The sequence below is a fragment of the Paenibacillus alkalitolerans genome, from assembly GCF_016482785.1.
In the GTDB taxonomy this organism is placed as follows: domain Bacteria; phylum Bacillota; class Bacilli; order Paenibacillales; family YIM-B00363; genus Paenibacillus_AE; species Paenibacillus_AE alkalitolerans.
Genome location: NZ_JAEMXM010000026.1, coordinates 1 through 57,671 on the forward strand (window position 1 = coordinate 1; position 57,671 = coordinate 57,671).

At 53.2% G+C, this 57,671-nt stretch carries 47 protein-coding genes, 1 other RNA gene and 1 pseudogene (1 of these 49 running past the window's edge); 18 read left to right on the forward strand and 31 right to left on the reverse strand.

The features are described from left to right. Positions 1-50: 50 nt before the first annotated feature. Together JET16_RS25520 and JET16_RS25525 are read right to left on the reverse strand one after the other, a co-directional pair. Positions 51-941, reverse strand: a complete 891-nt coding sequence (locus JET16_RS25520; RefSeq protein ID WP_199622036.1) for a LysR family transcriptional regulator — start codon at positions 939-941, stop codon at positions 51-53. A gap of 3 nt (positions 942-944) precedes the next feature. Next, the gene (locus JET16_RS25525; protein WP_199622037.1) at positions 945-1,568 is read right to left on the reverse strand and encodes a rhomboid family intramembrane serine protease; all 624 of its coding nucleotides are present in this window, start codon (positions 1,566-1,568) and stop codon (positions 945-947) included. 283 nt (positions 1,569-1,851) lie between these two features. Here JET16_RS25525 and tpx point away from each other — a divergent pair, with 283 nt between their 5' ends. Then, entirely contained in the window at positions 1,852-2,370 is a 519-nt protein-coding gene (gene tpx, locus JET16_RS25530) for a thiol peroxidase (RefSeq protein WP_199622038.1), read from the forward strand. A 195-nt stretch (positions 2,371-2,565) separates the two neighbouring features. Here the strand turns inward: tpx and JET16_RS25535 are convergent, their stop codons facing one another. The 5 genes from JET16_RS25535 to JET16_RS25555 form a co-directional block, all read right to left on the reverse strand. Further along, entirely contained in the window at positions 2,566-2,955 is a 390-nt protein-coding gene (locus JET16_RS25535) for a DUF1499 domain-containing protein (RefSeq protein ID WP_199622039.1), read from the reverse strand. A gap of 116 nt (positions 2,956-3,071) precedes the next feature. After that, positions 3,072-3,698 (reverse strand): spore cortex-lytic enzyme, encoded by a 627-nt coding sequence (gene sleB, locus JET16_RS25540; protein ID WP_199622255.1) that lies wholly within the window; start codon positions 3,696-3,698, stop codon positions 3,072-3,074. Positions 3,699-3,912: 214 nt separating this feature from the next. Continuing rightward, positions 3,913-4,096: non-coding RNA, 6S RNA (gene ssrS / locus JET16_RS25545), on the reverse strand. Between the two features lie 65 nt (positions 4,097-4,161). Then, on the reverse strand, positions 4,162-4,929 hold the full coding sequence (locus tag JET16_RS25550) for a YesL family protein (protein WP_199622040.1): 768 nt from the start codon (positions 4,927-4,929) through the stop codon (positions 4,162-4,164). A 141-nt stretch (positions 4,930-5,070) separates the two neighbouring features. Beyond that, complete coding sequence (locus tag JET16_RS25555) at positions 5,071-6,657, reverse strand: DEAD/DEAH box helicase (protein ID WP_199622042.1); 1,587 nt, start codon at positions 6,655-6,657, stop codon at positions 5,071-5,073. 274 nt (positions 6,658-6,931) lie between these two features. Here JET16_RS25555 and JET16_RS25560 point away from each other — a divergent pair, with 274 nt between their 5' ends. The 6 genes from JET16_RS25560 to JET16_RS25585 all read left to right on the forward strand — a co-directional run bounded on the left by JET16_RS25560 (position 6,932) and on the right by JET16_RS25585 (position 12,950). Then, entirely contained in the window at positions 6,932-7,723 is a 792-nt protein-coding gene (locus tag JET16_RS25560) for a YitT family protein (RefSeq protein WP_199622258.1), read from the forward strand. A 502-nt stretch (positions 7,724-8,225) separates the two neighbouring features. Continuing rightward, complete coding sequence (locus JET16_RS25565) at positions 8,226-9,371, forward strand: ArsR/SmtB family transcription factor (RefSeq protein ID WP_199622045.1); 1,146 nt, start codon at positions 8,226-8,228, stop codon at positions 9,369-9,371. Next, entirely contained in the window at positions 9,358-10,440 is a 1,083-nt protein-coding gene (locus tag JET16_RS25570; RefSeq protein ID WP_199622047.1) for an ABC transporter transmembrane domain-containing protein, read from the forward strand. The genes JET16_RS25565 and JET16_RS25570 overlap by 14 nt, the downstream gene beginning before the upstream one ends. A 1-nt stretch (position 10,441) precedes the next feature. Continuing rightward, positions 10,442-11,143, forward strand: a complete 702-nt coding sequence (locus tag JET16_RS25575; RefSeq protein ID WP_199622055.1) for an ABC transporter ATP-binding protein — start codon at positions 10,442-10,444, stop codon at positions 11,141-11,143. Continuing rightward, positions 11,140-12,264, forward strand: a complete 1,125-nt coding sequence (locus JET16_RS25580) for an ABC transporter transmembrane domain-containing protein (RefSeq protein WP_199622056.1) — start codon at positions 11,140-11,142, stop codon at positions 12,262-12,264. The genes JET16_RS25575 and JET16_RS25580 overlap by 4 nt, the downstream gene beginning before the upstream one ends. Next, a complete protein-coding gene (locus tag JET16_RS25585; protein WP_199622067.1) occupies positions 12,261-12,950 on the forward strand; it encodes an ABC transporter ATP-binding protein in 690 nt (229 codons plus the stop codon). The genes JET16_RS25580 and JET16_RS25585 overlap by 4 nt, the downstream gene beginning before the upstream one ends. A gap of 83 nt (positions 12,951-13,033) precedes the next feature. Here the strand turns inward: JET16_RS25585 and JET16_RS25590 are convergent, their stop codons facing one another. From JET16_RS25590 to JET16_RS25605, 4 genes are all read right to left on the reverse strand, one after another. Then, on the reverse strand, positions 13,034-13,987 hold the full coding sequence (locus JET16_RS25590) for an ABC transporter permease (RefSeq protein ID WP_199622070.1): 954 nt from the start codon (positions 13,985-13,987) through the stop codon (positions 13,034-13,036). 4 nt (positions 13,988-13,991) lie between these two features. Then, positions 13,992-15,065 carry an ABC transporter permease gene (locus JET16_RS25595; protein ID WP_199622073.1) on the reverse strand — a complete coding sequence of 358 codons (1,074 nt, stop codon included), beginning with the start codon at positions 15,063-15,065 and terminating at the stop codon, positions 13,992-13,994. Next, positions 15,062-16,585 carry an ABC transporter ATP-binding protein gene (locus tag JET16_RS25600; RefSeq protein ID WP_199622076.1) on the reverse strand — a complete coding sequence of 508 codons (1,524 nt, stop codon included), beginning with the start codon at positions 16,583-16,585 and terminating at the stop codon, positions 15,062-15,064. The genes JET16_RS25595 and JET16_RS25600 overlap by 4 nt, the downstream gene beginning before the upstream one ends. Positions 16,586-16,650: 65 nt before the next feature. Further along, on the reverse strand, positions 16,651-17,778 hold the full coding sequence (locus JET16_RS25605) for a BMP family lipoprotein (protein WP_199622079.1): 1,128 nt from the start codon (positions 17,776-17,778) through the stop codon (positions 16,651-16,653). A gap of 444 nt (positions 17,779-18,222) precedes the next feature. On the opposite strand from JET16_RS25605, the gene JET16_RS25610 reads away from it, so the two are divergent. Together JET16_RS25610 and JET16_RS25615 are read left to right on the forward strand one after the other, a co-directional pair. After that, positions 18,223-18,996 (forward strand): hydroxypyruvate isomerase family protein, encoded by a 774-nt coding sequence (locus tag JET16_RS25610; RefSeq protein WP_199622081.1) that lies wholly within the window; start codon positions 18,223-18,225, stop codon positions 18,994-18,996. 15 nt (positions 18,997-19,011) lie between these two features. After that, positions 19,012-19,212 (forward strand): DUF6199 family natural product biosynthesis protein, encoded by a 201-nt coding sequence (locus JET16_RS25615; RefSeq protein WP_199622083.1) that lies wholly within the window; start codon positions 19,012-19,014, stop codon positions 19,210-19,212. A 286-nt stretch (positions 19,213-19,498) separates the two neighbouring features. Here the strand turns inward: JET16_RS25615 and JET16_RS25620 are convergent, their stop codons facing one another. Both JET16_RS25620 and JET16_RS25625 read right to left on the reverse strand, forming a co-directional pair. Beyond that, the gene (locus tag JET16_RS25620; RefSeq protein ID WP_199622085.1) at positions 19,499-19,642 is read right to left on the reverse strand and encodes a hypothetical protein; all 144 of its coding nucleotides are present in this window, start codon (positions 19,640-19,642) and stop codon (positions 19,499-19,501) included. Positions 19,643-20,041: 399 nt separating this feature from the next. Beyond that, on the reverse strand, positions 20,042-21,211 hold the full coding sequence (locus JET16_RS25625; RefSeq protein ID WP_199622087.1) for an MFS transporter: 1,170 nt from the start codon (positions 21,209-21,211) through the stop codon (positions 20,042-20,044). A 239-nt stretch (positions 21,212-21,450) separates the two neighbouring features. Here JET16_RS25625 and JET16_RS25630 point away from each other — a divergent pair, with 239 nt between their 5' ends. Next, positions 21,451-22,611, forward strand: coding sequence for a putative glycoside hydrolase (locus JET16_RS25630; protein WP_199622089.1), 1,161 nt, complete (start codon positions 21,451-21,453; stop codon positions 22,609-22,611). Positions 22,612-23,189: 578 nt separating this feature from the next. Here the strand turns inward: JET16_RS25630 and JET16_RS25635 are convergent. Next, complete coding sequence (locus JET16_RS25635; RefSeq protein WP_199622091.1) at positions 23,190-23,399, reverse strand: DUF3906 family protein; 210 nt, start codon at positions 23,397-23,399, stop codon at positions 23,190-23,192. A gap of 171 nt (positions 23,400-23,570) precedes the next feature. On the opposite strand from JET16_RS25635, the gene JET16_RS25640 reads away from it, so the two are divergent. Next, a complete protein-coding gene (locus JET16_RS25640) occupies positions 23,571-24,011 on the forward strand; it encodes a peroxiredoxin (protein WP_199622093.1) in 441 nt (146 codons plus the stop codon). A 6-nt stretch (positions 24,012-24,017) separates the two neighbouring features. On the opposite strand, the gene pfkA is transcribed toward JET16_RS25640, so the two are convergent. The 4 genes from pfkA to JET16_RS25660 form a co-directional block, all read right to left on the reverse strand. Continuing rightward, positions 24,018-24,983 carry a 6-phosphofructokinase gene (gene pfkA / locus JET16_RS25645; protein ID WP_199622103.1) on the reverse strand — a complete coding sequence of 322 codons (966 nt, stop codon included), beginning with the start codon at positions 24,981-24,983 and terminating at the stop codon, positions 24,018-24,020. A gap of 30 nt (positions 24,984-25,013) precedes the next feature. Further along, complete coding sequence (locus JET16_RS25650) at positions 25,014-26,132, reverse strand: tetraprenyl-beta-curcumene synthase family protein (RefSeq protein WP_407673193.1); 1,119 nt, start codon at positions 26,130-26,132, stop codon at positions 25,014-25,016. Beyond that, a complete protein-coding gene (locus JET16_RS25655) occupies positions 26,113-26,718 on the reverse strand; it encodes a hypothetical protein (protein ID WP_199622106.1) in 606 nt (201 codons plus the stop codon). The genes JET16_RS25650 and JET16_RS25655 overlap by 20 nt, the downstream gene beginning before the upstream one ends. A gap of 171 nt (positions 26,719-26,889) precedes the next feature. After that, on the reverse strand, positions 26,890-27,219 hold the full coding sequence (locus JET16_RS25660) for a hypothetical protein (protein ID WP_199622109.1): 330 nt from the start codon (positions 27,217-27,219) through the stop codon (positions 26,890-26,892). Positions 27,220-27,446: 227 nt separating this feature from the next. Between JET16_RS25660 and JET16_RS25665 the strand changes: the two genes are divergently transcribed. Then, positions 27,447-28,097, forward strand: a complete 651-nt coding sequence (locus JET16_RS25665) for a nitroreductase family protein (RefSeq protein WP_199622124.1) — start codon at positions 27,447-27,449, stop codon at positions 28,095-28,097. Between the two features lie 117 nt (positions 28,098-28,214). Here the strand turns inward: JET16_RS25665 and JET16_RS25670 are convergent, their stop codons facing one another. Continuing rightward, a complete protein-coding gene (locus JET16_RS25670) occupies positions 28,215-28,934 on the reverse strand; it encodes a YebC/PmpR family DNA-binding transcriptional regulator (RefSeq protein ID WP_199622128.1) in 720 nt (239 codons plus the stop codon). A gap of 134 nt (positions 28,935-29,068) precedes the next feature. Next, complete coding sequence (locus JET16_RS25675) at positions 29,069-29,803, reverse strand: methyltransferase domain-containing protein (protein WP_199622131.1); 735 nt, start codon at positions 29,801-29,803, stop codon at positions 29,069-29,071. A 167-nt stretch (positions 29,804-29,970) separates the two neighbouring features. Here JET16_RS25675 and JET16_RS25680 point away from each other — a divergent pair, with 167 nt between their 5' ends. Then, the gene (locus JET16_RS25680; RefSeq protein ID WP_199622134.1) at positions 29,971-30,210 is read left to right on the forward strand and encodes a hypothetical protein; all 240 of its coding nucleotides are present in this window, start codon (positions 29,971-29,973) and stop codon (positions 30,208-30,210) included. 21 nt (positions 30,211-30,231) lie between these two features. Further along, positions 30,232-31,383 carry a glycerate kinase gene (locus JET16_RS25685; protein ID WP_199622137.1) on the forward strand — a complete coding sequence of 384 codons (1,152 nt, stop codon included), beginning with the start codon at positions 30,232-30,234 and terminating at the stop codon, positions 31,381-31,383. On the opposite strand, the gene JET16_RS25690 is transcribed toward JET16_RS25685, so the two are convergent. Beyond that, a complete protein-coding gene (locus tag JET16_RS25690) occupies positions 31,380-33,080 on the reverse strand; it encodes a thiamine pyrophosphate-binding protein (protein WP_199622140.1) in 1,701 nt (566 codons plus the stop codon). The genes JET16_RS25685 and JET16_RS25690 overlap by 4 nt on opposite strands. 87 nt (positions 33,081-33,167) lie before the next feature. On the opposite strand from JET16_RS25690, the gene JET16_RS25695 reads away from it, so the two are divergent. From JET16_RS25695 to JET16_RS25705, 3 genes are all read left to right on the forward strand, one after another. Then, entirely contained in the window at positions 33,168-33,350 is a 183-nt protein-coding gene (locus JET16_RS25695) for a hypothetical protein (protein ID WP_199622143.1), read from the forward strand. 267 nt (positions 33,351-33,617) lie between these two features. Continuing rightward, the gene (pepF, locus tag JET16_RS25700) at positions 33,618-35,420 is read left to right on the forward strand and encodes an oligoendopeptidase F (RefSeq protein WP_199622156.1); all 1,803 of its coding nucleotides are present in this window, start codon (positions 33,618-33,620) and stop codon (positions 35,418-35,420) included. Positions 35,421-35,606: 186 nt separating this feature from the next. Next, complete coding sequence (locus JET16_RS25705) at positions 35,607-36,452, forward strand: ornithine carbamoyltransferase (protein WP_199622159.1); 846 nt, start codon at positions 35,607-35,609, stop codon at positions 36,450-36,452. Between the two features lie 199 nt (positions 36,453-36,651). Here the strand turns inward: JET16_RS25705 and lpdA are convergent, their stop codons facing one another. The 4 genes from lpdA to pdhA are packed head-to-tail and all read right to left on the reverse strand — an operon-like array spanning position 36,652 to position 41,501. Continuing rightward, the gene (gene lpdA / locus JET16_RS25710; protein WP_199622162.1) at positions 36,652-38,064 is read right to left on the reverse strand and encodes a dihydrolipoyl dehydrogenase; all 1,413 of its coding nucleotides are present in this window, start codon (positions 38,062-38,064) and stop codon (positions 36,652-36,654) included. A gap of 6 nt (positions 38,065-38,070) precedes the next feature. Then, positions 38,071-39,405, reverse strand: coding sequence for a dihydrolipoamide acetyltransferase family protein (locus tag JET16_RS25715; protein ID WP_199622165.1), 1,335 nt, complete (start codon positions 39,403-39,405; stop codon positions 38,071-38,073). A gap of 24 nt (positions 39,406-39,429) precedes the next feature. Further along, on the reverse strand, positions 39,430-40,410 hold the full coding sequence (locus JET16_RS25720; protein WP_199622168.1) for an alpha-ketoacid dehydrogenase subunit beta: 981 nt from the start codon (positions 40,408-40,410) through the stop codon (positions 39,430-39,432). Positions 40,411-40,412: 2 nt separating this feature from the next. Beyond that, complete coding sequence (gene pdhA, locus JET16_RS25725; protein WP_199622171.1) at positions 40,413-41,501, reverse strand: pyruvate dehydrogenase (acetyl-transferring) E1 component subunit alpha; 1,089 nt, start codon at positions 41,499-41,501, stop codon at positions 40,413-40,415. A gap of 176 nt (positions 41,502-41,677) precedes the next feature. Between pdhA and JET16_RS25730 the strand changes: the two genes are divergently transcribed. After that, positions 41,678-42,409, forward strand: coding sequence for an alpha/beta hydrolase (locus JET16_RS25730; protein ID WP_199622174.1), 732 nt, complete (start codon positions 41,678-41,680; stop codon positions 42,407-42,409). A 222-nt stretch (positions 42,410-42,631) separates the two neighbouring features. Here the strand turns inward: JET16_RS25730 and JET16_RS30350 are convergent, their stop codons facing one another. The 6 genes and pseudogenes from JET16_RS30350 to ureG all read right to left on the reverse strand — a co-directional run. After that, entirely contained in the window at positions 42,632-45,439 is a 2,808-nt protein-coding gene (locus JET16_RS30350) for a fibronectin type III domain-containing protein (RefSeq protein ID WP_456093987.1), read from the reverse strand. Between the two features lie 106 nt (positions 45,440-45,545). Then, a pseudogene (locus tag JET16_RS25755) lies at positions 45,546-49,529 on the reverse strand (S8 family serine peptidase); the annotation flags it as partial. A 405-nt stretch (positions 49,530-49,934) separates the two neighbouring features. Beyond that, positions 49,935-50,741 carry a lipoate--protein ligase family protein gene (locus tag JET16_RS25760; RefSeq protein WP_199622180.1) on the reverse strand — a complete coding sequence of 269 codons (807 nt, stop codon included), beginning with the start codon at positions 50,739-50,741 and terminating at the stop codon, positions 49,935-49,937. A 303-nt stretch (positions 50,742-51,044) separates the two neighbouring features. Further along, positions 51,045-55,733 (reverse strand): S8 family serine peptidase, encoded by a 4,689-nt coding sequence (locus JET16_RS25765; RefSeq protein ID WP_199622183.1) that lies wholly within the window; start codon positions 55,731-55,733, stop codon positions 51,045-51,047. Between the two features lie 584 nt (positions 55,734-56,317). After that, positions 56,318-57,163 carry an urease accessory protein UreD gene (locus tag JET16_RS25770; protein WP_199622193.1) on the reverse strand — a complete coding sequence of 282 codons (846 nt, stop codon included), beginning with the start codon at positions 57,161-57,163 and terminating at the stop codon, positions 56,318-56,320. Then, positions 57,144-57,671 carry the 3' portion of an urease accessory protein UreG gene (gene ureG, locus JET16_RS25775; RefSeq protein ID WP_199622195.1) on the reverse strand. 141 nt of this gene lie beyond the right edge of the window, so 528 of the gene's 669 nt are visible here — the last part of the coding sequence; its start codon lies beyond the right edge, outside the window; the stop codon is at positions 57,144-57,146. Before ureG ends, JET16_RS25770 begins: the two co-directional genes overlap by 20 nt.

Sequence of the window (57,671 nt, forward strand, 5' to 3'; positions counted from 1 at the left end):
TCATCCGTGCATCACCGTGTTCCACTGTGAAACAACACCGCTACCAGCACTCAAAGCTGCTGAAAATATTCGATCAAATATTTCCGGAACGCCTCCGCCACAAGAGGCAACCGCTCTCCCTTTCGCCTGATCAGCCCGACTGTTCGCACGACGCGGGGCTCGCTTACCGGGATGCTCGCCGGCATCATCGGGCTCGTCTCGATTAACGCCATCTCCGGCAGCAGGCTGACCCCTAACCCGGCCGCAACCAAACCCCGGATCGTGTCCGTCTCTTCCCCTTCGAACCCGATCTTCGGCGTAAACCCGGCCTGTAGGCACGCTTCAAGCACGATGGCACGCAGCGAATAATGCTCGCTGAACATGACGAACGATTCTTCTTCCAATTGCTTCAGATGAATCTCCGGGCTGCCGGCAAGCGGATGGTTGGATGGCAAAATCACCCGCAGCTGTTCCGTGAGCAGCAGCTCCCCTTCCACTTGTTCCCGATGCTCCGGGAAGGGCGAGATAAATGCCAGATCGATCTCGCCTTGGCATAAATCATGAATCAATATGTGGAACGTCCCTTGCTTCAATCTGAACTTCACGTTCGGGTGCAGCTTCCGGTATTGGGCTACAACGGATGGAAGCAGGTGTATTCCCAAGCTGTGCGGAAACCCGATCCTAATTTCCCCCGCCTCCGGGTCGATGAACTCCCTCACTTCAAGCACCGATCGATCCAAGTCAACCAGCAGCGACTCCGCGCGCTTCAGGAACAGCCTTCCGGCCGATGTCAGCTTCAGATTGCGGCCTTTCTGCGCAAACAGTTCAACGCCGAGCTCTTCTTCAAGCTGGTGTATTTGCCTGCTTATCGCAGACTGTGCGACACGCAGTTCTTCCGCCGCATGCGTCATATGCTCCAGCCGGGCAACCGTCACGAAATATTGCAACTGCCGAAATTCCATTGATTACACATACCTTCCCCGAAGAAACTGTGAGTAGAGGGCGAGCAGGATAAACCCGCCGACGAACCCGCCCAAATGCGCCAAGTAGTTAATCTGCGGAATAATGAGGGAATAAATAACTCCAACACCTAACATTGAGTATAACGTTTTCCGAGATCCCTCATCCATCAGACGGCGCCGAAACAACGTCAGAAACAAATACGCTCCGAACACCCCGTAAACGGCACCGCTTGCGCCGAGCGAGAAGATCCCCGGGGGATAAAAATTAGTAAATACATTTCCGACGATCCCTGCAAAAAGAAACAGAACCGCATACCGCAGCTTCCCCAGCAATCGTTCGAGCGGCGGCGCAAAGACGAAGATCGCAAACGAGTTAAACAGCAGATGAGGAAAATCGTTATGAAGGAAAATGGACGCCACATACCTCCACAGATTGGAAACCTCATTGAACGGAGGCTGGTTGGAAAACATACCTAAAACGAGCTTTATCGTATCTGCGGGTATACCGGTAATGAGCGATGCAACAAACACACCGGCATGCACAGCAACGACTATAATCAGAATCGCAGTATTTACAGGATAGTATTTCACATATTCCCGGAAGCTTTCATATCGAAGAAACATCATTCGTTCATGCCCCCCGCTTTCGCTGCTCAATAAGCAATTTACATCATTGTAACTTGGAGCGGACGTAAAGGAAAGTTTTCATGATCCGGTTCTGCATGAAACTTCATGATTTCAATGTTATAACCAAACCTCTTTCGAAGCACATTCAAGGAAGCCAGACCGCGATTAAAGGAAGGTTTGGTTGAAACATTGAAATTACGTAATTGTGTATGAATTGCATGAATTTCAATGTTATAATATATAAGGTTGTAATCCAAAAAACGTTATTTAGGAGGAAATGATTATGGCAAACGAAAGAACAGGAGTCGCCACACTTAAAGGGAACCCGATCACTTTAATCGGACCGGAAGTGAAAGCCGGAGATAAGGCGCCCGATTTCAAAGTGAATAAAGATCTGCTTAATCAAGTGTCCCTCTCCGATTTCGCAGGCAAAGTGAAGTTGATCAGCGTCGTTCCCTCGATCGACACTGGCGTTTGCGATGCGCAGACTCGCCGCTTCAACGAAGAAGCTTCGAAGTTGGGCGATGATGTCGTCATTTTGACGATTTCCAACGATTTGCCGATGGCTCAAGCGCGTTGGTGCGGAGCCGCGGGCGTTGACAAGGTTCAAATGCTGTCGGATTATAAAAACGTATCCTTCGGAGACGCCTACGGCGTTCACATTAAAGAACTCCGCTTGTTAATGCGCTCCATCTTCGTTATCGATAAGAACGATAACATTACATACGTGGAGTATCTGAACGAAATGACCGAGCATCCGGATTACGAGAAGGCGTTGGCGGCGGCAAAGGCGGCATTATAAGAAAACCTCTTTCGAGGCCAATTCAAAGAAGCAAGACCGCGATTAGCGGTAGGTTTTCTTGCGATTCTAGAATTGCCGTTCACTTTATGAAAACTTATAAATTCTAGAATCTTAAGAAAAACTTCTATCGAAGTACACTCAAGGATGAGATACGAAAGACCTCCTTCTTACAATTGCGTAAGAGGAGGTCTTTTATTAATTGGTGATTTTATATTGGGCTAATTTTTTGTCGATCGTTCCGTAAATATCCAAGATGGTGCGATAATTCGAGCCCAAATCTCCAAGCGATCCCCTGGAAGCCGAGTAAACATCGATTGCCGATTTCAGCGGATTGATGGAGAAGATCGTCAACGTAACGTCCTGCACGCGCCCGGTCACCGTCCGCTTCTCCATTACGATTTCCCCGACGTTCTTGACTTCATGGAGCACCTTATATCCCGGTTTTTTCTTAAAGATTTGAACTACTTCATCCCACAGGCTGTCGCGGGAAAGCTTGTAGTACCTCGTCTTTAATTCCGGAAGCGACGCTTTCTCTCCCGTCTGCTCTTGACTGCGGATCAGTCCGATCAGCGCTCTTTTCAACAATGACGGTCCCCCCTCGAAGAACTTCCCATCCGTGCTCTTTTTCTAATTTACATCTTACCACTACACCGTACGAATGGGCAAACCGTATTTTCAAAACTTGCGCAGCCGAGGGGGTTTTACCGGCAAAATATATGTTTTCCGATTCGTTTGATTTGCGGACGGCTCCAGATCCAGCCCGAAGTGGCAGTTACGGGATTGAAATAATATAAGGCGCCTTCCGACGGGTCCCACCCGTTCACGGCATCTTGCACCGCCTTGTAAGCCGTACCGTTCGGATCGAGCCATATTTGCCCGTCATCGACCGCCGTAAACGCGCGCGGCTGAAATATGACGCCCGATATCGTCTTCGGAAAGGCGGCATTGTCAACGCGGTTTAAGACGACGGCGGCAACAGCCACCTGGCCGATATAAGGCTCTCCCCTGGCCTCGCCGTAAACAGCCCGGGCTAGCAAGTTAATATCGTTGCTGGAGAAGCGGCTGGTCCGGACCGGTGCCCTCCGCGTGCCGCCGCGTCCGGCATTGCCGCCGCCAGGCCGCCAATTTTTTGTAGCTTTCGCCAACGCCGTCTTTGTATCCGGGCCGACTCTCCCGTCGACAGGCAGCCCGAATTCCCGTTGAAACCCGATCACGGCTTTCCGCGTACCCGGACCGAATGCGCCGTCAACGTTACCTCCATAAAATCCTAGAAATTGCAGCCGCGACTGCAGCTCGGCGACGTCCGATCCGACATCGCCCTGCTCCATCACCCAGTACCATTGACTGAAAGATAACGACGTTTGACGCGAAACCCCGACAGCCGCGATCAAGCAAACCAGTGCACAGACCAAGCCTCTGAATAAAAAAGAGCGGCTCCTCGGCCGCCCGTTGCGTGTTTGTTCCGTCACACGCCCACCTCCGGAGCAAGTATTTGCTCCTTTTAGTATGTAAAGTATTGTGTTCTACATTCAAAAAAAAAAAGAAAACCCCGCCTATGCCGTCCGGTATGTTTGTTTCTGAACCTGCACAGGCAGGTGGGTGTCCGCAGCGCATGCTTTTGACGTCCCTTCGCAAGGGCATGCCAGCCGCAGCGTCAATATGAGACTCCCGGGAAACAAGCATTGGTTCAAAACAAATAGTCCCGAAACGAACATCGCAGGTGTTTTGTAGTCCTATTATATCCGTTCACCCCGCCGAAGTAAACAGAAGTTCGTGGATAGTTTGCCAGCCTTACCGTTCCGATTCCGGCGGCGCAGCATTTCCGGACTCCTCTTGCTCACCCTCACCGGCGGCCTCCTGCGCTTTCTGATGGCGGTCCATCAGCTTCCGGAAACCGTTGTGGAAGTGCCAGAACGTCATGAAAGCGATGAGACTGCCCATAAAGAACGGGATAAGGAACGTAATTTGCGTGAAGCTGATGTATACGATAACGGCGTTCGTGACCGCGATCAACAAAGAGCGGACCGGTTGGCCGATCGTAATCAAGCATGCATTCTTAAACGCTTGCCATACGTTCATATGCAGGTGAACCGCAATACAGAAAAAGTTAAACACGGCGATAAACAGCAAGAAAGAGAACGCAATGAACAGATAGGCAATTATGCTGAAAGTCCCGTTCTGGCCGGCGTAAAATCGAAAGTTAAAAAATAAAACGGCGAACAAGACGATAAATAATATTCCTCCGACCATACTCAGCAAGTAATTTTCTTTATATGCACGGAAAAATGTCTTCAACAGCGGCACATCGCCGTCTCCCGTCACCCACTTGCGGGCGACCGCAAACATAGCCGTTGTTGACGGGAACAGCAGAAACGGAGAAAGCACGGCGACGATAAACAAGCTGGATTGAAGCTGCGCTTCGTCGGCTGCAAACAAAGTGACAAAACCGAAAAAGAATACCGGCAATGCTCCGATAATCCACAAAATATTCGTTACCGATAATCGCATTATCCATTCCGAAATGCGGTAAAAACCGCCCATTAGTCCACGAAACTCCATTCGGGGCACTCCTCCTGCTTTACGCTTTTCCTTCGCCTAACTTGCCCAGGCGGGTTGTCTCCTATTAACTATAATACAAGTTGACGTCACGAGGAAGCAAAAAGAGAAGACCGCCTCATTCAGGCAGTCTTCGGTTCATGCTTACAAGTTTGCGTAATCGCCGTTGTTGTTGTTGTTGTCTCCCGTGCGCGTCGATCTTTGGTTTCCGCCGCCCGTACGCGGACGGTTGTTGTACGACGGCCGGTCGCCGTAACGGTTGTCGTCCCGCCGTCCGTAACGGCGTTCGCTGTCGCCGCCTTGACGGTTGCCGCCGCCGTAACGTCTTTCGCCGCCGCCCCGGTAATCACGTCCCCCACCGCCGACTCGGCGCCCCGAGCTGCGTATGTCGGGCTTGCGCTTCTTCACGCGGATCGGCTCTTCCGGAGTCAATTCGACACTGACTTCCTTCTTCTCGCCGCCGGTCAGCAGTTTGATGGCTGCGGCCAGCAAGTTTACGCTGTCGTGATTTTCAAGCAATTGGATGGAAATCGCTTTGAATTCGTTGTATTCTTCATTATGGACGAGTTCGAGAATTCGCTCCGCGACAACCTTCTGTTTGCCTTCGATCGCCTCGGCAATCGTTGGCAACGTCCGCTTCGGAATCTTATGGCGGGTTACCTTCTCGATGAAATGGAGATGATCGAGCTCGCGAGGAGTAACGAACGTCCATGCGGTACCCTCTTTGCCTGCGCGGCCCGTCCGGCCGATGCGGTGCACGTAAGATTCCGGATCTTGCGGCAGATCGAAATTGACTACGTGCGTTACTCCGGAGACGTCAAGGCCGCGTGCGGCCACGTCCGTAGCGACCAGCACGTCGATGCTGCCGTCGCGGAATTTGCGCATTACGGTGTCGCGCATGTTTTGCGACAAGTCTCCGTGCAATCCGTCCGCGGAATATCCGCGCTTTTGCAGCGCTTCGGCAAGCTCGTCGACACGGCGCTTCGTGCGTCCGAATACGATGGCCAAATCCGGCGATTCCATATCGAGCAAACGGCAAAGCGCGTCGAACTTGGACTTCTCATGCACTTCAATATATTCCTGGCTGATGAGCGGCGCACTCACTTGTTTCGGCACTACCGAAACGTGTTCCGGATTTTTCAGGAACCGCTGCGCCAGCTTCTGGATGTTCGGAGGCATTGTTGCCGAGAACAGCATCGTCTGGCGTTCTTCCGGCACTTGGCTCAATATCGATTGAATGTCTTCCAAAAATCCCATGTCGAGCATTTCGTCCGCTTCATCGAGCACCACGTAACGAACGTCGTCAAGCCGGATCGTCTTTCTGTTGATATGGTCCAACAGCCGGCCCGGAGTGCCGATGATCACTTGAGGGCGCTTTTTCAATGCGCGGATCTGGCGTCCGATATCCTGCCCTCCGTAGATCGGCAGACTGCGGATTCCCTTGAATCTGGCCAGCTTGCCGATTTCCTCCGCCACTTGAATCGCAAGCTCCCGTGTCGGCGTCATTATAAGCGCCATGATCCTTTCTTCCGTCGTTTCGATGTGTTGGATCAATGGAATCGCGAACGCCGCCGTTTTTCCCGTACCCGTCTGCGCCTGCCCGATCAGATCTTGTCCCGCCAATGCGATCGGAATCGCCTTCTCCTGAATGGGCGTCGACTCTTCGAATCCCATCTCGGTAATGGCCCGGAGCACCTTCTGCTCCAAGCCGAATTCGCTGAATGTTTTCAACTGCTTCAAACTCCTTCGATTTTGGTCTACGTACTCTTAAGCCGCTTCAGACCAAACATTCGCACACCTTACTTAGCCGCACCAATACAGAAAGTCCCGAAAAAAAAGCATTTTCCATTCGGAAAATACTAGCGTACTTAAGAATATTACGCTTATTATAACACATGAAAAGTTTTCATTGCCAGTTTGTGCGAAAAGCAAAATACGCCATACTAAGTTTAGAGGTGACTAAATCGTGATATCGTACCTTCGCACTGTTCGGGAAATCTTTTATATGAGCGCCGGAGCCGTTCTTGTGGCTTCCGGCTTCAACGCGTTTTTGATACCGCACCAAGTGTTGAGCGGCGGCGTTTCCGGAATTTCCATGCTGATCGGCTATATAACAGGTCTGAATATCGGCTGGTTATATTTTGTGCTGAACGCCCCGCTTTTTATTTGGGGTTGGATCGTTCTCGGCAAACGCTTCGTTGGATTGAGCTTTGTATCCGTTGTAGTTACCGCCCTCGCCTTGCAGTTCGTTCCCGAGATCCGGTTTAACCAGGACCCTATTCTTGCCGCGGTGTTCGGAGGGGTGCTCGTCGGATTGGGCACGGGTTTGTCTTTTCGTGCGGGCGGCTCAACCGGCGGCTTCGACATTGTCGGCTCCATCGTCACCCGCAGACGCGATTTTCCGCTCGGCGGCCTCCTGTTCGCGTTGAACGGCGGAGTCATTGTCGCGCTCGGCCTATCCTTGAAGGATTGGGATTTGGCGCTATATTCGATGATTTCCTTATTTGTGACCGGCCGCATTATCGATGTCATCCACGTTCGCCATATTAAAATCACCGCGTTTATCGTAACAACGAATAAAGATCAGATGCTCCAAAAGCTGCTGGGCACGCACCGGGGCGTGACGGTTATCGATGCGCAGGGAGCATATACCCAGAGTGAAAAATATTTGCTGATGACGGTCACGACCAAGTATGAGCTTACCGAGCTGCAGAAAAAAATCCGGGAAGCGGATCCGAACGCATTCGTCAACATCGTGGAAACGGCCGGCGTAATGGGCTTGTTCCGGCGGGAATAGCGGGTCCCTTACCGCGAGCGGTAATTTGGAGCGATAATTTGGATCGGTAATTTGGAGCGGTAATTTGGATCGGTAATTTGGAATATTTTAGGATAATTTTGAAATCTAACGGTCGAAACAGCTCTTAATAATGCTCAAAAGCATGAAAAAGGGCTTTCAGACGTGAAACCGGCGTTGTTAACGGTCTGTACGACCGTTCATCAAAGTGCAAGCAAGTAAAAAGTGTGTTAGTAACGACCTTTTCGACCGTTCGCTGTCATGCCGCTTAAAAGGGGCGGCCAACCCGGTTTGCGAGTGTAACGAAGCAAATCGCCATAAACGGTCATTTCCGCGCACCATACTGCCTATACTTTCGTGAAAACCGTCCGGCCAATCACCGGGCGGTTCTTTTTTATGCAAAGAAAGTATTGACAAACAAGAGGAGTTGGAATAGTTTAACATTAAATGATTATTAAATGTTTTGTTTTTCGGATTAAATTCAGTGGTAATGGAGATGTGCGCGATGAATGAATCACTTCAAGACATATTAAAACAAAGACTGTCATTCACGTACAGAGAGCCGATCGAACTGCTTGTCTCGATGAGCATGACTGCCCGTAAAGATCAAATGCTGCAGCTCGCGGAAGAACTTCACGTCGAGGTCGACCCGTTTCTGACCGTATTGCTCGATCGGACCGGCGAGGTCTTATCGCCTCACATGAAACGGGAACTGGGTTACTTTTTTGACTTTGGTTTCTTTCGATGGGGGCCTGATATCGCCTTCTATGCATCCGCTTTTGACAGTAGGGAAGATGAGACGGCGGAACAATGGATAGACCGTCTTGAAATAACTCCGGCGGGGCACATCGTCTCCATGATGGTTCGATGCGCGTATAACGACAACCTCGGAGAATTTCTTCAGGGCCGGACATGGAACGACTTCCACCTTGATCTCGAAGCGCTCGCCGAACAAACTCGAAAAATCGAACCGTCTGGACAAGTCGATAGGACACAGTCGCATCTTCTGGAGTGTCTGGTGCATCCCGAAGAGACGAAGCAGCGGTATATGATGCTCATCCGGCAGTTTCACCGTCTCGCATTCGCTCCCCATGCTCAAGAGCTCCGGAGTAAGTGCGAAGCGGCTATTGAACGCTATGAAAAGCTTTTCCAAACCGATCCCAAACGGTTCCTGCACGATTTTCACAAGCTGGATCCGACTTTCTACACTCGTACCGCCATCCACCATGTCAGCTTCATGTTCCAGATCGGATGCTCGCTATACAATATCGGAAAGCATGCGGATTGGATCATCTTCGGCATTAACAACGAACAATATTTCGGTCCCGAAGCCGCGATCGCCAAGGTAGAGAAGTTTTTCAAGGCATTCTCCGACAAACGCAGACTTCAGTTCATTCGACTTGTGGCACAACGCCCGCTCTACGGACAGGAGCTGGCCGCCGAATTAGGCGTCACTCCCGCGGCGGTCAATTATCACGCTAACTTCATGGTTCTGCTCGATATGGTCGAGCTGAAGCGATCCGAGCACAGACTCTATTACAACGTTAACAAAGAGAAGGTGCGGGAGATGCTTGAATTGACCGCCAAAGTGCTTCTTGGGGAGGAAAAATATGGGCCAGGTCCGGGAGGCGGGAAAGATGAGCGGGACTGAGCAGCAAAGCAAGCGCCCGATTTCACATGTACTTCTTCGACTTATTAAGCTGGGAAAGCCTTATATCGGTTGGTATATCGTTCTCTGCATCCTTACGGCAGGCTTGTCGCTTGTCGGTGTGGGGATAGCGGAATCGCTGCGCAGGATCATCAATGCGGCGACGCAGAAAGACCTTTCGCTTTTGGTGTCGGCGGCCGTTCTGGCATTGGGGATCGTTATTTTGGAAGTTGTCGCGAACCTGCTTAAAGCCCGCGTAACCGCGATGCTGGAATTCAAGTCGACGGCACGACTGCAAACGGTGGTGCTTGGTAAGCTAATGCGCATACGTATGAAAGAAGCGGATCGGTATCATTCCGCCGATCTCATCAGCCGGATCAACGATTCCGCTGCAGCGGCGCAGGCGGGCGTCAATGCGAAAGCGATGGATTTCCTCGGCAATATGCTTCAAATCGTTTTCATGATAACCTACCTCGTCACCTTGCAATTCTCGCTTACGTTCGGAACGTTATTGATCGCCGCGCTGACCCCGTTGGTGATGCTCCCTTTTGCAGGCAAATTGCGGGGATTGTATGAGCAAAGACAAAAGATTCAAGCGGAACAGCAATCGTTCACGCAGGACATCGTACAGGGCGCGGAGGTAGTCAGAAGCTTTTCTCTCGCGGCCAAGCTTCGCGATGCATTCGCACAGAAGTGTACCGCTTACTTGAAAACGCATTATCGGGTGCTTCGGTTGGAAGCGGTCGGATACCGGCTGCCGATACTCGTCGTAAACGGCGGGCTTCTGTACGTGCTCGGCTATGGCGGGTATTTGGTCATACAAGGACGTTTGGACGTTGGCGCCGTTGCCGCATTCCTTATCAGCTTCGAGCGGATCGCGAATCCCGTATCCAGTCTGGCTAATCTATGGACGGAGCTTCAAGCATCCCTCGCTCAAGCGAATCGCATGTTTGAGGTACTCGATTCTGCCCGAAGAAAGTGCTTCCGGCGAGACCGCTTCCGATCAAGCCGCGTTCCATTACGACACCATCGAACTGGACAACGTCTCCTACCGTTACAATACCGGGGATGACGTGCTGCGGAACATCTCATTCCATATCGAAACAGGAAAAATCACCGCTCTCGCAGGTCCGAGCGGCAGCGGCAAGAGCACGGTTCTTAATCTGCTGCTGGGCTTAAATGAACCGACCGGCGGAACTATACGGTGCGGAGACGCTCCGCTTCCGGAAATCAATCCCCGGCAATGGCGGAGCGGGATTGCTTATGTATCGCAAGAACCGTACCTGTTCTCAGGAACGTTATACGATAATATCGCATGGGGGCGTTCCGGCGCTTCACGGGAGGATGTAATTGAAGCTGCCCGGTCGGCCGGCATCCACGACTTCATAATGAGTACGCCGCAGCAATACGAAACCCGCATCGGCGAGCGCGGCTTGACGCTTTCCGGGGGGGAGCGCCAACGTCTGTCGATTGCAAGAGCATTTGTACGGAATCCGAAGCTGCTGCTGCTCGATGAACCGACATCGGCTTTGGACAGCCATAACGAGCGGATCATCCAGGCTGCGTTGTCCGAACTGATGCGAGGCCGAACTACGGTCGTTGTGGCGCATCGGCTGACCACAATCCGGGACGCAGACAAAATTATTTATTTGGAAAACGGTTCCGTTCTCGAAACCGGAACGCATGACGAATTGATGGCATTATCCGGGAAATATTGGAGCATGCACGAACAAACCCGTACAAACTACGGAATGATGGAGGAAATAATCGCATGAATGCAATGTCCCCGGCCAGATCCGGCAGCATTCCAATCGTTGTTCGGCTGCTGAAGTATGCGTCGCGTTATCGTATTCCGCTCGGCGTCGCCGTCTTGCTGTTAAGCGCGAATCTGACTTTGGAGGTGGGATTTGCCTGGGTGCAGCAGCTCTTTATCGACACCATCAACAGTTCCAGTATGGACGCCTTGCTTAGGTTGATCCTGATTTGCGGCATCATCTGCGCAGCAATTACGGTCAGTATGATGTTTCAGCATTATTATCGTCATGCAGCTCATGCCGGAATGGTTCAAAACGCGGCGGTTGACCTGTTTGAGCAAAGCAGCCGGCTTCCATTCCGGACCGTGCAATCGATGCATTCCGGAGATATTGTCTCGCGTAATGCGCGTGATGTCGGCTCTGCCGTCAATGCCGCCGGCAATATCGTATTCGATCTAGGCTATAACATGGTGTTGTGCGTCGTCTCATTATGCTATTTGGCCGGCATGAACGCCTGGCTGGCGCTTCTCGCGATCGGGTCCGGTCCTGTCGTCTTTTTCACCGGACGTTTCTTTGACAGACGGCTCCGCCGGCTATCCGAACGAATTCAGCAGAAGGATGCGGAGGTCCGTTCTCTGCTGCAAGAAACTTTGCAAGGAATGAAGGTCGTCCGAGCGTTCGGAATGGGGGAAGCCTTGCTGTCGCAATATGTGAAAGAACGTCACGAACTGAACGCCATGCTGCGCAAGAGAGCATGGTGGAATGCGCTCCTATGGCAGTCATCCGCTTTGACCAATAACGTCGTCATGGTCGTTTGCGCCGCGCTGGTCGCTTTGTCGGCCATCCATGGAACCATGTCCGCAGGCGAGGTATTAGCGTTCATCATACTGATCGGCAGGGTACAGTGGCCGTTCGTCAACATGTCCCAAACATGGGGACGTGTCCAGGAGTCGCTAGGCGCCGTAGACCGCGTATTCGAGATTATGGATATGCCGGTTGAAGGGAACGTCCATGATGGTGAATCGCATGCAAAGGTCGAACGTGTGCAACCGGCCCGGCACTCTGTCTTTGCGACGTCAACCTTGCCCACCGTTCAACAGAAGGCGAACAAGCGCCGCTTTTATTCGAAGGGCTTCACTTGACCGTCGAACACGGCGAAACGGTGGCGGTCGTCGGTCCCAGCGGATCGGGCAAGACGACGCTGGCCCGCCTCTGCTGCGGTTTGTATCAACCCGATAAGGGAACGGTTTCCGTTTACGGACGATCTTTGCGGGAGGAGTTGGACGAAGCACGGAAAATGCTGACATACGTGCCGCAATTGCCCTATCTGTTCTCCGGCACGATACGGGACAATATCGCGTTCGGCACTGACGGCGCTTCGGAAGAAGATATCAAGAAAGCTGCGAGGCTGGCCGGAGCCGATTCTTTTATAGCCAAACTTCCGGACGGCTACGATACGGCGCTTGGCGAGCACGGCTCCACTATATCGGGTGGCCAAAGACAGCGGATCGCCATCGCCCGCGCGTTCCTTCGCAAGGCGCCTCTGCTTATTCTTGACGAGGCTACCTCGGCGCTCGACAACGAATCCGAACAGCTCATCCAGCAATCCATGGACCGTCTCATGCAGGGGCGCACAACGCTGGTCATCGCCCACAGACTGTCGACCGTCCGCAACGCCACACGCATCATTGTCATGGATAACGGGAGGATCGCGGAGCAGGGCGACCACGACACCTTAATGGCGCATAACGGATTGTACGCACGCTTGTACCGGCTCCAGTTCGAGGACGGCGAGCACTCGTTGCGGTCATCCGGAACCGACGTTTAGGGTCAATTTTTGACCCTATAATGTTAAAAAAACCGCCCCCTTCTCCTAAAAGGAGAAAGAAGCGGACGTGCTGCAAATTACAACTACCTTTTTCCCGGATCGAAAGGCTCACCGGCAGCTTTGGGCGCTTGGGACGCTTTTGAGAACAGGACCAGCGCGATTAATGTGACCACGTACGGAAAAACCTTTAGGATAATCGGCGGCACGACGGCTAACGCCGGATTGATCTGCGACACGTTCGCCACCGTGCTGGCGAAGCCGAAGAACAGCGTGGCGGCCAGCACTCCGAGAGGCCTCCATTGGCCGAAGATAAGGGAGGCGAGCGCCAGGAAGCCCAAGCCGGACACGGTGCCGGTAAATTCGCCGGCGTACGTTACGATGATGACGGCGCCGCCGAGCCCGGCGAAAGCGCCTGAAATCATGACGCCGATGTAACGAATCCTTCTTACGTTAATGCCGGCCGCTTCCGCCGCGTGCGGATGTTCCCCGCAAGCTCTCAGCCGAAGTCCGAACGGCCTGTAATAAAGCACGTAAATACAGAGTGCGAGAATAACAAGCACAAGCCAGGTCGTCCAATACGTCTTCATGAAAAACAAGTTCCCGATAACCGGAATATCCGAGAGAATCGGGATTTTTACAGGAAAGAACCCGGTTGTAATCCGGATGTTTCCGCTGCCCGTCATGTTGCGGGACAAAAACACGGTGATAGCGCCAGCGATCATATTCAGCGCCGTTCCGCTGATGACCTGGTTGGCGCTTAAGTTAATGCTGGCGAACGCATGCAGCAGCGAAAACAATATGCCGGCCGCCATAGCGGCGAGCAAACCGGCCCACAGGGTCCACTGGCTGCCCGGATATATTGCCTGAAGGCGGAAAATTACGAACGCCGAGGCGAATGCGCCAACGACCATGAGCCCTTCCAAACCGATGTTGACGACACCGCTTCGCTCGCTGAATAAACCGCCGAGCGCGGTGATCAGAAGAGGAATAGTGAACACAACGGCATACGGCATTATTTGTTGAATTGTCGTCCACATGCGTTCATTCCCCCTTCTCTGCGCGCGCCGCGCCCGTGGCGTTCCGCGTCTTGCGGCCTTGGAAGCGCCGGATCAGACGTTCGATCAATACGCTCGTTGCCGCAAAATAAATAATAATGGCGATGATGGAATCCGCGATTTCCGGCGGAATATCCGTCATCGCATTCATAAAGCCGCGGCCCGAATACAGCAGCCCGAAGAAGACGGCGGCTAACAGCACGCCCACAGCCGAGTTCGCGCCAAGCAAGGCAACCGCGATGCCGTCAAAGCCTTGCGACGGCAATATGCCGATCTGAATGTTGTTGGCATTACCGGTATACTGCGCGACGCCGCCGAGTCCGGCGAGTGCGCCGGCAATGAGCATGGACGTGACGATGCCGCGGTTCACGTTGATGCCCGCGTACTCCGACGCATGCCGGTTGTAGCCTACCGCCTTCAATTCATAACCCAACGTTGTGCGGTCTATAATGAATGCAATAACGATTACGGTGATTACCGCAATGAACAGCCCCATGTTAATGTACGAGCCGTCGAACATTTCGGTTAAGAACGGCGCTCTCAACGTTGCGTAATCCGGCAGCGGCTTGGATTCCGTCTCGAGAAACGCCCCTTTGAAATATGCCGGGACGGTGTAATACACGATCCAGTAGGAAGTCAGGTTCAGCATAATCGTCGACACCACTTCGTGCACGTTGAATTTCGCTTTCAACAGCCCGGGGATAAACGCCCACAGCGCGCCGCCCGCCATTCCCGCAGCGACCATGGCCGCCAAGAGCAGCGGTCTGGGCCAATCGAAGCTTAAGCCGACGGCCGTCGCGCATAAACCGCCGATCAGAAACTGCCCCGCAGCGCCGATATTGAACAGTCCCGTCCGGAATGCGAACGCTACGGAAAGTCCTGTAAAGATAAGCGGCGTCGCAGTCGCCAGCGTGTTGCCGATCCGCTCCGGATTTTTCAATCCGCCTTGCAGCATGTACGAGAAGCCTTCAATCGGATTATGTCCGGTGACCGCCATCAGGACGGCGCCGGCAAGCAGTCCGAACACAACGGCGGCGAGCGATACGATTGCATTCTTCATGCGCCTTGACCCTCCCTCACACCGGCCATCATGAGGCCGATTTCGTTCTCGTTCGTCTCGCCGGCTTCAACGACGCCTATTAATTCACCGTTGCTCATAACCGCGATCCGGTCAGAAACGTTCATTACTTCTTCCAGTTCCAAAGATACGAGCAAAACCGCCTTCCCTTTGTCGCGCTGCTCGATCAACCGCTTATGAATATACTCTATGGATCCGACGTCCAGCCCCCTTGTCGGCTGCACGGCGATAAGCAAATCCGGGTCCCGCTCGATTTCGCGGCCTATGATCGCCTTCTGCTGGTTGCCTCCCGACAAAGATCTGGCGATAGACGACGCCCCCTGCCCCGAACGGACGTCGAAGCTCTCGATAATTCGCTTCGCGTAATCGAAGATGGACGGCTTGTTCAATATTCCGGCGTTCGAGAAGGGCTGCTTATAATAAACCTCCAGCACCATATTCTCGGCAATCGTATAATCAAGCACCAAGCCGCGCTTTTGCCGGTCTTCCGGAATATGTCCGATCCCTTTCTCGATACGGCGGCGGATCGGCATGCCCGTAAAGTCTTGTCCGTTCAAACGGACGGTGCCCGACACCGGTTTGAGCAATCCAGTGATCGCTTCCACCAGCTCCGACTGCCCGTTGCCTTCGACGCCAGCCACGCCCACGATTTCTCCGGAGCGAACCTCAAGCGTGAAATCATTCAAGGCGAGGCACTTCTTGCTGTTGATGACGGAAAGCGATTCGACCTCAAGCACGACATGGCCCGGATCGGCAGGCTTCTTCTCCACCTTGAAAGAAACGTGCCTTCCGACCATCATTTCGGCCATCGCCGCCTCGCTCGTCTCGGCGACATCGACGGTGCCGATTGACTTGCCCCTGCGGATGACCGTGCAGCGGTGCGCATACGCCTTGATTTCCTTCAGCTTGTGCGTAATGAGAATGATGGACTTGCCTTCGCCGATGAGACTGCCCATGATGGTGCCGAGCTCCCGGACTTCCTGCGGCGTAAGAACGGCCGTAGGCTCGTCCAAAATCAAGACGTCGGCGTTGCGGTAAAGCATCTTTAATATTTCGACGCGCTGCTGCATGCCGACGGAAATATCTTCGATCTTGGCATACGGATCGACATTCAAGCCGTAACGCTTCGACAGCTCCTCGATTCGTTTGCCTGCCGCCTTGACATCCAGCACCAGACCGCTTACCCGCTCGCTGCCGAGAATGATATTTTCCGTTACGGTGAAATTTTCGACCAGCTTGAAATGTTGGTGAACCATGCCGATGCCCAGCTTATTCGCCACGTTCGGATTCGCGATCCGAACTTCCTGCCCGTTCACTTTGATCGATCCGCGATCGGGCTGATACATGCCGAACAGGATGCTCATGAGCGTCGATTTTCCCGCTCCGTTCTCGCCCAGCAGAGCATGGATCTCGCCGCGCTTCAAACGGATCGTGATGTCGTCGTTGGCGACGACACCCGGAAATTCCTTCCGGATGCCAAGCATTTCAACTGCATATTCCATGGAACGATTCTCCTTCCCCGCAAACCAAAAAAAGACGGTCAGCCCGTCTCCTTTTGGTATTCAATTTATTTAATCAGATCTCCTTGCTCCGCTGCAACCGTAATTTCTCCGCTCTTCAGCTTCTCAAACGCCTCAGCTGCTTTGGATACAGCATCTTCGCTCAAGTTCGGGTTTTCGGCAGGCAAGCCGACGCCGTCGTTTTTCGCGTCGAAGATCAATGTCTGGCCGCCAGGGAATTCTCCTTTGCTTTCGGCAATCACCATGTCGTAAGCAGCAACGTCGATTTTCTTCATTGCGGAGGTCAAGATGATCGATTTGTCGTCTTTGTAGATACCGTCCGCGTATTGGTCGACGTCTACGCCGACGATCCAAACTTCATTCCCGCCTTCCGCGCGGGTTTTCGCTTCGTTGATCGCGCCTACGCCCACGCCGCCTGCCGCCGCGAAAATTACCTTCACACCGCGGTCGTACATTTGCGCCGCCAATTGTTGGCCGGCTGCCAAGTTGTCGAAGCTGCCTTGATACACGACATTCTCCTTCTTGATCGTAACGTTCGTGCCGAGGTTTTCATTCGCATACTTAAGACCCTGTTGGAAGCCCCAGTTGAACTTCTGAACCGGAGGAATTTCCATGCCGCCGATAAAGCCCGCTTCCCCTTCTTTCAAGTGAACCGCCGTAGCTACCCCTGCGAGGAATCCGGATTCGTGCTCCGCGAAGAAAATCGAAACCGTGTTATCCTTTACAACGGCTTCGGCGGAGTCGGCCGCGTGCGGCGCACCGTCGATGAGGACGAATTTCGCGTCCGTATGTTTATCTTGCGCTTTGAAGATCGCCGTTTCGAACTTGAAGCCCGGCGTTACGACGAGCTTGAAGCCCGCATCGTACAAATTGCCGATTTCCTTCATGTATTCGGCTTCCGTCGTGCCGGCCGGTTTCAAATACTTCGAGTCGATACCGAGCTCTTCAGCCGCTTTCTTTACGCCTTCCCAAGTGCCTTGGTTGAACGATTTATCGTCGATCGTGCCCGCGTCGGTTACCATGCCGACTTTGAAGTCCGGCTTGGCGCCTTGTTCCGCACCTGCATTACCGCCTGTTTCCGCGTTGCCTTCGCCTTCTTTGGTCGCGCCGCCGCAACCTGCCAGCAACCCTAAAATCAGAACAAAGACCGCCAATGTAATGAGACCTTTTTTCATTTGTGTAATTGCCCCCTACGGATCTAATTGTTTAAATAGACAAATCTTCCTTATTATAAACTAATCAAAAACAATTGTGGAATTTTTTTTGAGCCGAATCGATTCTTTTCGACAAGATCATCCAATCGTCTCGACCGCTTCGCGCTTCCCTTTATTTGGGAGACCGGCTAGGTTAGTATGCGTACAACATCCTTTCTTTAAACGTAAAATTATGGGATCGGGCGCTTTTTCCCCCTCGCCGAATATTGTCATTTCGGTTCATGACGCCTGTCTACTATTTTTGTATATTAACTAATTTTTTTCAATCGGTTTTGTAAGTTATTATTACGCAAAACTCATTTCCGCCACAATTCCGTAATAATTTCGCGGGAGAGCGCGGTTTCTCTTGCCCGTACAGGAAATGGTTGGTAGCATGAGGGTAACACTAAATACGAGGTGAATCCATTGATCTTTTCGCCGTCACTCGAGATATTGTACCGCGACCGGGACATGCCGTTTGCCGATAAAATGAAGCGCGCGCACGCACTCGGTTTTTCCGCATTCGAATTTTGGTCTTGGTGGGACAAGGACGTTGAGGAAATTTCCCGCGAAAGCCGGGAGCTCGGCATCCGGGCCGCATCCTGCTGCGTGAAAGGCGCGCCGCTTGTCGACCCGTCGCAGCGCGGCGCTTTCTTGGAAGGATTGAAGGTAAGTCTGGAAGCGGCGGAGCGGCTCGATTGCCCTTATCTGATTGTGCTTACAGGCAACGAGCTTGAGAATGTGTCGAGAGAAGCGCAGCTGCAAAGCGTGGCGGAAGGTCTGAGGGAGAGCGTCCCGCTGCTTGAGCGCACGAGTGTCACGCTTGTGTTGGAACCGCTTAACACGCTTGTCGATCATAGAGGGTACTTCTTGTCCACGACCGAAGAGGCAGTCCGGATTATCGATGCCGTCGCCAGCGAACGGGTGAAGCTGCTGTTCGACGTGTATCATCAACAGATTACCGAAGGAAACTTGATTCCGAACCTCACTCGCTTCATGGATCGCATCGGATATATTCATATCGCGGACCATCCGGGCCGGCACGAGCCGGGTACGGGCGAAATTCATTACGGCAACGTGCTGTCCGCAATCGCGAAGGCCGGGTACGCCGGCTATGTCGGATTGGAATTTTCGCCGACCGGCGAACCGGACGAAGTTTTGAGCCGGTTTATGGAACAGTATAAGGAACTCCGCTTGTAGGGAAGGCGTTTGACAATGATTTTTGTCAGCGTGCTTCTTTTTCTGTTCGGATTGTTTATGTTGATTAAGCCTTCGCTGTTTTGGACCGTAACCGAGCAGTGGAAATCCGGTGACGCTACGGAACCGTCTGATTTGTATATTTGGAGCACCCGCTTCGGCGGAGGAATATGTACTCTCGTAGGCGTCGCGGGGATTTTGATTGCTGTATTGCTTTAACTGCGCTTGCGTTCCCGGATCTCTTACCGGTGGCTGCAATCGCCTCCTGTTTCACTTCGGCACCACGTGGTTCATCCGTGACCCACCGTGTTTCACTGTGGACCAAGCTCGACCGTTCAATCGCCTACTGTTTCACTTCGCCACCACGTGGTTCATCCGTGACCCACCGTGTTTCACTGTGGACCAAGCTCGACCGTTCAATCGCCTACTGTTTCACTTCGCCACCACGTGGTTCATCCGTGACCCACCGTGTTTCACTGTGGACCAAGCTCGACCGTTCAATCGCCTACTGTTTCACTTCGGCTCCACGTGGTTCATCCGTGAACCACCGTGTTTCACTGTGGAACAAGCTCGATCGTTCAATCGCCTCCTGTTTCACTCCGGCACCACGTGGTTCATCCGTGAACCACCGTGTTTCACTGTGGACCAAGCTCGACCGTTCAATCGCCTACTGTTTCACTTCGCCACCACGTGGTTCATCCGTGACCCACCGTGTTTCACTGTGGAACAAGCTCGAGCGTTCAATCGCCTCCTGTTTCACTCCGGCACCACGTGGGTCATCCGTGAACCACCGTGTTTCACTGTGGACCAAGCTCGACCGTTCAATCGCCTACTGTTTCACTTCGGCTCCACGTGGTTCATCCGTGAACCACCGTGTTTCACTGTGGAACAAGCGCAACCATTAAATACGCTAAGATTATAAAAAGCACCCCGCCATAAGCGGGGTGTCCCTACCCGATCAGGGAAGCACAGGGCCCTATTTACGTCGAATCGCACGATCTCCATGGAAAACCTGCGGAACAAGACCCTGTACTTCCTCTATTTCGCTTTAACCCGCACCTGCGCCGCCGGAGGTTTTCCGCCGGGCGGCCGCGTGCGTAGCAAGGAAAGCTATGCCCGCAGCACCCGCCAACACGGCTCCGATTCCATAAGCGGATGAAAAGCCTCCCCACTCTTCCAGCCAACCGCCGAATACACCGCCTGCGATGCCGGCCATACCGACAAATACGGCAGCCAACAGCGATTGACCGGTTGACCTGAGCTCCGGCGGAACGGAGCGTACGGCGTAAGTGACGGCCGTTACCCAGAACACGGCGAACGTAATCGCATGGCTTGCTTGCAGCACAAACAACAGAACAGGGTCGGTCACCAGCGCATATACTATCCAACGAATAATGTACAGAAGACCGACGATCCCAAGCAAGGCGAGCTCGTGCACCCGGTGCAAGTACCGGTGCAGCAGAGCGAAAGTCGGCACCTCGGCAAATGCCGCCAATGCCCAAGCGAGCCCTACAAGCTGCTCTCCCGCTCCGAGCTCGGTCATATACAAGCCAAGAAAGCCGTCATTCATCCGGTGGGGGAGCATCATCACAAACACTAAAAGAAGGAACCAAAGAAATTGCCGGTTCCGCACCACGACCGATAGCGAGGACAACGAAACCGGAGGCGTATTCGTGCGGACATCTTGCAAAAAGAACAATAGCAAGAGCGGCAGCAGCCATATTCCCCAATAAATCCATTGAAGATTATTCACTCCGCCGATCAAGACCAAAATCCCGCCAGAAACCACCGCCGTAACCGAAAAACCGACCGATCCCCATAAACGCACCGATCCGTAGCTCACCCCGGCTTCTTCCGCCGATCTTATCGATAACGAGTCTAGCAGCGGCGCAGACGGCATAAGAAAGAAATAAAGGAGCGTTACGAACGTCAGTGTAAGCGGAAATCCCGACACCGTGAACATGCCTATGCTGCAAAGAAGAGCAAGCGCCCATAACAAGGCGATGACATTCTTTACGGTTCTATAGCGGTCGCTTATATAGCCCCATACCGGTTGGGCGAACACCGCTACGAACGGACCGGCCATCATAAGCAAGCCGATCTCGACGGTAGTGAACCCTTTCGTTGCGAAATACAACGGCAAATATGGAAGCAGCACTGAACTTTGCGCATAAAAGAGAGCATTTAACCCTCTCATAACCGTCAATTGTTTATTCATCGCCTATGCTCCTGCCTGGTAACAAAATACGCGGATCCTTTTGCAATACCTAAAGGCTAATCCTACTCCAAATCAAGAAACCGCACAAGATGGCGGCTTCCGGCAAAAACTAGAAAAATTTCGAAAAATATGTTTTCAGAAAAAGCCGACAAATATCGACGCCTTGGGACAAAAATCCACTGTGCCCTCTGCGAATTGTGTCATATAATGGTTGATAGATTACAGATGGGGGAAAAAAGATGGAGAGTGTACTTGCAGCATTGCTTTTATTGTTCGGAAGCGGCGCTTCCGCCGATGCGGACGTTACCTGGGATGAGTTGGCCCGCGCGTCGGAAAGGATGAGGGAAGCCGCCGTTCATGCGGAACGAGGCTCATCCGGCATCCCGATGGTGGAGAAGGTCGATCCCCAGCCGGACGCGCCGAAAGTGAAAGGCGTCTATTCCACCGCACACAGCGCGGGAGGCGCCCGTCTCGAAACTTTGCTCAAGCTGATAGACGAGACGGAATTAAACAGCTTGGTCATCGACGTGAAAGATGATTGGGGGTACATCACGTATCCGTCGAACGATCCGGACTTAATAGCTCGGGGCACGGTAAAGACTATCATTAGAGATCCTGCAAAGTTGATGGAGTCGCTGAAGGCTCACGACGTTTACCCTATCGCCCGGGTTGTTGTGTTCAAGGACACCGTTCTTGCCGCCAAACGCCCGGACTTGTCGTTCATTAAGGCCGACGGAACGGTATGGAAGAACGGCAAAGGCGATGCGTTCGTCAATCCGTACCGAAAGGAAGTATGGGAATACAACATCCAAGTGGCAAAGGAAGCCGCCGCACTCGGTTTTAAAGAAATCCAATTCGATTACGTGCGATTCCCCGAAGGATTCGAGAAGAAAGCCGACGCTCTCCAATACCATCAAGATGAACGGAAAAGAATCGAGGTCGTGGCGGATTTCGTCAAATACGCGAAGGAGCAGCTCACCCCGTTGGGCGTCCGGGTGTCGGTGGACATATTCGGATACGCCGCATCCGTACCGGCCGCGGAAGGGATCGGTCAGGACTTCGAGCAAATTTCGAAGTACGTGGACGTCATCTGCCCGATGATTTACCCGAGCCATTACACGACGGGATGGTTCGGCTCGAAAGTGCCCGACGCCCAACCGTACGTCACCATCGACGGCGCTATGGAAGATACGCATGAGAAGCTTGCCCCGCTCGGAGAGTTTAAGCCCGTCATTCGCCCTTGGATTCAAGACTTCACCGCCTCTTGGGTGAAAGGGTACATCCGTTACGGCAAGCATGAGGTGGAAGAGCAAATCCGCGCGCTGAAGGATAACGGAGTCGACGAATTCTTACTTTGGAACGCGGTGAACCGCTACACGGAAGGCGTCGATTATAAATAAAGAAGAACCTCCAAAACCACGTAAAGGTGGGGTTGGAGGTTCTTTCGTTCAATTTCGTTCACTTGCCGGGTGCCGGTACAATATAGGGTCAATATTGAAGCTGTCGATTCATTGTGAGCGATATAACCGGAGTTTCTCCGGTTAGGAGGGTGCAACAGGCCGAAAGTGAGCGCTGTATCCGGAGTTTCTCCGGTTAGGAGGGTGCAACAGGCCGAAAGTGAGCGCTGTATCCGGAGTTTCTCCGGTTAGGAGGGTGCACCAGGCCGAAAATGAGCGCTGTATCCGGAGTTTCTCCGGTTAAGAGGGTGCAACGGACCGAAAATGAGCGCTGTAACCGGAGTTTCTCCGGTTAAGAGGGTGCAACGGGCCGAAAATGAGCGCTGTATCCGGAGTTTCTCCGGTTAAGAGGGTGCAACGGACCGAAAATGAGCGCTGTAACCGGAGTTTCTCCGGTTAAGAGGGTGCAACGGGCCGAAAATGAGCGCTGTATCCGGAGTTTCTCCGGTTAAGAGGGTGCAACGGGCCGAAAGTGCCGGATACATGCGCTGCAAGCGAAAAATTTCGGCTGCAAGCTCGTGTCAACTCCGCGAAGCATCAATAATATACCCCGCTCCCTTGGCGGACCTTTTCTTCTCCACGATCGTCGACGACCGGATTGCCGGCATGGCGACGTAATGGCGCTGCAGATGCTCTTCCGCGGCGGCGAACGCTTTCTCGTCGTCTTCGGCAAGCACGATCGCCACGCACTCTCCACGGTCAGACTCCATTTCAATTTTGTATAAATACATTGAAAGTTGCTCCTTCTATCTTTAGGATTATATAAGAAAAACTTCTATCGAAGTACATTCAAGGAAGCCAGACCGCGATTAGAGGAAGTTTTTCTTGAAACATCAGAAAGGCGTATTTGTCATAAAACTTATACTTTCTGATGTTATAAAAGTCACAAGGAGGACCAATCGATGGTCAAAGTCGGCGATCAAGCCCCTGCATTCGAGGCGGACAGTACGAAAGGGATAATCCGTCTCCAAGATCACCTTGGGAAGCGCCCCATCATCCTGATCTTCTATCCTATGGACAATACTCCGGGCTGCACTAAGCAGTTATGCGCAGTCACCGATTCGAAGAGCGACTACGAACAACTGGACGCGCTCGTGCTCGGCGTAAATGCTGCGAACGTTAACGAACACGGCCGGTTCGCAAGCAAATTCGGTTACGGTTTCCCGCTTGTTGCGGATGAAGGAGGGCGCATTCGAAAGCTGTACGGCATCGGCAAGGTTTTGGGATTTCTCGTACAGCAGCGCACCGTCGTAGCCATTGACAAAGAAGGGCGAGTCGCCGCGGTAATAAAAGGAAACCCGCCCACGGAACAAATATTGTCCGTGCTGCGGGCTTCTACATAAACGCTCTTACTCCGACAACCGGAGCGCGAGGTCGTACAATTCGCGGTTGAACGGTTTTTTCGCCGTGACGACCCGCTCAAAGTCGGTGGCGACCAATTCGCCTTTGATAACGCCGCACGCTTTGCCGGAATCGCCCACCAACAGCCGGCGCACCGCGAAATCTCCGAGACGGCTCGCCAAGATGCGGTCGTTGTGGGTCGGAGAACCGCCGCGCTGAATGTGACCGAGAACGGTGACGCGCGACTCGAGCCCGTTGCGTTCGGTGATGCCTCGCGCAATATCTTCGCCCGAGCCCACTCCCTCCGCAACGATAATAATGCTGTGCCGCTTGCCGTTGTCGAAATGCGCCTTCATTCTGGCAGCCACATCGTCCAAGTTGAAGGGTACTTCCGGAACGAGAATCGTCTCCGCGCCGCTTGCGAGTCCGGCGTATAAGGCGATGTCGCCGGCATGGCGGCCCATCACTTCCACGACGGACGAACGCTCATGCGAAGTCATCGTATCGCGCAGCTTGTTCACGGCGTCAACTACGATGCCTACAGCCGTATCGAAGCCGATCGTGAAATCGGTGAACGGAATGTCGTTATCGATCGTACCCGGCAGCCCCATCGTCTTGATTCCCAGCTTGGACAACTTGTTGGCGCCTTGATACGACCCGTCGCCGCCGATGACGATTAACCCGTCGATCTCGCGTTTGCGCAAGTTTTCAGCAGCCGTCTGCCGGCCTTCCTCGGTCATGAACTCTTTGGAGCGGGCGGTTTGCAAAATGGTGCCCCCGCGATGGATAATGTCGCCGACGCTGCGAATGTCCATTTCCCTAATATCGTCATGGATAAGCCCATGGTAACCTCTTTGTACCGCAAACACCCTCAACCCGTGATAAATGGCGCTCCGGACTACCGCACGAACACCGGCGTTCATTCCTTGCGAATCGCCGCCGCTTGTTAACACCGCAATTGATTTTACAGACATCGTATGAGTTCCTCCCAGTTATGTATTCTCTCAGGATTTTCTTGTGCTTTGAATTTGCGGGCCTCTGATACCCTGTCTTCTGCGGATCCATACGGAGTTCGCCCAGAAAAACAAACGGGTCCACGGACTTCTTCTCATGAGCTCCTTCGTGATGAAAGAGACGTCGCGCTGCCTCTTCACCTTCGGATCGGATAAATATAACGCGAGCAGCCCTTCGACAATCATTTGGTGAAAGCGGCCGTCGGGCAGCATGGAAACTCCGCCGCGAGCATTGTCCGCAAACCACCGGATCCGCTCGGCGGCTCGGGACTCGCTTTCGTAATACTCGCAAAAATTCAAATCTCCGCCGATCCGGTCTTCTTCCCGGTCGATGAGATAGTCAAGCAATATATGCAACCCGCACACGTGCGGAAAATAAACACTTCGGATTTGTTCCGCCATCGATTCGTTCATTGTCTTGTCTGCGGACGCAAGAAACAGCATAAACACTCCGAGCGTCGAACCGGATGCGGCCGCAAATTCGTTCCAATGAATATCGGGGTATCTCGAACGGTGCCGGTTCCACCAGTTCTGCAGCTCCGGCTCCCTCTCTTCAACACGGATATGCTTGTACACTTGAAGGTCGGCGTAAAGACTTACCAGCTCTTGAACGTACGGCTGCGCCGCGCTGTAAGACGGCAACAGACATATGCAGGATTGACATGTTTTTACCAGCTTATGCAAGTAACCGCCGTCTTGCGTTTCGGTACGGAATTCGTAATAATCGGGCAGCGCGGCCGAAGGGTCCACCGCATGAAGCATGGACAGATGCAGCCTGCGGAAATCTTCGCGGCTGTAAGACGTGCTGCGGTCGCACAAGTTATCCAAGTAATCGCTGATCGTCTGGAACGCGACGATCAACGGGATGAGAACGTGTCTGTTCGGCAGGTCGGCGGCTGCGTACACCGCTCCTCCTTGGCAGTGAAACCTTTTGTCCGTAATGCTTGCAATCGCCTGTCTGCGAAGCTCCGGGTCGGGAATTTTTTCCGCTTCCGACAGCCATCCGTCGAGCTGAGCCGAAACTTCGGGGAGAACGTACTTATAGACCCGGAACATGAGCGAGAGAGGCCCTTGAGGCGCCGCTCCGGCGTTACCTTTCGTTCGGTTCAAAGAGCGTACCTCCAAATACTTGCCGGAAACAAAAGGATAGCAATAGTTCGACCTCGTCCCGTTGGATTCTCTCCAAAGCTTCAACATACGGCGAATGGGTTAGTCCGTCCTTGGCTTCACCTGCGCCCCATTCCACACAATCGACGAACGCATACGGTTTCCATTCGCCGTCGCGAACGAGCTGCGACAGCAAAGCTGCCTCCCGGCTTCCCGGATATTGTTCCCGGAACCCGGCCGCCTTCAACGACGCTTTGGCGGCGAGTTCCGGGAAAACCGGATGTTGTCCGACGCGGTGAAACCAATATTTCGCGTTGCCGTAATCGCCTTCCATCCGATGCATGATTCCGTGCCAAAAGCTGCCGGTTCCTGTTTCAACATCTTGCGATATTGTGTGCGAAGCATCCAAATCGTCGTTCCACAGCAGCAGTCCGGACTTTAGAGCGAGCTCGTCCGGGGAAGAACCGGGAACGGCGGCCGCGATTCGTCCGGACAGCTCCGTATTCCACGGTTTTATCGGAGCCAGCCGCTGCAGGGGAGTTCTATCTCTCAGCATGGCCGCAATTTGCCGAATATCCGAAACAGTCAATACTCTCCCCTCCCAGATTGCCGGATGAATATTTGTTCCGGCACGTGTTATGTATAAATATGCAATGTCCGGGTTGACCCTGTTGACGCCGGCGCACTGCACATACTATCGCATACCGCATACAGACTTCAACTCTTTGTCCGCACCCGTTTCTTCTTCCAATAAGTATAGCTAATGATGGGCTTTCGCCGCAACGTCTTGATTCAACCTGTAATAAATATGCAAGTCGTTGATTGCGCTGGCCAAATCTGCGATTTCCCAGCTTAAACCGCATACTTTCTCGAAATTTTCTTCTTGATCCAGACGCTGCTGCAAATCCGTTATCTCCCGTTCGAGCGCAAATATCCGGTCCGGTATCCGGCCGCGGACGCCTTCCCAATACAGCAGAATCCGGGCCTGCTCTTCAAGCGTATATTCCTCCCATTCCCGCTCCAAGGCGGGCAAAGGAATTCCGAGCCGTTCGTCGTATGCGAAATTTTCCTCAGGACGAAATAAGTCCATGTGCGATTCACTCCTGCCTTACTGCATCTCATGTCCGTTCACGCGGCAACCTCTTTTCCCACTATACCACGAGACACGGAAGTTTTTCATGGCAAATTCCCGCCCGGGAGAAAATTAGGCCTTATTCGGCAACCGAGACGCCAATCCCGCGTTGACGTCCGGAGATGATCCGTTATAATTACTATTAGGTATTAGTACCAACTACTAAAATTGTAAGGCGTGAAACGATGACGAATTATTCATTGGTAAAAGAAGTGATTCATGGGCGCAGAAGCGTTCGCAAATATACGGAACAGCCGGTGACGGAAGAAGACGTGCGCGAGCTGATCGATTGCGCGCGGTATGCGCCTAGCGACACGAACTCGCAAACGTGGGAGTTTATCGCGGTCCTCAACCGCGAAGCGATCGGCCGCATCGAAGAGATGACGTGGGAAGAGCTGCACCGCCGGGCTGCGGATGCCGAAGCGCGGGGTCTGGAGAAGGAAGCCCGCCTCCTCACCCGCTCGTTCGGGCCTTACGCAACGGCGTTCAGCGGAGCACCCGCGCTAATCGTCTGCTTGGCGACACCTTATACTTCGAAGTTCCGCGACCGCATCTTCGATCCGATCGCTCTTGTCGACGAGGATGTTTGGCGGGAAGAAGGCATTAAATCGAGCTGCCTGGCCGCTCAAAACCTGATGCTCGCCGCTCATGCGCGCGGCCTCGCGACGTGCCCGATGACGGGTCCGGTGCTGCTGGCGGAACAGCGCTTGAAGAAGTACCTTGAAATCCCCGAGGACCGCCAGGTGAACATGGTCATCGCGCTCGGCCATCCGGCGGAAACACCTGCGAAGCTGTCTCGCAAGGAAGTGCCGGATATTTTACGGGTGATCGTGTAGGACAAGGGAGAAAGTTGCAAGGCGTCGAGCTGCGGATCAGGCGGCGAAAAACGCAAAAGAATAGGAATGAAAAAAGGGACGGCTGTCCCTATTTTTCATTCCGCACAGAAAAACAGCTCAATCGTTAAATTCCACGTTGTGGTATACTTGTTGCACATCCTCCAAATCTTCTAACGCATCTATCAATTTTTCAAATTGTGCCTGCGCTTCTTCCGAAAGCGTTACGTAATTTTGCGGAAGCATTGTTAGTTCCGCGACAGTAAAATCGGTGACGCCGGCAATCTTGAATGCTTCTTGCACCGCATGGAACCGGTCGGGTTCGGCATAAACGATAACCGCTTCCTCTTCCTCCAGCACATCGCGCACGTCAACATCCGACTCCAGCATTATCTCTATGACTTCATCCAATGATTTACCCTCTACGCCAATGACGGCAGCCGCATCAAACATATATGACACCGATCCGCTTACACCCATGCTGCCGCCGTTTTTGTTAAATGCGGCGCGCACGGCGGAAGCGGTGCGGTTGACGTTATTTGTCAATGCATCGATGATGATCATTGATCCGTTCGGGCCGAAGCCTTCGTACCGAAGCTCTTCATAGATTTCTTCAGAGCTTCCTTTTGCCTTTTCGATTGCCCGGTCAATGATCGCTCTCGGAACGTTGTATGTTTTTGCCCGCTCGAGAACGACTTTTAAGGCCCGATTGGATTCCGGATCAGGCTCGCCTTTTTTTGCGGCTACATATATTTCAAGTCCGAATTTTGCATAGATGCGGCTCGTATTTGCGTCTTTCGAAGCTTTTTTTTCTTTAATATTGTTCCACTTGCGACCCATGATGTACCCGCTTTCTTATTATTTTCTTGATATCCTGTACAATTATATCGCTAAGAGCGGCACTTCAACAAGTCGCAAATGCTTGAAACCCGTGGCGTTGCATCTTATCCTTGAGCATATTCCGATATCAAAGCCTATCTCGGTTTTGCCATGCGCAGCAGTTCCGACGAGCCCGGTATAAACGGCAAATGCGAACGAACCGTCTCCACGCGCGCCCCCCTCGCAGCGGCATCCTCGATGATGCTCGGCATCGCCGAATAACGTTCGAACCGCAAGTTGCAAATCGGGTATATACGAAGCTCTCCGCCCGGACGCACGACGCGATACAGCTCCCGAACGGCCTCGAGATGGAACGACGCATCGAATTGTTCCTCATATAAGAATAGAAAGTGACTGCACAGCACCAGCGAAAATGTCCCGTCGGAAAAAGGCAGGTTCGGCAAAGACGCGGGAACGTAAATAGACTCGTCGCCTCGCTCGCGCAACGCCCGGTAATCGGCGATAAACCGCTCCAACGACTGTTCGCGGTTTGCCCGGTGGGCGTCGATGCCCCCGTAGAACGTCCAGTCGAAACGGTCTTTCAGACGCGCCAGCTTTGCGGTGGATACGCCGATTTCTTCGAGACTTTCCTCATACAAGGCATCCGGGGATATTGCATACCGCGGATCGGCGGCGTTCGCCTCAATGCCTCGCGCCCGCAGCTCGGCGGCGAACGACGACGCTCCGGCCGCCGCGTCCAGCACGGGGCCGCCTTCGCGCAGCTCCGTCTCGTCCAACGAGAACATCGCCGCGTACTCTCGAAACGACCGGCACGTCACTGCCACGCCTTCTTGGGGATAAAACGGTAGAGACTGCTCTTTTGCGCTCATTTTACTCAACTCTCCTCTTCTCAACTCGACTCATCTCGATCCCGCGCGCCTATGCGCACGAGATGCCACTAATTGTAACATACCCGCCGAACCTCGGTCACCACTTTGCGCATTTGATTTTAGGCGATGTTTTTTGTATGATGGCGCGGAAAGGATGGTGTACGGACATGGCACAAACCAAGAAGTTTCAAATTTACAAAAAGGATAAATGGAACATGATTTCTGCCGAGGTTCGCGGCCGGGAAATCGAAGTGATTGAAATCAGCGATCAGTGGGGCGAAGATTCCCGGACATTTTACAGCCGCCCCGAGCTGATGCATTGGGTGCACGAGCGGTTCGCTCCCGACCGGTTCGACGGTCCCGAAGAAGAACGAATCCGCATTATCGGAGAATTCGAACGGCTGTAAAATAGCGAAGGAGCGAGCCTCGTGAAAATTGTAATAGCCCCCGACTCGTTCAAAGGCAGCATATCGTCCGAAGCGGCTGCCGCCGCGATCGAGAAAGGTATTAAGCGCTTCCTCCCGAATGCCGTTACCGTGAAGGTGCCGATTGCCGACGGCGGTGAAGGCACGCTGGACAGCCTCTTCGCCTCGGCGGACGGCCGCAGGGTAACCGTGCAGGTCACCGGCCCGATGGGCGCTCCCGTTCTCGCGGAATACGGCGTGCTGTCGCAAAGCGGTGTCGCCGTGATCGAGATGGCGAAAGCTTCGGGACTGTGCTTGGTTGAAGCGGATGAACGGGATCCGCTCCGCGCGAGTACATACGGAACCGGGGAACTGATTAAATCGGCGCTCGATGACGGCTGCCGCGATTTCATATTGGCAATCGGCGGAAGCGCCACCAATGACGGCGGCGCCGGGATGCTGCAAGCGTTAGGAATGCGGCTGTCGGACGGCGGCGGGTCCCAGGTCGGCCATGGAGGCGGCGAGTTGGGACGGATCGCAGCGATCGACGACAGCGAATGGGATCCCCGGATCGCCGAATCCCGCTTCGTGATTGCGTCGGACGTACAGAACCCGCTTGTCGGCCCGGAAGGAGCTACTCATGTATTCGGCCCGCAAAAAGGCGCCTCGCCCGGCATTGTTGCGGATCTGGAACGAAACATGACTGTGTGGGCGAATACGATCGAACGGAAAACCGGCGTCCGATTGCACGACAGGCCGGGCGCCGGCGCGGGCGGCGGCATCGGCGGAGCGTTCCTCGCCTTCTTCCCCGCCTCGTTCCGCCGAGGAATCGACGTGATGATCGAACACTCGAATTTCCGGAACGCGCTGCGCGGCGCCGATCTCGTTATCACCGGGGAAGGACGGATCGACCGTCAAACCGCATCCGGCAAAACTCCGATGGGCATCGCGCAGGAAGCTCGGAAGGCGGGCGTCCCTGTAATCGCCCTGGCCGGATCCGTCGGCCCGGGAACCGAGCTTCTTCACGAGCATGGAATCCATGCCGTGTTCAGCATCGTGAACGGCCCGATGGGCCTGCAGCAAGCGATGGACGGCGCCGCCGCGTTGCTGGAACAAGTGTCGGAGCAAGTATTGCGCACTTTCTGCATCAATTGCAAACCGGACTCACAAAGTTAAATCTTCAAGTGCGGCATCTTGAGCGGCGACGCCGCCACCTCGACGAGCGCCGGACGTTGTTCGTTCAGCGCTTTCGTCAAGCAATCGCGTAATTGCTCGCCCGTGGACGCTTTATAAGCCGCACCGCCGCAAGCGGAAGCGATCGCCGCGAAATCCGGGTTGTTGAGGGTGCTCCCTAGACGGTCGAGCCCTTCGTTCTCCATCTTGTTCATCTCTGTCGCATAAGCGCCGTTATTGAGCACAACGACCGTGATCGGCAGATTCAGATTGACCGCCGTCTTGAATTCCATCAACGTTTGTACGACGCCGCCGTCGCCGGCCACCGCCACCGCTTGGCGGTCGGGATGCGCAAGCTGCGCGGCGATCGCCGCGGGAAGCGCGAATCCAAGCGTCCGCCAGCGGCCGGACAGCAGCACTTGTTGGCCGCGATTTTCGAAGATGCGGTTGAACCACAGCGTATGGTCGCCCGTATCAAGCGCAATGATTGCGTCCGGCGCGACGCATTCCGCAATTGTCTTGATCACGCGCTGCGGCGCGACGGGCGAACCGTCTTGCGCGGCTTCCGCATCGATGCGCCGCCGCCACTGCGCGCGCACCTCCGCGATGCGCCGCTTCCATGCCGCCCGCTCCCCTTCTTCACCGCGCAAGCCTTGCGCAAGCTGCGCAAAGCGCGGCAGGATGGCGCTAAGATCGCCAACCAGACCGCGCGCCAACAGATGTCCGACGCCGATATTTTCCCTTGCCGCATCGATTTGAACGATCCGCGCCGCAACCGGCGTATAGTCGTCGGGCCACCATGTCGTACCGAACATAACAACAAGATCGCTTTCCGCCATAAGGACGCTAGCCGCTTCCGATCCTGCGAGTCCTACTCCTCCGACGAACCGCTCATGACCGTTCGGAAACACGTTCATCGCAGGCATCGAGGCGGCGACGGCCGCCCCGACCGCATCGGCGAGGGCGACCGCATCGCCCGTCAACCCCTCGATCCCGCGCCCCAACAAGAACATCGGCTTCTTTGCCTCGGCGATCAGACGGAACGTCTCGTCCACATCCTTGTCCGGAGCCAGAAGAGGCTGGCGGAGATGCGGGGAATACGGGGTGACCGTACCGTTCACCTTATCGCGGAACATCCTTTTCGGAACCGTAATGTGCGACACGCAGCCGCGCACCTCGCTCATGACGAGAAACCGGTGCAGCATCTTGGGCAGCGCGTCGGCATCGGTCAGCATTTCCGTATATGAGGCGATCGGAGAGGCGGTGAGCTGCTGCTGAATGTACTGCTTTGCATCCGTGCCGACCTCCTTTCCTTCAACCTGCCCGGTAATGGCGAGTACGCCTGCTCCGTCCGCAAACGCGTCGCCCAGCCCGTTCAGCATATTGGCGAGACCCGGACCGCTGGTGCCAAGCACGACGCCGATGCGGCCGGTTAGCTTAGCTTCTGCGGATGCGGCTAACGCGGCGGCGTTTTCGTCGAGGAAAGGTACATATTGGATTTTATTTTGCTTTGCTATATCATCTAAGAAGTATAAATTGGCGTCGCCGATTACGCCGTAAATTCGTTTCACTCCCCAGGCGGCCAACTGTTCAAGGAAAAACCGCCCGACGGTCAAACCTTGATCCGGTTTGCGCTGATCGGCATTGACCGGCTCGTCCTGCAGCCTGTCTATCGTTTGTTCGAGCACGGACGGACTCATTGTTGTATGTACCCCTTTCAAGTTTTTGTTAGGTTTCCCTTTGCTTGCCTTGCCATGCATCGGATTGGATGAAAAGAGGTGTTGTTGATGAATGTGTCCGGCCCTTTGGTTTTGTTTGTGATCGTATCGTTTTGTTTAGCCGGTGTAGTGATTTTGCGAAAAGAAGCGATTCCTCAGCCGCTGCGCAAAATTTTGGCCATCTTTTCGCTGGTCATGATTGCCGCCTCTTTTATCATGATGACCTATTCGTTCTACACTGCCGGAAAATGAATAGCAACAAGAATATTCAAGGTAGCAAGACCGCGAATAAAGGGAGGTTTGGATTGAACATTGAAATTATCCAGTATCGTATCAAACTTAATGAATTTCAATGTTATAATGGAAAAATAAGGGCTCATACTAAGGGAATGGCGATTTTCGATTCCTTGGGGTGATCACCGAACCATGAGCCGTTATACCAAAGCAGCGTTGGCCGCAATCACACTCACTGTGGCCGCATGTATTTTTGTACAATCATTCCACACTTGGAGGGATACGATGACTACGACCACCGCTCAACTGCCCAAACGAGCCGACGTGCCGGCGGAGCACCAATGGAAGCTGGAGGATATTTATCCTTCGCAAGAAGCATGGAACAAAGAGTATCAAGAAGTGAAAACCTTGCTCGGCGACGTGCAGCAGTATCACGGAAAACTTAACGATGCGGCGCAGCTGAAAGCTTGTTTCGAGCTCGAAGATAAAATATCGATGCTGATCGAGCGCCTCTACGTTTACTCGAATATGCGGCACCATCAAGATATGGCGGATCCTACATACCAAGCGCTGTCGGATAAATCGAAGAAGCTGTCCGTCGAAGTGGGCGAAGCGCTCTCGTTCATTACGCCGGAAGTGTTGACCTTGTCCGAGGAGCAGCTGAAAGAGTTCATCGCAAATCCGGACCTCGCGGATTACAAACATACGCTGGAAGAGATGCTCCGCCAAAAGCCCCACGTGCTGTCCAAAGCGGAGGAAGCGCTGCTCGCTCAAGTGGGCAACATTTCGCAAGCGCCGGGCACGATCTTCGGCATGCTCAATAACGCGGATATGAAGTTCCCGAAGATCAAAAACGAAAAAGGCGAAGAAGTCGAACTGACGCACGGCCGTTACATTCAATTTCTGGAGAGCCGCAACCGTGAAGTCCGCGAGAATGCGTTCAAAGCGATGTACGCCACTTACTCCAAGCAAAAAAACACGCTCGCGGCAACGCTCAGCGCGAATGTGACGAAAAATTTGTTCTATTCCAAAGCGCGGAAATACCCGTCGGCGCTCGAGGCTTCACTATACGGCGACAACATCCCGAAAGAGGTTTACACGAACCTCATCTCGACCATCCATGAGCATTTGCCGCTTCTTCACCGCTACATGAACTTGCGCAAGAAGCTGCTCGGGGTGAACGAATTGCACATGTACGACTTATTCACGCCGCTTGTCGACGAGTTCGATATGGACGTTTCATATGAAGAAGCGAAGAAGACCGTCAAAGACGCGTTGAAGCCGCTGGGCGACGATTACTTGAACGTGCTCCAGTCCGGTTACGACGAAGGATGGATCGATGTCTACGAGAACGAAGGCAAGCGATCTGGCGCGTATTCCTGGGGCGCATACGGCACGCATCCGTACGTGCTTCTCAACCATAAGGACAATCTGAACTCCATGTTCACGCTTGCGCACGAGATGGGCCACGCGCTCCACTCGTACTACTCCGATAAGGAACAGAAGTACCGCGACGCGCAGTACACGATCTTCCTCGCGGAAGTGGCGTCCACGCTCAACGAAGCGCTGCTGATGGACTACATGTTAAAGCGTACGGATGATACGAAGGAAAAAATGTACCTGCTCACCTACTACGCCGATCAATTCCGCACCACCGTGTTCCGTCAAACGATGTTCGCGGAGTTCGAGAAAATCATTCACGAAAAGGCGGAAGCGGGCGAATCGTTCACCCCGCAATTGTTGAGCGAAATATATTACGACTTGAACAAAAAGTACCACGGCGAAGGAATGGTCGTCGATCAGGACATCGAGATGGAGTGGGCGCGCATTCCGCACTTCTATACGAGCTTCTACGTGTACAAATACGCGACCGGCTTCTCGGCGGCGACGTCGTTCGCTAAGCAAATTCTCGAGGAGGGAGACCCGGCGGTGGACCGTTACCTCGGTTTCCTCAAGAGCGGCGGCAGCGACTTCTCTATCAACATCCTCAAGAGAGCCGGCGTCGATATGTCTTCCCCGGAACCGATTCGCCAAGCGATGAGCGTGTTTGAGGATTTGATCGAAGAGATGGAAAAATACGCGAAGTAAGAACGAACCTCCCCGCGATTAGATCCGGGGAGGTTTTGTATGGGGCACGGTGCGCCATATCTCCGCAACAAACAATGCACATGACTCCGGTCGATCGTTTATTCGATTTAAACCGACAACCGGGCTGTTCAAATTTAGACTCTGATATATTTATTCGTATCGATACTGTAGAAAGGAAACAAGCACATGAACTTATTGGACATTGACGAACTGACTTCGAATCAAATAACCGATATCTTTGATTTAGCCGATAAGCTGAGATTTGGAAAAGAAGAACTTTCATTAAGCGGCCGAACCTTTATTTTATTTTTCCCCGAATCGAGCCTCAGAACAAGAATTACTTTTGAAAAAGGTATTAAAGATTTAGGAGGACAATGCATACTGTTTCCCCCGGATGCGCTCGATAAGAGGGAGAGGCTGGATGATGTCATTAAATATACAGAAAATTGGGCTGATGGTGTCATTATCAGGCATCCGCAATTCTCGAAAATCAAGGAGTTATCAAGGCAATCGTCCATACCCGTCATTAATGCAATGACGTCCGATAACCATCCGTGCGAAATATTATCAGATCTATATACCATCAGTAAAATGAAAGAAAACTATAAAGAACTGGTATACACATTTGTAGGTCACGCAGGCAATATTTCAAGATCGTGGATGAAAATTGCGAAAGTGATGAATCTTCAATTTCACCATGTATGTATAAGCGGACAAGAATTGGGCGAACAGTCCCGTAACTATCAATTTCACACAAATCTTGAAGAAATATTGCCGAAAAGCGATGTAATCTTGACGGATTCCTTGCCGAATGAACTGCGAACAAATGAGTACATCAGTAAATATCAAATAACGTTGGACAGAATGAAGTTAACCAAAAAAGGATCGATTTTGAACCCGTGTCCCCCTTTTTACCGGAATGAAGAAGTCAGTGAAGATGCTGTTTCTTCTAACTATTTTGTCGGGCATGCATTTAAGAAAAATTTGATTCATGTACAACAAGCGGTTATTTTATATTGTCTGAACAACTAAGGGAGCTCTACCAAAACAAACAATGTACATGACTCCGGTTCGGCATCGGCCACCAAATCCAAGCAACAACTTGACTCGTCGATCTTACCTCTCCGGAGTTATAGTCATAATTATTTTCGAAGATATGTCCCCCTTGATACACCAGTTCTTGGAAAATCAAAAGAGCCCCGCCCTTAGACGAGACTCAAAAGGTATACAATTATTTATTCATTTGATGAACGCTGTGGCCGAGCGCGCCTTCGGCGGCTTCCATGACGACTTCGCCGAGGGTCGGATGAGCGTGGATCGTAAGCGCGATGTCTTCGAGCGTAGCCGCCATTTCAATCGCCAGGCCGATCTCGGCGATTAAGTTCGACGCCTCCGGGCCTACGATTTGCGAGCCGAGCACGAGTCCGGTTTCTTTGTCGGCTACAACCTTGACGTAGCCTTCCGCATTGCCGAGAGCCAGCGCGCGGCCGTTGGCGCCGAAGGAGAATCGGCCGGTAACAACGGTGTAGCCTTTCTCTTTGGCTTCGGTTTCGCTCAAACCGACGCTCGCGATCTCCGGATCCGAGAACACGACGGCCGGAATGCACTTGTAATCGATGACGCTGTTATGGCCGGCAATAACTTCCGCCGCTACTTTACCTTCGTAAGACGCCTTATGCGCAAGAGCGGGACCGTCGACGATGTCGCCGATCGCATAGATGTTTTCCACGCTTGTGCGGCACTTGTCGTCGATCTCGATGAGACCGCGGTCGGTCATTTTGACGCCTATGTTTTCAAGCCCGATATCGTTCGTGTTCGGTCTGCGGCCGACGGTAACCAACACGTATTCCGCGGTAACGGTCTTCTCTTCGTCGCCGACCTTGAAAGTCACGGTAACGTCTTTATCGGTCGCTTCGGATTTTTGCGCAAGTGCCTTCGTATGAATCTCAACGTCCGATTTCTTCAAGTTGCGCGCAACCAACTGGCTCAACTGCTTCTCGAATCCGGGCAAAATGCTGTCCGCACCCTCGAGGATCGTGACTTTCGTGCCGAACTTCGCGAACGTCTGGCCGAGCTCGACTCCGATGTACCCGCCGCCGATAACGACCATGCTTTGCGGAATATGGTCGAGCTCGAGCGCTTCGTCGGACGAAAGAATGCGGCCGCCGAACGGGAACGGCTTTAATTCAATCGGCCGGGAACCGGTCGCAATGACGCAGTGCTTGAATTGATAACGCACGGCGTCGTCTTCGGTGGACACCGTCAGCACATTCGGTTCGTTGAAGAAAGCTTCTCCGGAAACAAATTCGATCTTATTGCCTTTAAAAAGCTGACCGATGCCTCCGGTCAATTTGTTTACGACGGATTGCTTCCATTCCTGCACTTTCTTGAAGTCGACTTTTACATCGCCGGCCGTAATGCCGGTCTCTTCCCCGTGCTTCATCGATTCGTAACGATGAGCCGCGGAGATGAGCGCCTTGGATGGGATGCAGCCTCTGTTCAAGCAAACTCCGCCGATTTCGCGCCGGTCGACGACAACGACGCTCTTTCCGAGCTGGGCCGCGCGGATGGCGGCCACATAACCGCCGGGACCCGCGCCGATGACGATCACATCCACTTCCGTGCTGAAGCTGCCTACGACCATGTCCCGTTACACCTCCATAATGAGCAGTTCCGGATCTTCCAAGAGCTGCTTAATGTGGTTCATTGCATACTGCGCCGTAGCGCCGTCGATGAGACGGTGGTCGAAGCTCAGTGACAATGCCATCATTTGACCGACCGTAATTTCCCCGTTTTTCACGACAGGCTTTTCCGATATGCGCCCCGTGCCGAGTATGGCGACCTCAGGGAAGTTGATGACCGGCGTAAAGAACATGCCGCCTGCGGAGCCGATGTTCGTGATGGAAATCGTGCTGCCTTTCAATTCGTGCGGCGCCAGCTTGCCGTCGCGGCCGCGCGTCGCGAGATCGCGAATTTCTGCCGCAATCTTATATATATTCTTGCGGTCCGCGTCGGAGACGACCGGAACGATCAAGCCGTTATCCGTATCGGTCGCGATTCCGATATTGTAATACTTCTTATATACGATTTCGTTCTTTTCTTCGTCAAGCATGGCGTTCAAGGCCGGATATTCGCGGACGGCGGCGACGAGCGCCTTCACGATGAACGGCAAGTACGTCAGCTTGACGCCTTTCTTCTCCGCGATCGGCTTCGCGCGCTCGCGCAATTTGACGAGGGCGGTCACGTCCACCTCGTCCATGATCGTTACGTGCGGTGCGGTATACACCGACTTGACCATCGCTTGGGCGATCACCTTGCGGATGCCCTTGAACGGAACGCGCTCTTCGACGCGTTCGCCGGCCGGCGCCGCCGCAGCGGCAGTCGCCGGTTTTGCCGCGGCTTCCGCTGCCGCCGCCGGAGCTTCCGCAGCCGGTTGAGCGGCTCCCGGCGTAAAGCCCAGGACGTCTTCCTTCGTAATGCGTCCGTTCTTGCCGGAGCCTCGCACTTGCGCGAGGTTCACGCCTTTCTCCCGAGCGAGCTTGCGCACGCTCGGGGTCGCAAGCACGGGCCCGCCGGCGGCATTGCCCGCATCTGCTGCTGCCGCAGCCGCCGGTTGAGCGGCAGGCGCCGGCGCAGCCGGAGCTTCAGCAGCGGGTGCCGGAGCGGGCGCAGCCGGGGCAGGAGCCGCGGGCGCTTCCGCCGCAGCCGCTCCGCCATGGCCGTGCGCCGCTTGCGGAACTTCGCCTTCCGCATCGATAACGGCAAGCACGTCACCTACCACGGCAACCGTACCTTCGTTGACCTTCAGTTCTTTCACGGTGCCGGTAACCGGAGAGGGAACTTCCACGACGGCTTTATCGTTTTGCACTTCCATCAATATGTCGTCTTCTTTGATCGCATCTCCCGGCTTCACGTGCCATTTTACAATCTCGCCTTCATGCAAGCCTTCTCCAAGCTCAGGCATCCGATATTCAAATACGGCCATGTCCGCACCTCCTGTTCGTCCAATTTAGAAATCAAGCACTTGATTGATCGCGTCAACGACCCGCTTCGGATTAGGCAGCCATTCGTCTTCGATTTGACCGAACGCAACCACCGTGTCCGGCGCGGCTACGCGCAGTACGGGCGCTTCCAAGTGAAGTATCGCTTTTTCGTTGATTTGCGCAATAATTTCCGCCGCCGCTCCCGATGTCTTCTGAGCCTCTTGCACGACGATGGCGCGGTTCGTTTTCTTAATCGACTCTACGACCGTCTCGATATCGATCGGCATGACCGTGCGAAGGTCGATAACTTCCACGCTTATCCCGCGGGACTTCTCAATCTCTTCCGCAGCTTTCAAAGACGTATGAACCATCGCCCCGTAAGTGACGATCGTTACATGCTTGCCTTCCTTCACCACATTCGCTTTCCCGATCGGCACCGTGTACTCGCCTTCCGGCACTTCGGCTCGAAACGATCGGTACAGCTTCAAGTGTTCCATGAAAAATACGGGATCGTTGTCGCGAATGGCGGAAATCATAAGTCCTTTCGCATCGTACGGGTTCGACGGGATAACCACTTTGATTCCCGGGGTTTGCAAGAACAAGCCTTCCAAGGAATCCACGTGAAGCTCCGGAGCTTTTACTCCGCCGCCGAACGGCGTCCGGAACACGATCGGTGCGTTGTAACGTCCGCCGGAGCGGTACCGCATACGCGCCGCCTGCGAAACGATTTGGTCCATCGTTTCAAAGACGAACCCGATGAATTGTATTTCCATGACAGGGCGAAATCCCTGAATCGCCAAACCTACCGCCAGACCGCCGATGCCGGATTCCGCAAGCGGCGTATCGAACACCCGCTTATCCCCGAATTGCTTCTGCAGTCCTTCAGTCGCGCGAAACACGCCGCCGACGTGGCCGACGTCTTCCCCGAACAACATCACGTTCGGGTCCCGCTCCAGCTCAACGCGCATGCCGTCGCGGATCGCTTCGATCATCGTCATATTAGCCATGATTATTTCTCCCCTCCCGCAGAAGCCGAGTATTGCGCGATTTGCTCGCGAATATGAACCGGCGGCTCCTCGAACATGCTCTCTAGCAAGCCGGCGATCGTCATCTTCTCCACCGATTCCGCCCGCTTGATTTGGTCAGCCACATGATCCTTCGCTTCCTCCACCGTCTTGTTCTCGTCCTCTTCGGACCACAAGCCCTTGGATTCTAAATACCGGCGGAAGCGGACAAGCGGATCCTTCACTTCCCATTCGCCCTGTTCGTCTTTCGTCCGATATTTCGTCGGATCGTCTCCGGACATGGAGTGCGGACCGAATCGGTACGTGATCGCTTCAATGAGCGTCGGACGTCCTTGAAGAGCGTGCTCCCGCGCCTCGATTACAGCGGCTGTAACGGCAAGCACGTCCATGCCGTCGACTTGCACTCCGCGGATGCCCGCCGCGACGGCCTTCTGCGCGATCGTTTCGGCAGCCGTCTGTTTTGCGACCGGAGTGGAAATCGCATATTGGTTGTTTTGTACAAAGAAAATAGCCGGCAATTCGAAAGCGCCCGCAAAGTTCATGCCTTCATAAAAATCCCCTTGCGAAGAACCGCCGTCTCCGGTGTAAGTAATCGCCACATTTTTCTTGCCGCGCAATTTCAATCCCATCGCAACGCCCGCCGCCTCAACGATCTGTGCGCCGATGATGATTTGCGGCATAAGTACGTGCACGCCTTCCGGGATTTGACCTCCATGCTGATGGCCGCGCGAATAAAGGAAGGCTTGGTACATCGGTAAACCGTGCCACACTATTTGCGGCATGTCCCGGTATCCCGGACAAATAAAATCTTCCTTGTCGAGCACGAATTCGCTGCCGATCATCGATGCTTCCTGACCGGATACCGGCGCATAAAAACCAAGACGCCCTTGGCGGTTCAAGCTGACCGCCCGCTGGTCCCAAACGCGCGTAAACGCCATACGGCGCATAATTTCACGAAGCTGCTCGTCCGAAAATTTCGGCGACATCTCTTCATTTATGATTTTTCCTTCCGGCGACAATACTTGTAACGGTTCGATCTTATCGAGCCGCGCTTCATAAGCTTTATTGCTCACAGTAAGGAACACCTCGCTCCCTATAGAATTTCAATTTGTAATTAGTACAGACTTCAATGATTATATAATACAAATATGCATTATGCTATACCGATGCACGAAAAAATTGATTTTTTCTGTTATAATTGTTGACGATTATGAACTAGTACAGTTTATAAAGAAAGCAGGTGCCACGGTTGAATCAAGAAGCATATGCACGGCGAACCGTGCAAAAAGAAACCGTTACTTCGCGCTATTTGGATAAAGAACGTCCGCTGCGCGTGTTTTTGCCGCCGGGATACAACGACCTCGTATCGCACCGCGTCGTATATTGCCAGGACGGCGAGGAATGCTTCAACTTCGGTCGAATCGCCACGCACGCCACCCGGCTTATTCTTGAAGAAGGTGTGGAGCCGTTCATCATCGTCGGAGTGGATGTCGACATGCCGAACCGGACGGCGGAATACGCACCCGACGGGGATCGCTTTCATGCATACTGCCGTTTCTTTCTGGAGGAATTGATGCCGTTTGTTGAAGGTCGCTATCCCATTCGTTCAGGCGAAGGCGACCGGGTACTCGTCGGCGACAGCTTGGGCGGCACGGTCTCTCTACATCTTTCCCTACAAGCTCCCCATCTAATTCAAAAAGTGGTCTCATTGTCCGGCGCATTCCTGCAGCCGTCCATTGACGCCGTTAAAAACTCGAATGATTTGTCCTGGCTTCATCTGTATCAACTTATCGGCACGGATGAAACAGAGGTGGAGACAACGCGCGGCGTGTTCGACTTCCTTTCTTGGAACCGAATAATGAAGCAAGCGTTGGAACGGAAGAACGCGAAAATCGATTATGTTGAGAAACCGGGAAAACATCTATGGGGATTTTGGCAAAACGAGTTGCCGGAAGCATTACGGTGGGCGTTTGCGGATTAATATCAGCTAAAATAACAGGCCTCCGATTCGCGATTGGATAATATTAGGTGGTTATCCGCGGTTACTATCCTTTGGCCGTGCGGTATACTTAACTCCGGAACCGGAGTCATGGTGATGATTTATTTTGAGGAGAACCAGTGAACCGAACACCATTATTTGGAGAATCCGATGATTCAGATAACAAAGAACCCCCTCTATAAGGAGGGGGCCGGAAACCTTCGTTTAATTGATAAACTCCACATATTGAAGCAAACGTTTTATAATCGTAGCGGCTTGCGCTCTGGTCGCATTATCCTTCGGAACGAAGGAATCGCCGATCCCTTGCAGCAACCTCGCATCCGTTAAAGCAGCCACTTCATTTTGCGCCCATGCGCTTATGGCTTCTTTGTCCGAGTATTTTGCCAAAGTCGACTCTTTATTGGCGGCGTCTACCTTTTTGCCAGCCGCTTTAATCGCCCTCGACATCATAACGGCCATTTGTTCGCGGGTAACCGAATCGTTAGGCTTGAACGTACCGTCATCGTGCCCTTCAATCAATCCCGCTTTTACCGCCGCGGCAACCGTTCCGGCAAACCAGTCGGAAGCGCTGACGTCGGTGAATGCTTCCGTTCCTGCCGGCTCTTCAGCCAATCCCAGAGAACGGACAAGCAATGCGGCGAACTGCGCGCGCGTGATGGAATCGTTCGACGCGAATTTGTTGTCCGTCATACCCTTGATCACTAGCTTGGAAGCGAGAAGCTCGATATCCGACTTCGCCCAGTGACCGTTAAGGTCGTCGAACATTTTCTTCGATTTGATGACGCCGTAAACGCTATTGCTGTTCCGCTTAATAGTAATGGTCGTTACACCGTTTGCATACGCAAATACGGATGGAACAAATACAGGTTCCATGTTCTCATTGAGCGCGACAGCCGTAGCTTCATTCGAATCGATATTGCCGTTCACCGTTATCGTACGGGTAATGTATGTCGATCCGAAGTGTTCAAGCTCTACGGATTTATCGCCCGCTTCCGCATGTACGGTAAAGGAGATCCATTCGCTCAGCGAATCGAAATTACCGTTTTGCTCGGACACAGGATGAATGGTAACCGTAATTTTCAAGTCTTCCGGTTTGACATTCAATTCGGCAGCCAAAGCCTCAATATCCAGGACGGATAAAGGAAGATTGTAGGTGGCGTTGCCGGCTTGAATTGAAATGACCGCATTCGGCGCGGATTGTTTCCCCTTCAGCAGCGCCGCGGCCGGAAGCTCCACGCTGGCGGATGCCGAGCCTGCATTGAGTGTAATGACCTGGGAATCAGCTCCCTTGCCCTTGATCATATCGAACGCTTGCGCGAGCGCCGATTCGTTAACGGTAACAAGGCTCATGGCGATCCCACTCTTCGTTATTTGTTTAACCGTGAGAGCTTCGCTCGTTAATCTCGCTCCGTTATCTGCTTCCTCGACCAGCTTTGGCGGTATGAAGAAGCCAGTCGGTGAACGGCTGCCGTTTGAATAGGTCGTTGCTGTAACGGAAGGTCCGTTCGTCGTCCACTTTCCTGCCGCGTTGCCCGCTTCCACCTTGAAGGTGTAGGCCGTTCTAGCATTTAAGCCGGTTACATTGTAGCTGAAGGTTCTTCCCGTTACCGTAGTAAGTAGCGTGTTCCCGTTATAAATCCGATAACCGGTTACGCCAACGGCATCAACCGCTTGAGTCCATGACAACTTTAAGCTGTTCTTGGTTATGTCGGTTGCACTCAATGTACTTCCAGTCGGCCATGACGGCGCTTGGGCAGACGGTTCTTCTGCCTCAGTCGTAACGTTGACTGTAGGTCCGTTCGTCGTCCACTTGCCTGCCGCGTTACCCGCTTCCACCTTGAAGGTGTAATTGGTATTCGCGACTAGGCCGGTTACATCGTATTCATACGTAGCTCCCGTTACTGTGTCGAGCAGCATATCGCCTTTGTAGATTCGGTATTCCGTAACCCCGTTGGCGTCGCTAGCAGGTGTCCACGTTAGCTTCAAGTCCGTCTGAGTCACGTCGGTTGCGGTCAGCGTGCTTCCCTGAGGCCAAGTCGGCGCTTGAATCGGCGGTTCTTCCGCCTCAGTCGCAACGGTCACTGCAGGTCCGTCCGTCGTCCACTTGTCTGCCGCGTTGCCCGCCTCCACCTTGAAGGTGTAATTGGTATTCGCGACTAGGCCGGTTACATTGTATTCATAAGTAGCTCCCGTTACTGTGTCGAGCAGCATATCGCCTTTGTAGATCCGGTATTCCGTAACCCCGTTGGCGTCGCTAGCAGGTGTCCACGTTAGCTTCAAGTCCGTCTGAGTCACGTCGGTTGCGGTCAGCGTGCTTCCCTGAGGCCAAGTCGGCGCTTGAATCGGCGGTTCTTCCGCCTCAGTCGCAACGGTCACTGCAGGTCCGTCCGTCGTCCACTTGTCTGCCGCGTTGCCCGCCTCCACCTTGAAGGTGTAATTGGTATTCGCGACTAGGCCGGTTACATTGTATTCATAAGTAGCTCCCGTTACTGTGTCGAGCAGCATATCGCCTTTGTAGATCCGGTATTCCGTAACCCCGTTGGCGTCGCTAGCAGGTGTCCACGTTAGCTTCAAGTCCGTCTGAGTCACGTCGGTTGCGGTCAGCGTGCTTCCCTGAGGCCAAGTCGGCGCTTGAATCGGCGGTTCTTCCGCCTCAGTCGCAACGGTCACTGCAGGTCCGTCCGTCGTCCACTTGTCTGCCGCGTTGCCCGCCTCCACCTTGAAGGTGTAATTGGTATTCGCGACTAGGCCGGTTACATTGTATTCATAAGTAGCTCCCGTTACTGTGTCGAGCAGCATATCGCCTTTGTAGATTCGGTATTCCGTAACCCCGTTGGCGTCGCTAGCAGGTGTCCACGTTAGCTTCAAGCTCGTCTGGGTGACTTCGTTTGCGGTCAGCGTGCTTCCCTGAGGCCAAGTCGGCGCTTGAACCGGCGGCTGTTCCGGCAACGTCGTTACCGTAACCGAAGGTCCGTTCGTCGTCCACTTCCCTGCCGCGTTGCCCGCTTCCACCTTGAAGGTGTAACTCGTTCCCGCGGTTAAGCCGGTCACTTCGTNCCGGCGGCTGTTCCGGCAACGTCGTTACCGTAACCGAAGGTCCGTTCGTCGTCCACTTCCCTGCCGCGTTGCCCGCTTCCACCTTGAAGGTGTAACTCGTTCCCGCGGTTAAGCCGGTCACTTCGTACCCGTAGGTACTTCCCGTAACCGTAGAGACTAGTTCGCCACCACTATAAATCCGGTAGTTCGTTACGCCGACGGAATCGAAAGCCGAGGTCCAGTTTAAAGTCAGGCTTGTTTCAGCGATATTTGAAACCGTAAGACTTGCATTATTCTGAAGATGAGGTTCCATAAACGTCAGAAATCGTTCTGCAATGACTTGATAGCCTTTCTGACTCGGATGAATATCCGAAGTCGGAATAAGGTTCAATTCATCCGCTTGAATGATATCTTGCGTCGGAACAAAAACAGCCCCATTCTCTTCTGCTGCTGTCTTCAATGCAGCATTTAATAGATTGAGCAATTGGAGCGCTGCTGCCTTTGCGCTTCCCTCCAAACGCGGGAACGGGTTATAGTATCCCATGACATAGATCGTTGCGCCCGGGTTCAGACTCTTGATTTCGCTCAATATCATCCCCGTGTTCGACGCAATTTGCAAGAGCGCTGCCTGAGCTTTCGCAGGATCAATCCATATTGAGGTATCTGTTATTACAACGTCCTTTAGTAAATCGTTAGCTCCTGCGCTTATCGTAACGACATTCGCATCCGAAAGGGTGGTCCGAATTCCGAGCAAATCCGGACTGTCGTACTCGTTTTGTACGGATACGTTTTTCCGAATATCGTTCAATACATCGCCGGTCGTGTAGCCTTTCTTGGCATAACGATTGGTATACCGCTCCAACATTCCAAGCGAGCCGATGCTCCCGGCGATATAGTCCGAGTAACCGGCCATCATATTATGATACGGGGTCACTCCGGCAGCCAAGGAATCACCTAACGCTACATAACGAACAGGTGCAGACCAGAACGGCCCTTCCTTTACCGGGTTAGGCAGGACATGAATCGGTTCCGTTGTCAGACTGTCTATACCGTCAAGGCGAGCTTTGGCCAAGTAGGTTCCAGGAGGAACTGACGGCATCACGACAATTCCGGAATTATCCGATGGAACGGTAACTAGCGGAACATCGCCGCCTGCAAGGTACAAATCAAGTTGCGCATTGGCAATCGTTTGGAATATGACACCGAGCTCTCCGACGACAAATTGAGGAGCAGTTAAAAATTGAACGGTATGAGCCGGATTGAACATGCCGTTTCCGGCAAAGTCGTACACATAAACCTCAAATTCGTTTACCCTGTTGCCGATCGGAACAGTGATCTTAAATGAGCCGTCCGGATCGATCGTTCCGTCCACCGGCACCCACTCACCGTCATCCTGATATAGTGCGCCTACTCCGACTCCGGAGTAATCTCCGAACAAATCAACCAAGAAATCTTGTTCAATTTGACCGGTAATAAGACCTTTGTTGCTTCCCACCGCAATCGGTTCGTTTACTGTAGAAACCGGAGCTGCGGTATCGGTTACGAATGGTTTGGCTTCTTCCTCGATTAGATGTAAACCGGCCGAATCCCCGTAATACGGAACTACCGCATAAAATCCGTCTTGTAGGGTAAACAATTTTTCATAATCAAATACGGTGCCGTCCCAATTGTTTATAATATAACTTCCGGGAGGTAGCCACTCTGCTTCCGCAATGACTCCGACCCATTCTCTGGTAATTACATCAAAAACATCAAGCGAAACGTAATCCTTCACCTGGTTCACTTTGAATACGATATCGGACACATCAACCACAGCGTCGTTATTCGGTGAGAATATATTGGGAGTAATCGTGATATCGGCAACGACGTTCGGCAGATCCCCGACATATACGGCAACCGGGATATTCATGTCGGAGCCGCCCGCTTCCGTGAAGATGATCTCGCCCTCGTAAAGCGCCGAAGGAGTACCTTCAGGAACCGTAAGCGTTACATCGAATGACGACGTGCCGCTCGGAGACACTTCGATTTGATTGTCGCTAAGCGCCAAGCTTCCTGCCCCCGTACCGTACCAAATCGCCGATACTTCGTACGAAGAGGTTTGTCCGGAAATATCCTTAACATCCACGGTCCGGGTAACCGTTTCACCTGCCTGGACACTGCCGAAGGAGATGCTGCCCGTGTGATAATCGGTCGGTTGACCGTCTTTTACCGAATCGCTTGTTTCTTCCACCATGGCTACCGCTTTCGCGTCAAGGGCGGCGGTCAAATCGACGCGTCCCGCTCCTTGTACCATGACGGAATAGTGGGTGTCATCCGCACGCTCCATCTTGACGGCATTGTTCATCATCAATGATTTGACTTCATCCGGCGAGAGGGAGGGCTGTTTATCCAATAGAAGCGCTGCAGCGCCTGCTATATGAGGAGCAGCCATGCTCGTTCCTTGCAAATATTCATATGCGTATTGATATGTTCCGTCCATGGAAGCAAAGGCAGGTATGGAAGAACGAATGGATACGCCTGGCGCGGATATATCAGGTTTGATTTCATGACCCGGTAAGGAAGGGCCGCGGGAAGAGAAATCGGCCATGGCGTCCCCAGGATCCCTAAAGCTGCTGAAGCCGATCAGCGAGAACGTTCCCGAGCCGGCCGTCTGCAGAGCGGCTAATAGCGCCCGGCCGTCCGTACCCTTCATGTCGAAGGTAGGAATATAATTCAGAGAATCCTCTAGCAGAGCTCCGGCAAATCCGTCTTGGTCGTCCCGGTTAAAGATGATGGCAGCTATGGCCCCGGCGTTCTTCGCATTGGCTATTTTATCCACAAACGCTATTTCGCCGCGCTTGATGAATGCGATTTTGCCGGACAAATCCATTCCGTCAAAATCTTCGTGATATCCAAGTCCCACATAGACCAGCTCAAGCGACTGATCTGCCAGCAACTTGTAATCGCTGGCCGTATTGAAAGCCATTACGCGCAAGTCGAAAATTGTATCTCCCGATAAGCTGCTGCTTCCCGTCGCCAATCCGACGTCTCCGGGAGGAGTGGACGCCCCTACCGAGATGGCCATCTCCGAAGCCGCCGGAGATCCGGTTGTAAAATCTCCCGGCCCGTTGTTACCGTTGGCGGTAACGACCACAACGCCGGCAAGCGCCGCATTGTTCAACGCAATGGAATCTGCGGAGTTCTGATCGTTTGCATCCGAACCGAGTGACAGGTTGATCACATCAAGCCCGTCTTCCACAGCTTGCTCCACAGCTGCAATCACGTCTTCCTCCGTTCCGGAACCTCTGGGTCCGAGTACGCGGTATACGTAAAGATCCGCTCCGGGTGCAACTCCCTTTACCCAACCGGCCGGTCCGTCCGGGTCTTCCGGGTTGCCGCGGCCGGCGACTGTCCCCGATACGTGAGTGCCGTGAGAGGTAGCCGCTTTAGGATCCGTCGGATCCGGCAGCGTCTCCATCGGATCAGCATCGTTATCTACAAAATCGTAGCCGCCTTTATACGCGTCTTTCAAGCTGGGATGATTGTAATCCACGCCGGTGTCGATGACGCCAACCTTGATGCCGGTGCCGTCAAACCCGATGTCCCAGTAGCTACCCGCTCCGATATGAGGCGCGCTGTCGTTCATCGTTGGGGATACCGTTTCAACCGGGTCCGCTTTAAACGTATGCGAAGGATAAACCGCCTTCACGCCAGGCAATTTCAGAAGCTGTTCCACTTGGTTCGCCGGAATGCTCAGCGATCCGCCGTTGAAGACATTGGAATAAGTCCGGTTCATTGCAACGCCCAGCGTCTTCATCGCCGCAGCGGAGAAGGAAGCTTGTTCTTTGGCAATAACGGCCGAATGGTTATTATTCGCTTTCATCAATCCCTGCTTCACTTTTGCTTCATGCACTGAAAGCGGTTCGGTCTGCAGTTCGACGATCACCGTAATTTTCTCGCTGCCCGTCGACTTCGGTACAAAGTTTTGCGGTGCGGTTAACTCCTCCGGTACTGCGGCCGAGGTTTCATTCGATACCTTTTTGATTTTAAACGGCGCCTTTGCTCTTTGTACGGAACCTTTGCCCATCCCGGCTAGCTTTCTGGCGTCATCCGAAAACTTCAAGCTGTTAAGTGAGGGCAAATTCAGCGTCGGCTTGACAATATGCGACTCCACCCCTTTATGGACGGAATCGGTGGCTGCGCTGGCACCAAGACTTGGCACGCCTAAAGATACTAGCAACGATAAAACTAGTAAAGAAGCTAGCTTTGCTCTTTTCAAGATTGCTGTCACTCCCTATTCTTCAATGATTACGTGCGTCGCTGTATTCTTTAACATGATTTTTCTTGTTTTCCGCACCCCCTCTTCCGATACATAATGTATCAGTTATATGAGTTGTGATACATTTCGTATCATACAAGATACAGTGAGCCTCTACAATATTTTCATGAAAAAAAGAGGAGCGCGCGCCCCCCTTGTACATTCAGCGATATTTTAAAAGGAAGTTTCCCGCGGATCGTATCGGCTTTTCATCCTGTGCATCATGGATTCAATATCGTTCATATCCGGTCTGTGAAGTTCGTCAATGCTTGACTCTTTCCGAGGACGGAGCGTCTCCTCCAAATGGCGAAGCCACACGCCCGTGCCGGGAAAACCCAGGTGGAGCTCAGAGACGCTTCCCATAACGTCCGCCTGGACATCCAATACTCCGGCTGATGAGCTTCCGCCCCCGGCGCGCCTGTAAAACTCTCTCACGATCCGGGCGCGTCCGCCGGAATCGCCTTCAACGTTGACGAAGGCTTGAACGGCATATGCCTTCAATTGCCGGCGCTGCGCCAGCCCGCAAAATTTCCGTCCGTTAATGCTGAGATCGTAGTCGCCCGGACAGTACGAGCCGTCGATCTTGCCGGTGTCGAACCGGACGCCAATCGGCTCGAAGGAGTCGCGCAGCAGCGAGGCCATCGCTTCAAAATCGCCGTACATGCCGAGGGAGACCCGTGCACTGGCTCGAATAAGCGTCACATTGACGACGCCGTTGTCGAGCGGTACCGCGGCGCCGCCGGAGTTTCGAACCATCACCCGGTACCCTTCCCGCTCGAGCCAATCCATCGCCTCCGCCGCATACGGCAGCCGGCTGTCTCGAAGCCCGAGCACGAACGCTCTCTCGTGGCGCCACACATGGACGACGCCGTCGGTGAAAGTCGCTTCCCCCACGGCCCGGCACAGCAGTTCTTCATATGCGAAAGGAAAATAAATATCCGTCTCTTTCCTTAAATCAAGGTTTGTAATAAATGTTGTCATCCTCATCCGCTCTCCGTACATCAATCGTCTTCACCAGTGCAATCATTGTAGCGAATCGGAAGGTAAGCTGGCAACAAGCTTCACCCGCTCGTGCCGAAGGCGAACGTTGCGAATCCGGCAATGCCGGCGATCGGCCTATATGTCCCGAACGAAGACAATGTACATGACTCCGGTTGCAACCAACGGCAACAATGGCGCTATATTCATATTTCCCGTTTCGGTGCGTTCCTGAGTTATGGTTATAGTTGGGCAAAAAAAAGAAACCGGGAGAACCTCCCGATTTCCTGTAAAGTGACGATTCGATTAATTGATAAATTCGAGATACGCAAGCAGCCGCTTCAGCATTGTCGCCGCCTCGGCGCGGGAAGCGTCCGCCCCCGGCGCGAACGAACCGTCCGGACGACCGGTTACGATATGCGCTTCGTTCGCTGCAAGCACCGCCTCCTGCGCCCACGTGCTGATCTTCGCACCGTCTTTATATTTGGACTGAAGGTTGATCTTAATGGCGCCTTCGGCCGGTTTTCCCGCAAACTTCATGGCGCGGGAAATCATAACGGCCATTTGTTCGCGGGTCACTTTTTCGTTCGGCTTGAATTCGCCGTCTTCAAAACCTGTGACAATCTCCGACTGAGCCGCCGCGCCTACCGCGCCGGCAAACCATTGCCCAGATGACACGTCGGAAAACTTCGCGGCTTCTTTGTTTTCTTTAAGGCCAAGCGCCCTTACGATCATTGCGGCGAACTCGGCGCGCGTCACTTCTTTGTTCGGAGTGAACGCCGTATCCGTCGTACCGCTCAAGATAAGCTTCGAAGCAAGCAGTTCAACGTCTTTCTTCGCCCAATGGCCGTCAAGGTCCGGGAACGATTTGCTCGATTCGATCACCGAGTAGATCGAGTTGCCGTTACGCTTTATGACGACTCTCGTATGTCCGTTCTCTGTGACGAATTGCGCCGGGACGAAGCTGATTTCTCCCGTTGCAGGATCGTACATAACAGCTGACGCTTGATACGAGCTAACCGCTTGAGGAATCGCGATCGTTCTGGTCACGTATTGCTGTCCGAACTCGTTCGCTTCTTGCGACTTGCCGTCCGCTTCGACAGTAATTGTGAACTCGATCGCGCTGCCGATCAGGTTTACTCCCGCTTCTTTCGCTTTGCTCTCAAACTGCTCGGCCTCCGCGCCCGTAACCTGCTCCATCGTTACGTTCACTTTGACGTCTTTGAGCTCGGCTCCAAGCTCGCTTGCGAAAGCCTTCAAGTCAAGCAAATTCACCGGCAAATTATAGCCGGCGGTGTCGGATCTGATCTCGAGAACCGCACCCGGAGTCGATTGTGCCGCATCCGCCAATACATGGCCGGGGATTTCAATCTTTGCGATATTTTCCGTAGCCCCGAGGTCTAAGATTACTTTTTGTGCGCCTTGCGCTTTATCCTTGAGCAATCCGAAGGCATTGCCCAATTTCCCGGCGTCGAGCGTCACTTTGGTAACCTGCTTGCCGTCTGTAGTTGTTTCTTTAGTCACTTTCACCGCGTCTTTACCGAGAGTGACGCCATTGCCGTCGTCTGCGGCTTCAGGCTGCTGCGGAGGGAGCATTATTGCTGCAACGCCACCGCCGCCGCGTTTCTTGGGTGCCTCGGACAGAGTCATATTTGAAACAGGCTGTACATTATATAAGCCGTTATCAAATTTTTCGAAATCACGGATCTCCGTCGTCACTGAAACCTCTGCGGTTTGCTTTCCGTTCCATGCGGTAATGGTGTACGTTCCGTTCGGTACTTCAAAGTAATATTGAACCTCTGTGGAGGACGCCTCTCCGCCTTGCTCCGTTTTGTCGGATACGCCATAGCGGTCGCCCGATACGGTCGATTTGTGCTGACCGTATGCGGCGGTTAAATCTACCGTACCGCTTGTATCTCTTATTCGCACGTTTATTCCGTCCTTAGAAGCGCCGTTCAACGCCACATTCCCGAAGAAATGAGTTTTGCCCGTTGAAACCACCACATTGGCTGCTGCGGTAAGGTCCGAATCCTTGACGCCTCCCAAAGCCTTTACCTTGTACCAGTACTGCTTCGCTACCGGTCCTGCGCTGAACAAGTCCGTATAAGACATCGTATCTTCAGAACCCGCATTCACTTGCGCAATTGACTTGAAGTTTTTTCCATCGGCAGAACGATAAACTTCATACTTCGCGGCTCCCGTTACTTTGGACCAAGTCAACTGGATGCTTGTATTCACTTGAACAGCCGCCAAGTTCGCGGGAGCTTGCAGCGGCTCCCAGAAATCCACTTTAAAATCGCCTTTAACGGCATTATACACTTTCGCCGCGCTGCCTCCGGCGAAAGCCGCATCCTTGAACCCAACGATCAAGTTATCTACATCGTCCGCATCAGTATGAGCGTAAACTTGACCGTAGACGGAAACCGAGACGGTTTTATCGGCTACCTTCGTTACGGCCGCATTCAAACCTTCCGGAAGGTTTATTACAGCCGCTTTGCCGGCCGCAATGTAATCTTCTCCGTTTACGCCGGTAAACGTTTCATGCAGCAGCTCGCCGTAAACGACCGATGTGACCGTTCCGTCGTTTGCCGATGTTTCTTTGAATGTTGCCAGATCGTACAAAATTGTCGGGTTGACGGCGATCGCAAAATATGCCGATTGAACCTGTACCGGATCCGCCGTAGTGTTTACCGTCAATTGATATTCCGTTCCGGCATTCGGATTTTTAATGCCCGCGCTTTCATGGATGACAATCGATATCGAGCCGTTGTGGTCAACGGTTATAGGTACCGCAAATGTCAGCGTCTGCCCGATTGCCGGAATTGAAACGCCGCTTTCTCCTGCTGCAATCCCATTAACGGTTATTTTGTCTGCCGGAATGGAAACGGGCAAAGACGTTCCTTGCGGGAACTGTACCGTAATCCGGTCTGCCGTTGTAAGCTTCCCGTATGCACCGACGTTAAACGAGATCTTATACTGCGAAGGCTGGTACATTTTCGGATTGCCGACTTCTACGGCGGGCTGCGTTACTTGGGTTGCAACGGCATTAAATAAATTCGCCATCTTCCCGGAACTGGTCTTGCCGGCCAACGAAGTCAATGCAACGCCTTTATCTTTGATCAAGTTGATCGCTTCAACGGCACTCAGGTTCTTCTGCCCCATCAACACACCCGCAATACCGGCTACATGAGGAGCCGCCATCGACGTACCGTCCGCATAGCGGTATGCGTTGGCGTAGTCCGCTTCCCCTTTATATTGCAGCACCGTCTGAGCGCTGGAAACGTTAGCGTTCAATACGTCGTTGTACGGGGAATTCTCGGCGAATTGGAACGTACTCCCCGCAAACAGGGTGCCGTCTGCACCGCTTAGCGCAGTATAACCGCCTCTCCCGTCAACTTCCACTTTCACGCCAAGCTTCGAAGTGACGAATTCGCTGTTCCAGCTGCCGATCAGCGCGTCCTCGCCCGTTAGAAGCAGCTTGCCGCCTGAGTTCAAATAAGCGGAAAGATTCGTCTTATCTGCCGATGTGATCGGCGGTATATTCAGCGACGGGCTGCCGTACGCCCAACCTGTGAACCAGATGACGATATCGTAATTTTGCAGGGTCGAGGCAGCAGGACCATCCGCATTGTTGTTTACGGTTACCGTCGTTACCTTCGTTCCGGATGCCGACGTATATCCTGCGTTATGTAAAGCTTGTTGGAATTGCTCGGAGAAATCCGGTCTCCGTTTCGACACCGAATTTATATCGATTTCCCCGTCGTTGACGAGCAAGATGCTAGTAGAGCTTCTTGGAGAGAGCCCGAAATAGCTTCTTATTACTGTATTCATGATAGCTGCGGCGTCGGTTTCTTCCAACGTTTCCAACCCGAAGCCGAACGTGGCTGCATTATACGATGAAGTTGTATTAAAGACAGCGGCATTCAAATCGGGCAGCTTAGGATAGGTGCTTAAAATATCGACGCCCGGCGCTCCGACGTCAACCGTCGTTGCCCCATAATTGGAGAACTTGGCTAAAGCTCCGTTGGCGTCCATAGCGGCAACACTGATGATGTTTGAAGCGGGCAGGCTGGACGGATAAACCGGTTTCGTATCGTTGTTTAATCCGTTGCCTTCCTCGTCGCCATTTCCCGATGCGGCAACGAATACCATATTGGAAGCTTTAATGGCATCGTTCAGAGCCTGATCGTAACACGTGGCCTGGCTGGCATCGCATCCCCAGCTGTTGTTGGACACTTTAACTCCCTTGCCGGCTGCATAATTTATCGCTTCCACCGCGCTCATCGTGTCGCCGCCGGCCGGGCCTATGAATTTTAAAGGCATAATCTTTACATTCGAAGCGACGCCCGCAACGCCAAGGTTGTTGTTCGTTACGGCTGCGATCGTTCCGGATACGTGCGTTCCATGCTCGTCCCCTTGGGCGGCATCATAGACGGTATTATCATTATTGTAAAAATCCCATCCGTGAATATCGTCTGCATAGCCGTTCTTATCGTCATCGATTCCGTTACCGGCGATTTCACCCGGATTTGTCCAAATTTTTCCGGCCAAGTCGGGATGGTTGATGTCGGTACCGGAATCTATGACCGCTACTACCACTTCTTCCAAATTTCCGGCCGTCTGTTCCCAGGCTTCCGGAGCATCGATGTCGATATCGGACGTTCCGGCAAAAGGCGGTTCGGCGTTTATCGTTTGTCCGGCGTTATGCAGGCCCCAAAGCTGATTATATTTCGTATCGTTCGGAGCAGCGGCCGGGTAATAGATATAATTCGGCTGCGCGTATTCTACCAAACCGCTTTCTAGCAAGCTTTTAATTGTGGATTCCAAGCTTGCGCCCGGGACCAGCTGCATGAGCTCCGCTCCGATGATCGGGGCGGTTCTCTTCGTCGTAAGCCGGAAAACGTTCTTTACGCTGGATTTTTCTTGAGCCCGCGCGCTCTTCTTGAACTTTACGATAATCTGCTCTTTAACATATGGAAGATCCCATGCTTCCAAGTCTTTTACTCTAGTATTCTCTTGAGCGTGGACTTTACCGTTTCCAACAAAAACTTGTCCGAGAAATAAATTCACAGCAAGAAAAATAGATAGCATCAATGCTGTCTTACTCGATGACTTCCTGCTCACGGCACATCTCCTTCTGAGCTAATGATGTTTCTCTTACATTGTTGAAACCTCAATATCGTCTCTCTGTCTGCGTTTTCGCACAAATACCAGTCTCTCGGGCCTCCTTTTTCCGCCGGGCTTTTACCCTACTAAATAACTAGTTCTAACGACATAATTCGACCTATATACTTCAAAATCCTGCTAATTCGACATATATTATCCCATGTCTATCAGAACGCGGTTTTTACGGTTGGTTGCGGTTGAAGGATGCAAGCAAAGCTTCTATCACCCTGACTCCGGAAATAAACACGCAGTTTACGGCTTACAGCATCCTGAGTTATGTACATCATGTTCTTCGACGTGATAATTCACCCCCTCGTAATCGAAAAAATAAAAAGCCGGGAAGCTCCCGGCTTTCGGTACTGAATATACGGGCAAAACCTATTACGGCAAAGTTTATTGTTAAGTCGGAAGCACTACGGCCACACAAACATATCCCCGCCCGCACGCGCGAACTCCCGTCCGAGCGCGGCCAGCGCCTCCTGTACTTCCCACGCGCTGAAACCGAGCACGTTGGCGACAAGCCCGTAACTGGCGGCTAAGCTAACGCCGCTTTGGAGGCGGTCGCCGGCGGCGGCCCGGAGCCGTTCCACCGTGTCCGCACGGACAAAAGGTCCGAATCCGTACAGCGTTCCCAAGTGAGTGAAGCTTTCCCACACACCCGGCATTGTCATCGCGTGCAGCTCCGGCTCGATCCGCAGACGGTTGAACGCCGCGGGGCGTCCCCCAACAGTGATGCGGAGCTCATTGTCGTATAATGCATAACGAAACAATTCGCCGCGATGCGTGCGACCCGGACATAGTACATCCATGTACAAAAAAGACGACCCTTCGGCGAGCGACACTTCCGTCAATCCATGGAAGCGGGACCCCGTGTACGGGATCGACGGCTGCGGCGCATACGTCAGCGCGGCTCCCTTCGCGACTCGAATGCGGGTATGCTGCCGTGCGGCGCCGTGCGGGCACGGATGGATCTTGGCGAACGATTGCGTTGTTACGCCAACCGAGCAGTCTTCGCCGACATCCCAGTCCAACGCGTATTCGTCCCGATCCATGAACCCGGGGGACGCGTCCATTACGGTGACGGCTAATCCGTCACGGCGATCGGCGGGCCGAAACGTCTTCGCGATCTTTAACGGCGATCGAAAGTAGGCGTCGGCCAACACGGTGCGCCCATGAGCATGGCGGAACGTTCCTTGAAGCTCCGCGCTGACGCCACGTATGCCCGCCGCCGCTTCACGGTCATGCACGAGCAACGGCAAACTGACCTTCCAACCAATCTACGAGCTGATCCAACCCTTCGCCGCTGAACAAGTTCGTGAAGACGTACGGCCGGTCTCCCCTCATCCGCACCGTGTCTTCCTCCATGACTTGAAGGCTGGCGCGGACATGGGGAGCAAGATCGATTTTATTGATGACGAGGTAATCCGACCTGGTAATGCCCGGGCCGCCTTTGCGCGGAATTTTTTCTCCCTGCGCCACATCGATGATATAGATGAAACGGTCCACCAGCTCCGGAGAAAACGCCGCCGCCAAATTGTCTCCGCCGCTCTCGATAAAGATGATATCCAATTGCGGGAACCGCTGCTCCAACTCTTCAATCGCTTCAAAATTCATAGAAGCGTCCTCGCGGATCGCCGTATGCGGGCACCCGCCGGTCTCCACGCCGATAATGCGCTCCTCCGGCAATACTTCCGTATTGATAAGAATCCGGGCGTCTTCTTTCGTATAAATATCGTTCGTGATGACCGCAATGCTGTATTTGCCGTT

Coding starts and splice junctions, on each gene's coding strand:
- JET16_RS25680 (WP_199622134.1), top strand. CDS start 29,971: ATGGCACAAACCAAGAAGTTTCAAATTTACAAAAAGGATAAATGGAAC.
- JET16_RS25580 (WP_199622056.1), top strand. CDS start 11,140: ATGAATGCAATGTCCCCGGCCAGATCCGGCAGCATTCCAATCGTTGTT.
- JET16_RS25520 (WP_199622036.1), bottom strand. CDS start 941: ATGGAATTTCGGCAGTTGCAATATTTCGTGACGGTTGCCCGGCTGGAG.
- JET16_RS25720 (WP_199622168.1), bottom strand. CDS start 40,410: ATGGCTAATATGACGATGATCGAAGCGATCCGCGACGGCATGCGCGTT.
- JET16_RS25695 (WP_199622143.1), top strand. CDS start 33,168: ATGAATGTGTCCGGCCCTTTGGTTTTGTTTGTGATCGTATCGTTTTGT.
- JET16_RS25595 (WP_199622073.1), bottom strand. CDS start 15,065: ATGAAGAATGCAATCGTATCGCTCGCCGCCGTTGTGTTCGGACTGCTT.
- JET16_RS25605 (WP_199622079.1), bottom strand. CDS start 17,778: ATGAAAAAAGGTCTCATTACATTGGCGGTCTTTGTTCTGATTTTAGGG.
- JET16_RS25590 (WP_199622070.1), bottom strand. CDS start 13,987: ATGTGGACGACAATTCAACAAATAATGCCGTATGCCGTTGTGTTCACT.
- JET16_RS25640 (WP_199622093.1), top strand. CDS start 23,571: ATGGTCAAAGTCGGCGATCAAGCCCCTGCATTCGAGGCGGACAGTACG.
- JET16_RS25570 (WP_199622047.1), top strand. CDS start 9,358: ATGAGCGGGACTGAGCAGCAAAGCAAGCGCCCGATTTCACATGTACTT.
- JET16_RS25665 (WP_199622124.1), top strand. CDS start 27,447: ATGACGAATTATTCATTGGTAAAAGAAGTGATTCATGGGCGCAGAAGC.
- JET16_RS25625 (WP_199622087.1), bottom strand. CDS start 21,211: ATGAATAAACAATTGACGGTTATGAGAGGGTTAAATGCTCTCTTTTAT.
- pfkA (WP_199622103.1), bottom strand. CDS start 24,983: ATGTCTGTAAAATCAATTGCGGTGTTAACAAGCGGCGGCGATTCGCAA.
- JET16_RS25660 (WP_199622109.1), bottom strand. CDS start 27,219: ATGGACTTATTTCGTCCTGAGGAAAATTTCGCATACGACGAACGGCTC.
- tpx (WP_199622038.1), top strand. CDS start 1,852: ATGGCAAACGAAAGAACAGGAGTCGCCACACTTAAAGGGAACCCGATC.
- JET16_RS25715 (WP_199622165.1), bottom strand. CDS start 39,405: ATGGCCGTATTTGAATATCGGATGCCTGAGCTTGGAGAAGGCTTGCAT.
- JET16_RS25550 (WP_199622040.1), bottom strand. CDS start 4,929: ATGGAGTTTCGTGGACTAATGGGCGGTTTTTACCGCATTTCGGAATGG.
- pepF (WP_199622156.1), top strand. CDS start 33,618: ATGACTACGACCACCGCTCAACTGCCCAAACGAGCCGACGTGCCGGCG.
- JET16_RS25565 (WP_199622045.1), top strand. CDS start 8,226: ATGAATGAATCACTTCAAGACATATTAAAACAAAGACTGTCATTCACG.
- JET16_RS25635 (WP_199622091.1), bottom strand. CDS start 23,399: ATGTATTTATACAAAATTGAAATGGAGTCTGACCGTGGAGAGTGCGTG.
- JET16_RS25705 (WP_199622159.1), top strand. CDS start 35,607: ATGAACTTATTGGACATTGACGAACTGACTTCGAATCAAATAACCGAT.
- lpdA (WP_199622162.1), bottom strand. CDS start 38,064: ATGGTCGTAGGCAGCTTCAGCACGGAAGTGGATGTGATCGTCATCGGC.
- JET16_RS25600 (WP_199622076.1), bottom strand. CDS start 16,585: ATGGAATATGCAGTTGAAATGCTTGGCATCCGGAAGGAATTTCCGGGT.
- JET16_RS25615 (WP_199622083.1), top strand. CDS start 19,012: ATGATTTTTGTCAGCGTGCTTCTTTTTCTGTTCGGATTGTTTATGTTG.
- JET16_RS25670 (WP_199622128.1), bottom strand. CDS start 28,934: ATGGGTCGCAAGTGGAACAATATTAAAGAAAAAAAAGCTTCGAAAGAC.
- sleB (WP_199622255.1), bottom strand. CDS start 3,698: ATGGAGCAGGGCGATGTCGGATCGGACGTCGCCGAGCTGCAGTCGCGG.
- JET16_RS25525 (WP_199622037.1), bottom strand. CDS start 1,568: ATGATGTTTCTTCGATATGAAAGCTTCCGGGAATATGTGAAATACTAT.
- JET16_RS25760 (WP_199622180.1), bottom strand. CDS start 50,741: ATGACAACATTTATTACAAACCTTGATTTAAGGAAAGAGACGGATATT.
- JET16_RS25630 (WP_199622089.1), top strand. CDS start 21,451: ATGGAGAGTGTACTTGCAGCATTGCTTTTATTGTTCGGAAGCGGCGCT.
- JET16_RS25675 (WP_199622131.1), bottom strand. CDS start 29,803: ATGAGCGCAAAAGAGCAGTCTCTACCGTTTTATCCCCAAGAAGGCGTG.
- JET16_RS25690 (WP_199622140.1), bottom strand. CDS start 33,080: ATGAGTCCGTCCGTGCTCGAACAAACGATAGACAGGCTGCAGGACGAG.
- JET16_RS25560 (WP_199622258.1), top strand. CDS start 6,932: ATGAGCGCCGGAGCCGTTCTTGTGGCTTCCGGCTTCAACGCGTTTTTG.